Annotated in this window: 39 protein-coding genes and 1 pseudogene; 34 read left to right on the top strand and 6 right to left on the bottom strand. The window is 29.3% G+C overall.

Annotated features, from left to right (window positions below; all coding sequences use genetic code 11):
* Positions 1-130 precede the first annotated feature (130 nt).
* A complete protein-coding gene (locus tag GOQ29_RS11915; protein ID WP_484477086.1) occupies positions 131-358 on the top strand; it encodes a hypothetical protein in 228 nt (75 codons plus the stop codon).
* A gap of 51 nt (positions 359-409) precedes the next feature.
* Here GOQ29_RS11915 and GOQ29_RS11910 read toward each other — a convergent pair whose 3' ends face one another.
* Positions 410-1,210 carry a nitroreductase family protein gene (locus tag GOQ29_RS11910; protein ID WP_203372885.1) on the bottom strand — a complete coding sequence of 267 codons (801 nt, stop codon included), beginning with the start codon at positions 1,208-1,210 and terminating at the stop codon, positions 410-412.
* A gap of 103 nt (positions 1,211-1,313) precedes the next feature.
* Positions 1,314-1,640 carry an ArsR/SmtB family transcription factor gene (locus GOQ29_RS11905; RefSeq protein ID WP_203372884.1) on the bottom strand — a complete coding sequence of 109 codons (327 nt, stop codon included), beginning with the start codon at positions 1,638-1,640 and terminating at the stop codon, positions 1,314-1,316.
* Positions 1,641-1,879: 239 nt separating this feature from the next.
* On the opposite strand from GOQ29_RS11905, the gene GOQ29_RS11900 reads away from it, so the two are divergent.
* The 19 genes and pseudogenes from GOQ29_RS11900 to GOQ29_RS11810 all read left to right on the top strand — a co-directional run bounded on the left by GOQ29_RS11900 (position 1,880) and on the right by GOQ29_RS11810 (position 21,224).
* On the top strand, positions 1,880-2,665 hold the full coding sequence (locus GOQ29_RS11900; protein WP_203372883.1) for a MerR family transcriptional regulator: 786 nt from the start codon (positions 1,880-1,882) through the stop codon (positions 2,663-2,665).
* Positions 2,658-3,584, top strand: a complete 927-nt coding sequence (locus GOQ29_RS11895) for an ABC transporter ATP-binding protein (RefSeq protein WP_203372882.1) — start codon at positions 2,658-2,660, stop codon at positions 3,582-3,584. The genes GOQ29_RS11900 and GOQ29_RS11895 overlap by 8 nt, the downstream gene beginning before the upstream one ends.
* A gap of 6 nt (positions 3,585-3,590) precedes the next feature.
* The gene (locus GOQ29_RS11890; protein WP_203372881.1) at positions 3,591-4,388 is read left to right on the top strand and encodes a hypothetical protein; all 798 of its coding nucleotides are present in this window, start codon (positions 3,591-3,593) and stop codon (positions 4,386-4,388) included.
* A gap of 611 nt (positions 4,389-4,999) precedes the next feature.
* Positions 5,000-5,563 (top strand): uracil-DNA glycosylase, encoded by a 564-nt coding sequence (locus GOQ29_RS11885; protein WP_203372880.1) that lies wholly within the window; start codon positions 5,000-5,002, stop codon positions 5,561-5,563.
* A gap of 131 nt (positions 5,564-5,694) precedes the next feature.
* On the top strand, positions 5,695-6,360 hold the full coding sequence (locus GOQ29_RS11880) for a response regulator transcription factor (RefSeq protein WP_252187616.1): 666 nt from the start codon (positions 5,695-5,697) through the stop codon (positions 6,358-6,360).
* Complete coding sequence (locus tag GOQ29_RS11875) at positions 6,348-6,575, top strand: hypothetical protein (protein ID WP_203372878.1); 228 nt, start codon at positions 6,348-6,350, stop codon at positions 6,573-6,575. The genes GOQ29_RS11880 and GOQ29_RS11875 overlap by 13 nt, the downstream gene beginning before the upstream one ends.
* Before the next feature lie 60 nt (positions 6,576-6,635).
* The gene (locus GOQ29_RS11870; RefSeq protein ID WP_252187617.1) at positions 6,636-7,145 is read left to right on the top strand and encodes a histidine kinase dimerization/phospho-acceptor domain-containing protein; all 510 of its coding nucleotides are present in this window, start codon (positions 6,636-6,638) and stop codon (positions 7,143-7,145) included.
* Positions 7,141-7,914, top strand: a pseudogene (locus GOQ29_RS15170) (sensor histidine kinase); the annotation flags it as partial. The gene GOQ29_RS11870 and the pseudogene GOQ29_RS15170, both read left to right, overlap by 5 nt.
* A gap of 135 nt (positions 7,915-8,049) precedes the next feature.
* A complete protein-coding gene (locus GOQ29_RS11860; protein ID WP_484477085.1) occupies positions 8,050-8,775 on the top strand; it encodes an ABC transporter ATP-binding protein in 726 nt (241 codons plus the stop codon).
* Positions 8,776-8,940: 165 nt separating this feature from the next.
* Positions 8,941-10,185 (top strand): ABC transporter permease, encoded by a 1,245-nt coding sequence (locus GOQ29_RS11855; RefSeq protein WP_203372876.1) that lies wholly within the window; start codon positions 8,941-8,943, stop codon positions 10,183-10,185.
* Between the two features lie 184 nt (positions 10,186-10,369).
* Positions 10,370-11,479 carry an alanine racemase gene (locus GOQ29_RS11850; protein WP_203372875.1) on the top strand — a complete coding sequence of 370 codons (1,110 nt, stop codon included), beginning with the start codon at positions 10,370-10,372 and terminating at the stop codon, positions 11,477-11,479.
* A gap of 554 nt (positions 11,480-12,033) precedes the next feature.
* On the top strand, positions 12,034-13,971 hold the full coding sequence (locus GOQ29_RS11845) for a BglG family transcription antiterminator (protein ID WP_203372874.1): 1,938 nt from the start codon (positions 12,034-12,036) through the stop codon (positions 13,969-13,971).
* A 195-nt stretch (positions 13,972-14,166) separates the two neighbouring features.
* Complete coding sequence (locus tag GOQ29_RS11840) at positions 14,167-14,472, top strand: PTS sugar transporter subunit IIB (RefSeq protein ID WP_203372873.1); 306 nt, start codon at positions 14,167-14,169, stop codon at positions 14,470-14,472.
* A 24-nt stretch (positions 14,473-14,496) separates the two neighbouring features.
* Positions 14,497-15,780 (top strand): PTS cellobiose transporter subunit IIC, encoded by a 1,284-nt coding sequence (gene celB / locus GOQ29_RS11835; protein WP_203372872.1) that lies wholly within the window; start codon positions 14,497-14,499, stop codon positions 15,778-15,780.
* 72 nt (positions 15,781-15,852) lie between these two features.
* Positions 15,853-16,170 (top strand): PTS sugar transporter subunit IIA, encoded by a 318-nt coding sequence (locus GOQ29_RS11830; protein ID WP_252187615.1) that lies wholly within the window; start codon positions 15,853-15,855, stop codon positions 16,168-16,170.
* A gap of 11 nt (positions 16,171-16,181) precedes the next feature.
* The gene (locus GOQ29_RS11825) at positions 16,182-17,570 is read left to right on the top strand and encodes a glycoside hydrolase family 1 protein (RefSeq protein WP_203372871.1); all 1,389 of its coding nucleotides are present in this window, start codon (positions 16,182-16,184) and stop codon (positions 17,568-17,570) included.
* A 381-nt stretch (positions 17,571-17,951) separates the two neighbouring features.
* Positions 17,952-18,443: a DUF6323 family protein gene (locus GOQ29_RS11820; protein ID WP_203372870.1), complete on the top strand. Its 492-nt coding sequence runs from the start codon at positions 17,952-17,954 to the stop codon at positions 18,441-18,443.
* On the top strand, positions 18,430-19,794 hold the full coding sequence (locus GOQ29_RS11815; RefSeq protein ID WP_203372869.1) for a DUF6179 domain-containing protein: 1,365 nt from the start codon (positions 18,430-18,432) through the stop codon (positions 19,792-19,794). The genes GOQ29_RS11820 and GOQ29_RS11815 overlap by 14 nt, the downstream gene beginning before the upstream one ends.
* Before the next feature lie 239 nt (positions 19,795-20,033).
* A complete protein-coding gene (locus GOQ29_RS11810; protein WP_203372868.1) occupies positions 20,034-21,224 on the top strand; it encodes a coenzyme F420-0:L-glutamate ligase in 1,191 nt (396 codons plus the stop codon).
* A gap of 175 nt (positions 21,225-21,399) precedes the next feature.
* On the opposite strand, the gene GOQ29_RS11805 is transcribed toward GOQ29_RS11810, so the two are convergent.
* Positions 21,400-21,957 carry a cupin domain-containing protein gene (locus GOQ29_RS11805; protein ID WP_203372867.1) on the bottom strand — a complete coding sequence of 186 codons (558 nt, stop codon included), beginning with the start codon at positions 21,955-21,957 and terminating at the stop codon, positions 21,400-21,402.
* Between the two features lie 141 nt (positions 21,958-22,098).
* Here GOQ29_RS11805 and GOQ29_RS11800 point away from each other — a divergent pair, with 141 nt between their 5' ends.
* The 12 genes from GOQ29_RS11800 to putP all read left to right on the top strand — a co-directional run bounded on the left by GOQ29_RS11800 (position 22,099) and on the right by putP (position 35,635).
* A complete protein-coding gene (locus tag GOQ29_RS11800) occupies positions 22,099-22,602 on the top strand; it encodes a GNAT family N-acetyltransferase (protein WP_203372866.1) in 504 nt (167 codons plus the stop codon).
* 416 nt (positions 22,603-23,018) lie between these two features.
* Complete coding sequence (locus GOQ29_RS11795) at positions 23,019-23,684, top strand: SatD family protein (protein ID WP_203372865.1); 666 nt, start codon at positions 23,019-23,021, stop codon at positions 23,682-23,684.
* Positions 23,685-23,835: 151 nt separating this feature from the next.
* The gene (locus tag GOQ29_RS11790; protein ID WP_203372864.1) at positions 23,836-24,396 is read left to right on the top strand and encodes a hypothetical protein; all 561 of its coding nucleotides are present in this window, start codon (positions 23,836-23,838) and stop codon (positions 24,394-24,396) included.
* Positions 24,397-24,525: 129 nt separating this feature from the next.
* Positions 24,526-25,485 (top strand): D-alanyl-D-alanine carboxypeptidase family protein, encoded by a 960-nt coding sequence (locus tag GOQ29_RS11785; RefSeq protein WP_203372863.1) that lies wholly within the window; start codon positions 24,526-24,528, stop codon positions 25,483-25,485.
* Between the two features lie 159 nt (positions 25,486-25,644).
* Positions 25,645-26,346, top strand: coding sequence for a response regulator transcription factor (locus GOQ29_RS11780; protein ID WP_203372862.1), 702 nt, complete (start codon positions 25,645-25,647; stop codon positions 26,344-26,346).
* Positions 26,343-27,251 (top strand): sensor histidine kinase, encoded by a 909-nt coding sequence (locus tag GOQ29_RS11775; RefSeq protein ID WP_203372861.1) that lies wholly within the window; start codon positions 26,343-26,345, stop codon positions 27,249-27,251. The genes GOQ29_RS11780 and GOQ29_RS11775 overlap by 4 nt, the downstream gene beginning before the upstream one ends.
* A 76-nt stretch (positions 27,252-27,327) precedes the next feature.
* A complete protein-coding gene (locus tag GOQ29_RS11770) occupies positions 27,328-28,251 on the top strand; it encodes an ABC transporter ATP-binding protein (RefSeq protein WP_203372860.1) in 924 nt (307 codons plus the stop codon).
* Positions 28,244-28,981: an ABC transporter permease gene (locus tag GOQ29_RS11765; RefSeq protein WP_203372859.1), complete on the top strand. Its 738-nt coding sequence runs from the start codon at positions 28,244-28,246 to the stop codon at positions 28,979-28,981. Before GOQ29_RS11770 ends, GOQ29_RS11765 begins: the two co-directional genes overlap by 8 nt.
* A gap of 288 nt (positions 28,982-29,269) precedes the next feature.
* Complete coding sequence (locus GOQ29_RS11760) at positions 29,270-30,244, top strand: helix-turn-helix domain-containing protein (protein ID WP_203372858.1); 975 nt, start codon at positions 29,270-29,272, stop codon at positions 30,242-30,244.
* A 92-nt stretch (positions 30,245-30,336) separates the two neighbouring features.
* Entirely contained in the window at positions 30,337-32,079 is a 1,743-nt protein-coding gene (locus GOQ29_RS11755; protein WP_203372857.1) for an ABC transporter ATP-binding protein, read from the top strand.
* Position 32,080: 1 nt separating this feature from the next.
* Entirely contained in the window at positions 32,081-33,808 is a 1,728-nt protein-coding gene (locus GOQ29_RS11750) for an ABC transporter ATP-binding protein (RefSeq protein ID WP_203372856.1), read from the top strand.
* Positions 33,809-34,153: 345 nt separating this feature from the next.
* Complete coding sequence (gene putP / locus GOQ29_RS11745) at positions 34,154-35,635, top strand: sodium/proline symporter PutP (RefSeq protein WP_203372855.1); 1,482 nt, start codon at positions 34,154-34,156, stop codon at positions 35,633-35,635.
* Positions 35,636-35,698: 63 nt separating this feature from the next.
* Here the strand turns inward: putP and GOQ29_RS11740 are convergent, their stop codons facing one another.
* Positions 35,699-36,790, bottom strand: a complete 1,092-nt coding sequence (locus GOQ29_RS11740) for a YibE/F family protein (protein WP_203372854.1) — start codon at positions 36,788-36,790, stop codon at positions 35,699-35,701.
* A gap of 232 nt (positions 36,791-37,022) precedes the next feature.
* Between GOQ29_RS11740 and GOQ29_RS11735 the strand changes: the two genes are divergently transcribed.
* Positions 37,023-38,513: a L,D-transpeptidase family protein gene (locus GOQ29_RS11735; protein ID WP_203372853.1), complete on the top strand. Its 1,491-nt coding sequence runs from the start codon at positions 37,023-37,025 to the stop codon at positions 38,511-38,513.
* A 106-nt stretch (positions 38,514-38,619) separates the two neighbouring features.
* Here GOQ29_RS11735 and GOQ29_RS11730 read toward each other — a convergent pair whose 3' ends face one another.
* A complete protein-coding gene (locus GOQ29_RS11730; RefSeq protein ID WP_203372852.1) occupies positions 38,620-39,099 on the bottom strand; it encodes a spore coat protein in 480 nt (159 codons plus the stop codon).
* 880 nt (positions 39,100-39,979) lie between these two features.
* On the opposite strand from GOQ29_RS11730, the gene erm reads away from it, so the two are divergent.
* Positions 39,980-40,852, top strand: a complete 873-nt coding sequence (gene erm, locus GOQ29_RS11725) for a 23S ribosomal RNA methyltransferase Erm (RefSeq protein ID WP_203372851.1) — start codon at positions 39,980-39,982, stop codon at positions 40,850-40,852.
* A 39-nt stretch (positions 40,853-40,891) separates the two neighbouring features.
* Here the strand turns inward: erm and GOQ29_RS11720 are convergent.
* On the bottom strand, positions 40,892-41,012 hold a 121-nt coding region (locus tag GOQ29_RS11720), incomplete at its 5' end, for a transposase (RefSeq protein ID WP_203372850.1).

Raw genomic sequence — 41,012 nt, 5'->3', positions numbered from 1 at the left:
TTCATTCATATATACATTGTATTAGTTATACTGATGAACCGCAATAACTATTTAAAAAATATCGCTTTCATCCCACATCTGAAGAAGTGTGCTTTCTCGCTCATAAGTTCTGTAATTTGAGGAGGATAAAATGATAGGTGGTTTTAGTTATAAAGATATTTATATTGAAGATGGAAGAAGGGTACTGGAAGTTGATATACTTCCAGAAAAACATTGTAACTTTGACTGCATAATTTGTCCTATTGGAAGGTCGCAAAACAAGACAGATACCCAAAAGTCATTTAATAAAATAGATAGTTCGTTGATTGAACTAGAAAGCATGATAGGAAATACAAAAGTAGAAGCCTTAGTAAAGTGAAATATATTCACATTACAAATGAATATATTTCACTTTTCATGTACTTCGATATTAAACTATAAATGTAGCATCTAATGAATTTTTATCCACAAGTCTCTTAAAAGTGTACTTAGGATATCCAATCATAACAGCACCTACTACCTTTTTTTCTTCTGGAATATTAAATAATTTAAGCATTGGTGAGTCATCAATAGATGCACAATGTTCAAAAATTCCAGCCCAGCATGATCCAAGTCCTAGGGAAGGTGCATACAATTCTAAATAAGTTAAACAAGAAACAGCGTTATCTCGACCGTATTTAAAATCTTTATTAGAAATAGCGATGATTAAGTTTGGGGCACCACGGAATATTGAATCCATACCCTCTTTTCTGTAACTTACGATAGCTTTCTCTACCAGATGTCTTAATGGTGAGACTTCTATCATTTGAATAGAAATTTCTACAGTTTTTTCAAGTAATTGTTTATTTTGGACTACTACAAATGATATTCCCTGACTATTACTTGCAGTAGGGGCTAATCTTGCGATGTCAATCAATTTTGTTAATTTTTCTCTTGATACTGATTCATCTTTGTAATTTCTTATAGAACGACGTGATCTTAAAAAATACTCTGCCTGCTGTTGGTTTAATTTAGGAAAATCTTTTAATTCAATTTGTTGTGACAAAGGTGTTTTCTTATTATCTATTGCAGCATTAGGACATATAGCAACGCAATGTCCACAGGCGATACAATTAGTGTTTGCTATTTCCTCCGGTCCGTTTTCTCCCATTCTTAGAACATTTACTGGACATGCTTTAATACAGAGTTTGCATTTAATACACTTTTCTTCATTCAGAGTTATAAGATTCATTTCAATCAATCCCTTCTAATTATTAGTTATGTATATGTGCGCATTCATGCATATATACATTGAAAAAGAAAGGCATTTCTGCCTATTTGTAATATATTCAATATTATTTTTGTATGAGTTCTTTTAAGTTGTTTGTGGTTGTTTCAAATTTTTCGAGAACAAGTTCTTTGTTAATCTCATAAAAAGTGCTTCTGTTTTGTTTTTCTTTATTTAATATTCCATATCGATTCATTAATTCCAAGTGTCTTGAAATAACAGATCTATCTTGAGTAAAGTTTTTTGCAATTTCTGTGGTGTTTTTCTTTCCATGTATTGCAAGAAACTTTAAGATTTCACTTCTCATAGGATCAAACAGAGTTTTATAAAAATCAAAATCGATACTTTTTTCAAGGTTTCGTCCACATTCTAAAACATTATTTTGAATTTTCATTTCCATCACCAATTAAATTATATATGCACATGTCAAGAAGTTTTATTCAAGGTAGTGTGTATTAGCAACGATGGACTATTATGATAAACTTTTTGGCATGAAATATACTATTAGTTGGCAAACTAGTACTTATAGCATTCTAAGAAAGGTATAAAGAAGATAAAATTTTTAAAAATTAATAAAGGCTATTGCATATGACGTTACGTAATGTGATTTAATTAAACTGAGGAGTGATGGAAATGAATGAAAAGAAGCGGTTTTCCATAGGTGAAATAGCAAATTTAACAGGCGTGTCCATCAGAACCCTGCAATATTACGACAATATTGGGCTTGTACCATTAAATAAAGAATTAACGAATGGACGCAGGTTTTATGATGAGTCAGATTTAGCTAAATTGCAGCAGGTTTTATTTTATAAATCCTTAGGGCTTCCTATCAAGGAAATTAAAGACCTTGTTATTGAAGCAGTTACAGCCGACCAAATTGCATCTGTTCTTCAGAAACAGCGGCAGGTTTTCTATCAAAAATTAATGGATATCAAGATGAATATATCGTTAATTGAGACCAGTATTAAAAATTTAGAAAATAAAAAGGGTGTATTTTCCGGTGAATTGGTTCAATTGATGATTTCCTTAAATAGGGATACAATCTTTAAATATAAAGAAATTCACTATGATGATAAAACAGAAGATATTTTTATGAAATACTATGAAGATACTGAGGAAATAATAGAAATCTATTGGAGCTGGAAAACCCTTATATTAGAAGCGACCATGCATATTTTTAACGGTGTTGACCCTAAAAGAGAAGAAGGGAAGGCCTTTGCAAAAAAGTGGATTAAGATGGTCACAAATATTACAAAGGGTAAACTAGATCTACTGAATGCGCATAAAGTAGCCTATAATAATCGTGACCAATGGCCAGAGGAAGATCGCCGATTAATGGAGTTTACGAATGAATTTATTGATAAGGCCATGGAGGCCTATCTAGCAATTGATAAAAAGGGAGAGAAGTATCATGATTGAAATAAAAAATCTTAGCAAAAATTATCAAGATAAGATTGCAGTAGATAATCTATCCTTTGATATTATGCCTGGGGTAGTGACGGGTTTTTTAGGACCTAATGGGGCTGGTAAATCAACAACAATGAAGATGATTTTAAATTTGGCCAGACCTTCTAATGGAGAGGTAAGGATTGATGGAAAGCACTATATAGATCTGGAACAGCCCGTTTCAAAAATTGGAGCTTTAATTGATGCTGATGCAGTCAATCCTAAGCTAACAGCAGAGCAGCATCTGCAATTAATAGCAGCGGCAAGTGAAATTTCATCTACAAGAGTTGATGAAATGCTCCAAAAAGCAGGATTAGAAAAGGTAAGGAATAAACAAATAAGAGAATATTCCTTGGGAATGAAGCAACGTTTAGGGATCGCAGCAGCACTCCTTGGAAAGCCAGAGACGGTTATATTAGACGAACCCTTTAATGGCTTAGATGTTGATGGTATCAAGTGGCTCCGTAATTTGACTAAAGATTTAGCCAGGGCAGGAAAAGCTGTTTTAATATCAAGCCATTTAATGAGCGAGATTCAGACAATAGCTGAAAGAGTTATCGTTCTGGCTCAAGGCAAGCTCATTGCAGATATGACCATAGAGGAAATGTCTAAAAAGAGCTTTAGCAGTTATTTAAGAGTTAGAAGTGAAAATAATATTAAATTGCAAGGATTGCTCAGAAATAAGGGAGCATTTATCCAACAAATGGAGCAGAATTGTTTAATTGTTAGAAATCTGGAGATGGAAGAGGTAGGTACTGCGGCAAAGGAAAGCAGTCTTGCAATATTTGAGCTTACAAAGGTTCAACCTTCCTTGGAACAGCTTTTTACGGAGCTTACAGATGGTAAAGTTGATTATGTCTCTCAACAAAATATGAATACAAAGAAGGGGTGATGATAGATGATCATTAAATTAAAGAAGGTTTCCTTTAAAAATTTAATTAAAGCAGAGTATCAGAAAATTATGTTTCTAAAATTCTCAAAGACCTTTTTAGGAATATTAATGCTTACTAGCTTAGCCATGGGTTTGATTTTTTCCATTACAACCAATGTGACCCAGGGGAAATCAATAGCAGAGATGGCTCCAAATGATATAATATCTGCCAGTATGTTGGGGATAGATGTTGCCGCTATTATGTTAATAATTTTTACTGCCATTTCCATTTCAAATGAATTCTCAACAAAATTAATTCATGTTTCTTTGGCAGTAACGCCAAATCGAAAAAGATTTTATTTCAGTAAGTTTCTTACCTATTGTTTATTGGCTGGAGTAATAAGCCTACTTGTTACCTTCGCAACATTTTTTGCAGGGCAATTGGTATTAGTAGCCAATGGAATCCCTATGGCTTCTCTTAAAGACAATTCTTTAGTACAGCTTATAATTGGAAGTGCAGTCATGCCGGTTTTCTATTGCTTATTGACTGTAGCAGCAACCTTTATCTTTAGGAGTAGTGAAGGGGGAATTATCTTTTCCTTAGTTATTATGTTTATACCCGCCCTAATTAAAATGTTCTCAAAGGACATTCAAAGACTAATTTTACCAATTTTACCCCAGTCATCTTTACACAGCTTATCAGGAATTGTTTCTGAAAACTCATATGAATTGTTGGGTAATGGTGCGAGCATTTTTCTATTACTTCTGTGGATTGGGATTACTTCTGCTATAGGAATTTTTCAGTTAGTAAGAAAGGATGTTTAAAAGTTGCGGGGAGAGCAGCACAACAATAATTATAATCAACAATCCCCGATATTGAGAATACTGACAGTGTATTTTAAAAAGGGTTGAAGGTGAATTTTTGCATCAAAAAGACACTGAGGACAAACTTTTGCCTATCAATATTTTAAATTTAATTAATATTTTTAACTTTAGTCTGGTTTAAGACTATATTATGTATAATATAGTCTTGAATCGGACTAATTATTTTGAGAGGTGTTTTATAGCAAATTTAATTAGAGAACAGATTGAGACAATTAATTCAACGATGAACAGAATAAATGAGCTATATGGCAGATGGACAAGAAATAAGGGCTTAATTACTGAATTAGGCCAGAGGTATGCGAACAAAGTCTTTATTTATAAAATCTTTATAGGCATATTTGAATTGATACCACAAGGTATGTGGATATGGTTTGTCTACTAGAGAAAAAATAAGAATAGTAATAATATAAAACAATTTTCAAGTGTATTTAAGAAGGGAAAGATAGTTAGTTGTTTTGAAGGAAAAAAAAGGATATAATAAGAATAGACAAACTGAAATTCTTTATAAATTAGGAATAAAGTCAGAATTAGAAATAAATGGGTGAGTGAATGTGTATAGTTTAAATGAACTTGAAGTAATTGTAAAAAGATGTAATAGATGTCCCTTATCAAAGACCAGAACTAACGTGGTATTTGGAGAGGGAAACGAAGAAAGTAGTATTATGTTTGTAGGGGAAGGTCCAGGATACCATGAGGATAAAATGGGAAGACCTTTTGTCGGAAGATCAGGAGAATTATTTGACAAGATATTAAAAGCCATTGATTTAACAAGAGAGGATGTGTATATAGCTAATATTGTGAAATGTAGACCTCCAAACAATAGAAATCCTTTAAAAGAAGAATGTAAAAGTTGTATAGAGTTTTTAAGATGGCAGGTAAAGATAATAAATCCAGATATTATAGTATGTTTAGGCGCTGTGGCAGCTAGAAATATAATTCAAAAAGATTTTAGGATTACTAAAAACAGAGGGATTTGGTACGATAGAGATAAATTTAATATAATGGCAACATATCATCCAGCTGCAATTTTACGGGATGTTAATAAGAAAAAAGATGCTTGGGAAGATTTTAAATCTATAAAGAACATGTACAATAAAATAAATAGCGAAATATAAAGAAGTTAATTTTTTGTATGGATTCAATTGTTTACCGGAAATAGATTTATAAAAAATGAATCTATGTTAGTAAAGTAGACACAAAAAATCGAATTTTTATGCAGATCTTTTTATCATTAGGAGGTGGGAAATTGAAAGGAAAAATTCTTGTAATTGATGATGATAAGGAGATGCTCTTATTGTTAGAACGATTTCTTTCTTTGAAGGGATATGAAGTGGAAATAATGGAACACAGTATAAATCTTAAGGTTGTATTGAAAAAATCGCCGGATTTAGTTCTATTGGATATTAATATGCCAGATAGAAATGGATTTGAAGTCTGCAAAATTATACGTTCTCAATATAATGTGCCTATTCTTTTTATTAGTGCCCGTAGTTCCCAAGAGGATAAAATAAAAGGTCTTATGATTGGAGGAGATGATTACATTGTTAAGCCCTTTGCACTTGAGGAACTGCATGCTAGAATTTATGCTAATTTACAAAGAGAAAATAGACGAAAGCAGTCAGGCAAAGAAGAATGTATAGTTATTAATTATGGAAGACGAGAAGTAAGAGTACATGATACAGAGATTCCCTTAACCAAAACAGAATTTGATATTGTGGAACTTCTTTCAATTCATCCACAGAGAGTTTTTGAAAAAGAACATATTTATACTAAACTTTGGGGTTATGATGCGTTGGGATATAATCAAGTTGTGGCAGAACATATACGTAGAATACGTCATAAGATAGCACCTTATACAGAAAAGGAAATTATACAAACGGTTTGGGGAGTAGGATATAGATGGAATGGTTAAATCAATCTACAGATGGATGGAAGCTTAAGAAATCTTTTGCTTTATATCTTTTTTTATCATTTATAATAGGCATTACTTTTTCCAAGGTGTTTTCCCTGATTTTGACAGAGTTACAAAACCAGATTTTTAATTCCAGTATAAAAGAGATTCAATTAAATGGTGAATTTGTTTATTATTATATTAAAGATAAATCTATGCTGGTCGAAGTACTTTAATCGGATTTTATTTACTATTTGAATTGGCTTTCTCTTCCTATATTTTCATTTGTATTTTCTATGCTAGGGTTTTTATTATTTTATAAACATAAGATTAAAAGTAGTATTGATTATTTACGAGAAAAAAACTCGATAGGAGATGTACCGCAAAATGAATTAGGTGAGGCATGTACTTTAATACAGAAACGATTTAGAGAATTAGAGCATACTCAAATTCGATTGAAAATTCAACAAGATAATTTTGAACATTTACTTTCTACTTTTGCTCATGATATTAATAATCCATTAACAGTTGTTAAGGGTAATGTTGAATTATTAGGAATGATTTCCGAGACTGATAAAAAGATGGAACAAGAGGTTTTAGAAAGCTTAGAATATAATTTGGAGCGAATTGAGAATTATACAAAAAGACTTGAAAAATTAATTGTTTTTGATAATTTAGACTTAAATCTGAGAAGTGTTTCAGTGAAAAAAATTGAAAAATTTTTTAGTAAAAGTTCTATATCATTCCCTGTAGATAAATCTCTAGAGTGGGAATTTACACATTCTAGTGCTGAAATGCACCATTGAATTATCTGAACCGCTTAAAGACATGGAAAAGCAGATGAACCAAATTAAAATGGCTGTTCTGCTCAGCCAGCAAGCTGTAAAAGAGGCTGAAAACAAAAAGAATGAATTGGTAATGTATCTGGCGCACGATATTCGCACACCGCTCACATCTGTAATCGGCTATTTGAGTCTGCTTGATGAAGCACCGGACATGCCGGTAGAACAGAAAGCAAAATATGTTGGGATTGCTTTGAAAAAAGCTATGCGACTGGAAAAGCTCATCAACGAATTTTTTGAAATCACAAGGTACAATACACAGTAAATCAAACTGACGAAAACAAATGTTGATTTATACTATATGCTTGTACAACTTATTGATGAATTTTATCCTGTCTTATCCGCTAAGGGAAATACCGCTGTACTTAATGTCGATGAAGCTCTGACGGTTTATGTTGATTCCGAAAAGCTGGCTCGGGTGTTTAACAACATTCTTAAAAATGCCACTGCGTACAGTTACCATAATACGGAAATTCTGATTTCTGCAAAGGAGGAACAGGGTAGAATTATTATTACATTTGAAAACCATGGACAAACTATCCCCCCTGAACAACTATCATCTATTTTTGATAAATTCAATCGTTTGGACGATGCTCGTAAATCAGACACTGGCGGTGCAGGGCTTGGCTTATCTATCGCAGACGAAATTATTCGTTTGCACGGCGGAGAAATTTCTGTTTGCAGTGAAAATGATACGGTTACATTTACCATATCTATTCCTGCTCGATCTTAGGAAAACATTAGTTGGATATTAGGATTTTCTTAGGTATCTATCCTGTTTATCTTAAAGTTTGAAACGTCATTGTTCAGTATAATAAAACTGAACAATGACGTTTGTCGTTGTAATTTAGAAAAAAGGAGAAAGGACATGGAACTGACAATTACAAATCTTAGTAAACAATTTCAGGATAAAACCGCAGTTGATGATGTTTGTTTAAGCCTTACACCGGGCGTGTGGGGACTACTTGGAGCCAACGGGGCCGGTAAGACTACGCTTATGCGAATGATTGCAGATATTCTGAATCCAACTAGCGGGAAAATTCTTTATGATGGTAAGGACATTCATGCAATGGGAGAAGAATATAGAAATTTATTCGGCTTCTTACCGCAGGATTTTGGATTTTTTCAAGATTTTACAGTAAAGGATTATTTGGAGTATGTAGCTGCGCTAAAAGACGTTCCAGCAAAAGAAACAGGAAAAAAGATTGACAGCTTGCTGCATACACTCACTCTGACCGATGTAAGGAGCAAAAAAATCATCAAGTTATCTGAGGGAATGAAACGTCGGGTAGGAATTGCACAGGCAATGCTGAATGACCCTAAAATTCTGATTATGGATGAACCAACAGCCGGTCTTGACCCCGGAGAGCGGGTTCGTTTCCGCAACTTTATTTCGGAATTTTCTCATGACCGCATTGTTCTCATTTCAACTCATATTGTATCCGACATTGAGTATATTGCTACTCAAAATGCTATTATGAAAGCTGGGAGAATTCTTGATGTAGGAACAACAGACGAATTGGTAAAGCAAGTTACAGGTAAAGTTTGGACTTGTGTCGTACCTGCCGAAAAGATGCCTATGTATGAAATGTAGCTTCGTATTATTAATCAGCGTAGTGAGGGCAACAATCAGGTATCTATCCGCTATTTGGCAGATGAAGCGAAAACCAATGATTCCGTAATGGCACCGCCTCGTTTGGAGGATTTATATTTATGGTTGTTTCCTCAAGAGGAAATCAGTGAGGAGGGAAAATAATCTATGCGTATTTATTATCTTGAACTTAAACGCGTGCTTAAATCACGCCGTTCTATGATTTTATTGCTCATTGCGCTGTTCATGTCTGTGGTAATGGCTTGGCTTCCTGTTATGTACGAGGACATCAATCAATATGACGATAAAGGGAATAAAGTGGCGAAACTCAATGGACTGGATGCGATTACCTACAAAAAGTCGCTTCGTTCCGTCAATAACGGAGAAGTTACCCCAAAAAAACTTAAAGAAGCTTTGAACATCTATCAAAGTGCTGTTTCAAAATATGGAGAGGACAGTCTTTCTAGCGGAGACTTTCCGATAAACCTTTATATGGAAAAGGTATTTCCGGTCGAATCGCTTTTGGGGAGGCTACCGGAAGCATTTTCTGACTCCAAAACCGGTCAGGCATCAAGTTTAATAGATATAACTCCAGACAAATTAGACAGCTTTTATGAACAAACTGTACAGCACCTGGAAGATATCATGCAGATGGAGCAAAAAGAACACCCAAATGCACAAAAACAAGCTCTGCAAAAATATACAGAAGTAGAAACACCCTTTCAGCTTTATGCCGGATATTCGAGGGATGCTTTTGATTACATCGTGCTTTTTATTTTTCTACTTGTGATTCTTTGCACAGCGGCTGCCACACCTACGTTTTCCAATGAATATCAGACTGGTTCAGACAGTATTTTACGTTGCACCAAGCATGGGCGTTCTCGATTGGCAATGGTAAAGATACTTGCTGCACTAACTATTTTTTCAATGGCCTTTATTATTTGTATCTCATTGCACTTGTTGATTTCAAACCTCGCATTTGGATCGGAATGCATGAAAACATCTATGCAGATGCTGTTTTCCGTTATCAGTCTTCCTGCGCTTAATTTAGGACAGCTTCAAGTTGTCTTGGCTATCGGAGGGCTTATTTCCTTGCTGGCAACCATTAGTTTCACATTATTTCTATCAGCAAAATGCAAGGATTCGATTTCTGTTATTCTTATTGCTATTGTAATGTGCTTGCTCCCAATATTTACTTATTCAGCCGGGGCTAATTGGCTTAGTTTTATTTTACCGTCAGCAGGAATTGGTATGCAGAACAGCTTGCTTTATCAGTTGACAGGTTTTAATTTCCTGCATATTGGGCAGGTAAGCATTTGGTCGCCTTATGTCATAATGACGACAGCAGCAATTGAAATCCCTGTATTTCTTGTCCTTGCTATACGCACTTATTGTAAACATCAGGTTGCTTGACTGTTGAATGTACACTTCATGAAAATTGCCTAACGGTAAAGTAAAAACCGTCGTTTGGCAATAGAAATGTTATGTTGAAAACATAAGTTTTAAGGGTAAACTTGAATAAAATATTGATAATATCTTATTCAAGTTATAAAATATAAGCTAGGATAGTGTATTCATATATGGGGAGGGAACTTTTATGAAAAAATTTGACAGATATCCAATTTTAGAAATTAATTTATCACATATGAAATCTAATGTAAAAAATATTGTAGAAAAATGCTCAGAAAATGAAATATCTGTTACAGGAGTAGTTAAGGCTACTGATACTTATGAACATTCATATAATGAAATTGCTAATATTATGATTTCAGCAGGGTGTACATCAATAGGAGATTCAAGAATGAATACCATTAAAAGAATGAGAGAAATGGGATTTAATAAAGAAATTTTATTACTACGTGTTCCCATGATGTCAGAGTTGGATGATGTTGTAAAATATTCAGATTGTAGTCTTCAATCTGAGTTAAATGTTTTAAAGCTTACTAATGAAGCAGCTAAAAGAGAAAATAAAATTCATTCTGTTATATTAATGATGGATTTAGGAGATTTGAGAGAAGGTTTTTTTGATGAAGAAGAATTGATAGATGCAGCTTTAATGGTTGAGAATGAATTTTCTAATTTGTATTTAAAAGGAATAGGGACCAATCTAGGATGTTATGGGGCTATATGTCCAGATGAAAAAAACTTAGGTAGATTAGTGAATATTGCTGAAAGAATTGAAGGAAAAATAAGTCGTACACTTGATATTGTTTCTGGTGGGGGAACATCAAGTCTTCCAATGGTTCTAAATAATACTATTCCAAAGGGTATTAATCATCTTAGAATAGGTGAAGGTATAGTTTTATCTAGAGATTTAATAGATATATGGAAATGTGATATGCCATTTATGTATCAAGATATATATACTATATATGCACAAGTTATAGAGGTAAAGGAAAAGCCATCTTATCCTATTGGGAAAATATTTATTGATGCTTTTGGAAATACTCCAGAATATGAAGATTTGGGAATAAGGAAAAGAGCATTATTAGCATTAGGAAAGAGAGATATAGGTAGTTTTGATTCTGTTAGTGTAAAGTTACCAAAAGCCATAATTTTAGGTGGAAGTAGTGATCATTTAATTTTGGATATTGATGAGGTTGAAGAAGAAATACGTGTTGGAGATGTAATAGGATTTGATGTTTATTATGGAGCTATGGTATTTGCAAATAATTCTTCATCAGTATATAAAAGATATATTAAATGAGAATAGTGATAAGACAGTTAGTACAATATTAGATGAGATGGGATACAATCCATTAGTTTTATTATGGGTTTTATGCAGTCTACGTATTAGTCTTAATGTTTACTATAATAGATAAGATTAGAAGATTTTAGAAAAATTCAAGAGAAAATTATGTTCCCCTAGACGATAAGTCTAGGGGTTTTATTTACTTTAAAGAATGTATCTAAGGATGAACTTAATATCAGTGCCGATGAATTAATGGAGATTTATTTGAGACAAAATTATTAATACCGAAATCAAATGCATGGTGAAATGACTAGTTTTGCTATAATGTTGTAAATAAGGATGATTTTTCTTTACAGATAAAGAAATTAAGTAAGATTATGGTATAATAAAGCTAATAATTTTTAAAAGATGATTTATTAAGAAAATTTATTCTTAAAGTTTTAAAGATTTAGATATAGATAGTTATTTTTGCATAAGTATAAAAATAAGAATTAGTATTGGAAAGATTGTAGGATAAGAAAAATAAATTTATCTAGGTAGTAATTTTGTTTTGAAAGGAGAAAAATAGAATGTTAAGCTCCAGATCAAAAAAAATATTACAAGAATTGATGTCTACAAAAAATCCATTGACAGGTTTGTATTTGGCAAATACAAATCAAGTTAGTGTTCGAACAATAAGAAATGATATAAAAAATCTTGATTCTATTCTTAAACAGAATGGAGCTAGTATTTTTTCGATAATGGGAAAAGGATATAGATTAGAAATTTCTAATAATCAGAAATTTAATCAGTTTATTGGAAACTTTGTAAATAAGTCCTATTTTCATCCATTTTATATTCCTAAAACGTCAAAAGAAAGAGTGAGTTTTCTTATTCGAAAGCTTTTATTAAGTGATAATTATTTAAAAATGGAACAATTAGCAGATGAAATATTTGTTAGTAAATCAACTATACAAAATGATTTAAAGGCTGTAAAGAAAATATTTAATAATTATGAAATTGATTTAAAATCAAAACCTAGCCATGGATTTAAAGTAGATGGTAGTGAATTAAAATTAAGATATTGCATGGCAGAACATGTTTTTAATCGAAAAGAACAAGAAGAAAAAAAAGGAATTAATGTTAATTTGCCTTTTTTATCTCAAGATGAGTTAGATTGTATATTAGAGATTATTTTAAGACAATTAAGAATACATCAAATTACATCACCAGATATATCAATTAATAATCTTCTTATTCATATTGCAATTACTTATAAGCGTATAAAATGTGGTCATAATGTAATATTGTATAAGGCTGATTTACAAGATATCGTTAATAAGAAAGAATATTTGGTTGCACAAGATATTGTAATGGAAATTAAGCGTATATTTAATGTGGATTTTCCCGAGGATGAAATTGCATATATTGCTATACATATTTTAGGAATAAAAACGTTAAAATATACAAACAAAAAAATAGAACAGATAATGGATGGTCAGATTTTAAAAGCAATTGAATATGCATTAGATAAGGTGGAAGAAAAATTTTATCTTGGAATTAAAGAGGATAAAGAATTAATTCTTAATTTAAGCTTACATTTAAAACCTGCTATTAATCGATATAAATATAGAATGAATATAAGAAATCCTATGTTACAGGATATCAAGAATAATTATCCATTAGCCTTTGATGTTGCTGTTGTAGCAAGTTTAGCCATTGGTGAGTATACTAAAACATTTTTTAATGAAAATGAAGTAGGCTATATTGCACTTCACTTTGGAGCGGCAATTGAAAGAAAAAAAATGAAATCTCTTCCTAAAAAATGCTTAGTTGTTTGTGCATCAGGAATGGGTACTGCACGATTGATCTATTATAAGTTAAAATCATATTTTGGTAATAGTTTAGATGTTATAGGTACTACAGAGTATTATAAATTAGGACAAACTAATCTTGATGATATTGATTTTTTAGTAACTTCTATTCCTATTTCAAAAGAAATAGAGGTTCCTGTAATCGAAGTAAATGCAATTATGAATGAGAACGATTTGAAAAAAATTGAGAAGTTCATGTTAAGATCGAAACAAAAAATAAAAACATATTTTGATAAAGATTTGATATTTTTTCAAAAAGAATTTGAATCAAAGGATAAAGTATTAAATTATTTAAATACAAAATTACTTCAAAAGGGATTAGTGGATGATACTTTTTTGGATGCAGTTTATGAAAGAGAAAGAATTGCACTAACTTCTTTTGGGAATCTTGTTGCAGTTCCACATCCTATTACTTCTAAAGCAAAAAGAACTTTTTTAGCAGTGTGTACATTGGAACACTCAATTGATTGGGGGAAAAAACCGGTACAATTAATTTTTTTGTTGTGCGTTAAACAAAATAGTCAAGAAGATTTACAACAAATGTATAATTTGCTTATTAGGATTATTCAAAATAACTCTATTGTTCAAGATTTAATTAAGATAAGAACATATAAGGAGTTTATGAGTGAAATTCAAAAACATTCTGATGAGTAGAAAAAATTATTTATAAATATTAGATTAGGTTGTGAATGATTTAAGAAGGCAGAAAAGTTTGATATCTGCCTTTTTATTATTTTAAATATATATTTTCACTTAATAAGAGAAAAAGAATGTGTTTAAGTGAAAATATATAAGCTCTATAATATATATGAAGAAAGATATTAATTAATGAAATGGAGGGTGATAGAAATGAAACGTATACTTTTAGCATGTTCATCAGGTATGTCAACTAGTTTATTAGTTTCAAAAATGAAGGAAATAGCGAAATTAAGAAATTTAAAAGTTGAAATTTGGGCAGTAGGAAATGAAAAAGTAGACACAGATATGGAAAAAGCAGATGTTTTGTTTATTGGGCCACAAATGAGATTTTTAAAAAAGAAATTAGATAAGAAGGCTGATAAACTTGGCATTCATATTGAAGTTATTGATTCAATTGCCTATGGAAGAGTAGATGGAGAAGCTGTATTAAATCGGGCGTTAGAATTGATTCATTAAAAAGATTGAAAGTGAGGGAAAATAATGAATAAGTTTATGGAATTCTTAGAAAATATTTTACTTCCAATAGCTGACAAGCTAAATAATAATCGGTATTTAACTGCTTTACGTGATGGATTTATGGTTTCTTTACCATTAATTATTTTTGGATCTATTTTTGTAGTTATTGCTAATCTTCCTTTTTTAGACAAAGTTTTGAGTGAAGAGACATATGCAGTATATCAAAATGCATTAGCACCTGCTTCTGAGTCGACGCTTAGTATCATGGGGCTTTTTGTAATTGTGGGAATCGCATATAAACTAACTAAATATTATGATGGGGAAGCAGTCTATGGTGGAGTTGTGGCTCTGGCGTCATTTCTTATATTGATTCCACAAACATTGGAAGGAGTTGCTGGTGTTATTCCTGCTTCAAGTCTTGGAGCACAAGGATTATTTGTAGGAATATTTACAGCATTTATTTCCGCTGAGTTGTATCATTATTTTGCAAATAAAAATTTTACTATTAAGATGCCTCCAGGAGTTCCGGAAGCTGTATCAAGATCTTTTAGTGCTTTAATTCCTATCTCTTTAACGTTATCAATATTTTTAATTATTCGTATTATTTTTAGTTTCACACATTTTGAGACAGTTCAAAATTTTATTTTTACTGTTATACAAGGACCTTTGACTAAATTAGGAAGTGGATTAGGAGCTACTATTTTTGCTATTCTGCTTATACAAATATTTTGGTTTTTTGGATTACATGGGCAAGTTATTATAAATTCAGTATTTGATCCCATATGGTTTGCACTAAATGATCAAAATTTGCAAGCATTTCAATCAGGACAAGAGTTGCCAAATGTTATAACTAAACAATTTGTTGATACATTTTTAGTTGGTATGGGTGGTTCTGGAATGACTTTAGCAGTTATTATTCTAATTTTTTTAATTGGTCGTAGTAGACAAACTAGAGAATTAGGAAGATTAGGTGGGCCTTCAGGAATATTTAATGTAAATGAACCAATTATTTTTGGACTTCCAATCATCATGAATCCATTAATTTTTATTCCATGGTTATTGGCACCTGTAATCGTTACTATTATTACGTATTTTGTTATGTCAATAGGATTAGTGCCAAAGCCTGCTGGAATTATTGTACCATGGACAACACCAATTGGATTGAGTGGATTTTTAGCAACAGGAAATTCATGGAGAGGGGCAGTATTACAAATTTTTAATCTTTTGGTTGTAATGGGAGTCTGGTGGCCTTTCTTAAAAATTTTAGATAAGAGTTATTATGAAAAAGAAAAAAAACAGGTGGTATAATATAGAAGAAATTATATTATGCATAATTCTAATGTAGTCATTCAAGGACTTATGCTTTTAGGAGTGAAAAATATGCTAGATAATATTGACAAAATGACAGAAATTGCTTTTCAAATTATTCTATATGCTGGAAATGGTAGATCTAATGCAATGGAGGCTATTCAAGAGGCTAAAAAAGGAAATTTTGAGATGGCTGATAAGCTAATAAATCGTGCTAGTGATGAATTAGCAAAGGCTCATGATTATCAAACTAAACTTATTCAAGATGAAGCAAAGGGTAATCAGCAGCTTGTTAATATAATGTTGGTTCATTCTCAAGATCATTTGATGACAGCTATAACTGTAAAAGATCTTTCTATTGAAATTATTGAGTTATATAGAAATAAATAGGAGGTTTTTTGATGGATTTGCAATATAAATTTCCAGAAGGATTCTGGTGGGGAAGTGCAACATCAGCTACACAAATTGAAGGTGCAGCAAATGAAGAAGGAAAAGGTAAAAATATTTGGGATTATTGGTATTCAATAGAATCAAATCGTTTTTTTGAAAATATTGGACCTGAAATTACATCTGATTTTTACCATAAATATGAAGAAGATATAAAATTAATGAAAGAAATTGGGCATAATTCTTTTAGACTTTCCATTTCATGGTCACGTTTAATTCCTGGTGGACGTGGAAATATTAATCTCGAAGCTGTAAAGTTTTATAATAATGTTATTGATCAACTGTTAGCTAATGATATTGAACCTATTTTAAATCTTTTTCATTTTGACATGCCTTTGGAACTGCAAAATGAAGGAGGATGGGAAAATAGAGAAGTAGTTGAAGCGTATAAGGTTTATGCTAGTGAATGTTTTCGCTTATTTGGAGATCGTGTAAAAACATGGTTTACTTTTAATGAACCAATTGTACCAGTGGAGGGAGGATACTTATATAATTTTCATTATCCTAATGTAGTCGATTTTAAAAGAGCTGCTCAGGTGGCTTATAATACAATCCTTGCTCATGTTAAGGCGGTTGAAAGTTTTCGGACTTTTAATATTGAAAAAGGTAAAATTGGGATAATTTTAAATTTAACTCCTTCCTATCCAAGGAGTCAAAATTCAGCTGATTTAGAGGCTGCTAACATTGCTGATTTATTTTTTAATCGTAGCTTTCTTGATCCAGCTGTTCTGGGACAATATCCTCAAGAATTAATTTGTATTTTAGAAAAGTATGGACAATTACCAATTACACAAAAAGAAGACTTAGAATTAATTAAAAATAATACTGTTGATCTCTTGGGAGTTAATTATTATCAACCACGTAGAGTTAAGGCAAAAGAAAATTTACCTAATCCATACAGTCCCTTTATGCCAGAATGGTTTTTTGATAATTATGAAATGCCAGGTAGAAAAATGAATCCTTATAGAGGATGGGAAATATATGAAAAAGGGATTTATGATATTATGATAAATCTTAAGAAAAATTACGGTAATATTGAAAGCTTCGTTTCTGAAAATGGATTGGGTGTTGAAAATGAAGAGAGGTTCATTAAAGACAGCTATATTCAAGATGATTATCGGATAGAATTTATTAAAGAACATTTAAAGTGGTTGCATAAAGCGATTGAAAAGGAATGTAATGTGAAAGGATATCATTTATGGACGTTTATGGATAATTGGTCATGGACTAATGCATATAAAAATCGTTATGGCTTTGTTTCAGTAGATATTAATACCAAAAAAAGGACGTTTAAGAAAAGTGCTTATTGGTTTAAAGAAATTGCTAATAATAATGGATTTTAAAATAATTCATTTTTATTAAAGGAAGAATTTCAAAGGTTCTAAGTATTATGCTGAGAACCTTTGAAATTCTAATCGAAGCATTTAAGAATTTGAAATATTTTATTTATATTAATATTAAAAATAAAGGAGTAGATTATATAAAGATTGTAATTTATAAGTAAATATTGAAGTGTTTTTATATTCCCTCAGATTGAAAAACTGAGGGAATTTTTAAAGGAAATAGATAGAAATTTCCAATTGATTTTTACACATAATAATGTTATAATGAAGTTTACCGCATGAAATCAAACATAAAAGTATCTAATTAATTATAACACATTTAATATGATATGTCAATAGTTTTTTTAAGGTTAAGAAACTATTTATCTGGAGGTGATTGTAATGTCATTTGAAATTATGAATATGTTTTCATCAAGAATACAAAAACAAACAGTAGAAGAAATTATGAAATGTAATGATCATACTATTAGATTTGGATTAACTTTATCTCATTTGGATGCTGTTAAATTAGTGGAAACTTGTAATATGGCATTAAAAAGTAATGGACGAATAGAATTTAAAGGAAGTGTTATCCATAAGATAATTAAAGAATTTTGTGATTCTCCTTATATTTCAGAGCATAACTATGTTGAGACTATTCACGATCTTATTGAAATATTTTATTTTTATAAAAATGAAACTCTTGATTTAGTAAGTGATGATGAGTTGATAAAGTTTATGAAGAATAGTTTTGATAGCAAATGTCAAGGATCTTTAGAATTACTTTCGGGAAAAGAGGCCGCTAATATGGCTCGTAGATTAAGATATGGATGTGATCTGAATTGTTTAGAGAATGAGATTCATGATGAGAGGGATGAAGATGGGGAATATTGAAAAGTCACATATTGTTGATAGCAATAATTTGAGTGGAGAATTTTATTTCACATCACTTTTAAGAGAGGCATATAAATGTGGTATTTTATATGATTCAGATGTAGAAAATGTTCAAATGCAAAGTATTAAGTTATTATCATATAAAAGTGAAAGATACAATAATGGTGAAAGTAGTTCTATAAGAGTAGAAGTTGCTGAAAGTATTATGAAATCCAATCTTTATACAATAGGATTATATTTAAAATCTTTACCAGATGTAGATTGTGCAGCGGAAGAGCTTAAGAAAGTAAATATTTTTGATATGTATAAAAAGGGTAGAAAAATAATTAATGCTAAATTTCATACTGCAAAACATATGTATAAGCTAAATAAAAAAAATAAATTGACGACTTTTAATTATACTTACAATGCAACATTGAGTGAGAATGGTATAGGAATATTCTTTAAATCATATGATCCAGATTATGAAGCTCATGAATGTCCTGCGTCTATTGATTATCAATTATTTGGTCCTGTTAATGATTTGGCAGGAGTAGAATTTATTCAAAAATATCTTGAAAATCTTTATTATGAAAATGAATTTTGTAAAAATTTTGCTACAGGTAATATTCATAATTTGCTTTATGGATATGATGAAGGATATAAGGATTTATTGATTAATATTTTTGAACAAGTATTGATATCAGCATTAGGATGTTCCCTTGCGAATTGTAATATTTTCAATTTAAATATTTCAAAAATGGATATTCAGTATTTATATAATGAGTTTTCAAAATATGATGATTATACTTTTACATTGAAGATTACAGAGGCTACAGAGAAAATTTTTGAAGAGTTAAACATTACAAGTATTCGCCTTCAAAGATATATTAAACAGAGTTTATCAAAATTAATACCTGATATGTTTTCTGCATTTAAAACAAAAACTCTTGAAAAAGTTTTTATATCTCCGATTAATCCAAAATTAGAACCTAAAGTACATTTTAGAGCTAGCGTAAAGATGAATGATAATGACTACCGAAAATTAATTGATGAATTATCGATATGTCGATATTCATCTGATAAACTTGCCCTTGTAAAGAAAAAAGTAAAATCTTTTGATGATCTTGAAGATATTTTGTTAGATGTACAATGGACTGAAGAAGAAATTATTTCTATTTTCGATAATTTCAGAGATATTGAGGTTGCTATAATGATTAAAAGACATCCTTTTAATTCAAATGTTGAAGCTACAGATTTATCAGAATCTGAACAGATGTTAAGATTATGTTTAAAAAAATATATTGATCAACTTACATTAAGTAGACAAAAACAGATTTCTCAGATGGTAAATCATATCATTGAAGAATGATATTTGAATAACGGATAAATCTAATGAATTATAAGTGATTAGATTTTATTAAAATAAAAAGATACTTTAAATAGCTTCTACTGACAATGAACGAAATTAATGATATAATATTTATTATTCGGTTTTACTAAGATATTATTTTAGTTGGAACTATTTATTGTAAAGTAGGATAATTTTTCATGATAACCTTATAACCTTTCAATTTTAGTTTATAAATCTATTATAGAAGGAGAATGAATATGGAAAGAATGATTGGAACTGTGTCAAGGGGGATTCGTGCTCCTATTATACGTCGGGGAGATGACATAGTAGAAATAGTTGTAAATAGTGTATTGGATGCAGCAAAAGATGGAAATTTTAATATTAATGATAGAGATGTTATAGCTGTTACGGAAGCAGTAGTTGCTCGAGCGCAGGGTAACTATGCAACAGTAGATGAAATTGCTACTGATGTTAAAAGTAAATTTGGAGAGGAAAAAGTTGGGGTTATTTTTCCAATTTTAAGTCGTAATCGCTTTTCTATTGTTCTTAAGGGTATTGCAAAAGGTGCAAAGAAGATGGTACTCATGTTAAGTTATCCATCTGATGAAGTTGGAAATCATCTTGTTGATTTTGATATGTTAGATGAAAAAGGTATTAATCCTTGGGTAGATGTACTAACTGAAGAAAAATATAGAGAATTATTTGGAGATAATAAACATACATTTACTGGTGTTGATTATATTGAATATTATAAAGAATTAATTGAGAATGAAGGTTGTGAAGTTGAAATAATACTTGCTAATGATTCGCGTGGGATTTTACAATATACAAATAATGTTCTTAATTGTGATATACATAGTCGTATTCGTACAAAACGTTTACTAAAATCCGATGGTGTAGAAACAGTTTACAGTCTTGATGATATTTTAACTTTTTCAATAAATGGCAGTGGTTATAATGAAAAATATGGATTATTAGGGAGCAATAAAGCAACAGAAGAAACTGTTAAATTATTTCCAAGAGATTGTCAACCTGTAGTAGATAGGATTCAAAGTAAAATTCTTGAATTAACAGGGAAGCATGTAGAAGTTATGATTTATGGTGATGGAGCATTTAAAGATCCAGTTGGTAAGATATGGGAGTTGGCAGACCCAGTTGTATCTCCAGCCTATACAGAAGGATTAGAAGGCCAACCTAATGAAGTTAAATTGAAATACTTAGCTGATAATGATTTTGCAGATTTAAAAGGAGAAGAACTTAAAAAAGCAATTTCTAATTATATTCGAAATAAAGATAATGATTTGGTAGGACAAATGGTTTCTCAGGGCACTACTCCTCGTCGTTTAACTGATTTAATTGGTTCATTATGTGATTTGACGTCGGGAAGTGGAGATAAAGGAACGCCTATAGTACTTGTTCAAGGATATTTTGATAATTATACAAAATAAAATTAGTTAAAGAAGAAGCACAAGTATATGAACATGCTTACCTCTGTCAAGTAGACAGTGAAAATAATAAAAATCTGTAACGCCAATCTTTTAAAAGATTGGCGCTATATTTATGCAATTAATTTTAAAATTTCATTATAGAAGATTAATGTATATATTTTTTATAATTTTTCAATTAATAGCAATGATTTTCTTTATCAGCTTCTGCATCTGCTTTAGTTTTATGAACTGTACCATGGGGATGTTCAGGCGGTGCATAAATAGAATATAATTTAAGAGGCTTATAGCCTGTATTGATTAGATTATGCCATTTACCAGCAGGAATAAATATTGCATAATCATCATATACTTTTTTTTGGAAATTCAGTTTATCCTTCTTATCACCCATTTGAACTAGACCTTGACCTTGCTCAATACGTATAAATTGATCAAGATCACGATGAATTTCTAATCCTATGTCGCTACCTATGTCAATACTCATTAGGGTGAGTTGTAGATGTTTTCCTGTCCATAAAGCAGTGCGGAAATTATTATTCTTTTTAGTAACTTCTTCAATATTAACTACAAAGGGCTCAGGGCCATAATCATTTAATTTAATATGCTCATTCCAATAATCTGAGTTATTTTTTGGTATATTATAGTAATAAGGATATGAATATATTCCATAATAATTATTTATATTATATGGATCATAGTAGTAGGGGCATCTATATGATTTGTAATCACTATACATATTTATCTTCCTTTCATAGACTTTATGATATTATATGATTTATATTTATAAAAGTTATATATTTTATTAAATCTAAAAATTTAAACAAGTTATATTATTTGATATGATATAATTTATTAAAAGACTAGAGAGGAGTTTTATATGGAATTTAGAAAAACAGTTGAATCTGATATTAATGATATAATGGTCATTATTAAAAAAGCTCAAAATTTTTTAAGGGAAAAAGGGATTCCTCAATGGCAAAATGGTTATCCCGGTATTCAAATTATAAAGAATGATTTGAAAAAGGGATATGCATATGTACTAATAGATGTTAATAAAGTTATAGCTACTTTGGCGATTTCTTTTGATGGAGAAAAAACTTATAAAGATATTTATGATGGCAAATGGATTAGTAATGACCAATATGCAGTTATTCATAGATTAGCTATTGATGATGATTATAAAGGAAAAGAAATAGCGTCTATTATTATAAACAATATTGAAAAAATATGTTTAGATAAAGGAATAGACAGTATAAAAATAGATACCCATAGAAAAAATTTACCTATGCAAAGGATGCTTAAAAAGAATGGTTTTAAGTATTGTGGAGTAATTTATTTAGAGGATAAAAGTGAGAGATTAGCTTTTGAGAAGATACTGTAAGATAGTATAAATAAATATATGCTTAATTGAGAAATAAAACTCCTTCTTATTAATAGTTAAACCGAGAAGGAGTTTTATTTATACTACCCGATGCCGATATTCATCTGATAAACTTGCCATTATAAAGGAAAAGCAAAATTTTTTGATAGTAAAAGACGTTATAAATAAATTAATATGTTAATAAAAAAATTGATAAAAGATACTGAAGTACTATTAGTAATTGAAAATAATAAGTTTATTATTAGTTCAAATGAGCTGTCTCAAAAGTGAGGCAGCTTTTTTAAAAATTTAGAATAGATTTAAATTATTATACTTGCATATAAATATGCAATTATCAAAACTTGCATATTTATATGCAAATTTATATTAAAACTGATATAATAAAATTAAATATAATATAAGAAAGGATTAATTTGATGAAACATGAAAATTTAATAGCTATTATAGCTGATTTAATAGATTCAAGGAATATAGAAAATAGGTTTGAAGTTCAAGAAAGATTAAGAAAGGTATTAAAAGAGGTAAATATACTTTATAAAGAATATATTATATCTAAATGGATTATCACATTGGGAGATGAATTTCAAGTATTAATAAAACCAAATTCAAAAATTTTTGAAATGTTAGATTTTATCTCTTATAGAATGAATCCTAATAAAATTAGATATGGAATTGGATTTGGTATTATAAAAACAAGTATAGACTTTGAGAAAAGTATAGGAGCAGATGGACCAGCCTATTGGAATGCAAGAAAAGCTATTGAAATTATTCATGATAATAATTATTATGGAAATAGTAAAATAGCTATTATAAGTGGAAGCAATAGTGATGAAATTATGAATAATTTGTTAGCATATACGGATTGGATGAAAGAAAATTGGACAGATAGTCAAAAAGAAATTTTACATAGTCTTTTAGATGGTAACATTTATAGTGAGAAATTTGAGCAGAAAAGATTGGCAAAAAAATTGAAAATATCAGAATCGGCTATGTCAAGAAGAGTAAAATCTAGTGGAATAAAGTTATATTTATCAAGTAGGAATAGTTTAGCCGAACAAATAAAAAGAATGGGAGGCGTTTAAAATAAACAAGTTTACTATTGTTTTATATATTTTTTATTTTATTTTAGAATATTATATGTATATATATGTTAAGTCAAGAGATATAAAATATAAAACAAGTCTTAAGAAACATATTATATATTTATTTATTGGGAGTAGTATTTTAATTATAATGAATTTTAAATATTTAAAATTTATTATAATATATTCTATATTACATATTACTATAGATACATTAAAAAATTTAATAGAAAGTAAAAAATTCAAAGAAGAAATTATTGGAAGTATAGATACTAAATTTTATATGATTTATCAAATATCTCATATTATAATTATATATATTCTTGGAGAGTTATTTATTGGTAAAAAATTAAATTATTGGATAAATATATCAGATGAATTATTAAAGTGGTTATTGTTATTGATTATTATAATAAAACCAGTAAACTTAAATTTTAAAATCTTATTTCAAAAATATGCTCCTGAAGAGTTTGAGGAAGAAAGAAATACTATTGATGGTGCTGGAGCAATAATTGGTAATTTAGAACGATTGTTAATAAGTGTTTTTTTGTATTATAATCAGTTTGGAGCAATAGGACTAGTTTTTACAGCTAAATCAGTGGCAAGATTTAATAAAATTTTAAAGTCCCCATCTTTTGCAGAATATTACTTAATAGGTTCACTTTTCAGTATCATCTCAGTCTTAGTATGTTATGCAATTGTTTTTGGTTAAATATATGGTTATTGATTTATAAGTGATAATATATATTTTCAGGCAATCTTAAGATTTTAATAATATGAAATTTAAAAACAAGTCTTAATTTTATGGTTTAATCAGAAGTAAAGAGAGGAGTTATTTTTTATGCGCAAAAGAAAATTAAGATATGGGAGAATTATAATTATTTTACTTTTATTATATGTCTTCAAAACTTATATAAGTGGATATAATATTTCGGAATTCATGGAAAGTAAATTACATGAAAGTGATTCTATTACTGATTCACAGCAAAATATAGATATTGAGACAAATAATGATTTTGAAATCAATGATTTATATAGTACTCAAGCTATTTTAATTAATCTTAATGATGATAAAGTTTTATTAGAGAGTGGGAGTGAAGAAAAAATTTATCCTGCATCTCTTACCAAAATTATGACTGCAGTTGTTGTATTAGAAAACATTTCTGACTTTAAAAGAACTATTTCTCTTCCTGAAAGTATGTTTTCGGATCTATATGAAGCCAATGCATCTATGGCAGGATTTTTGCCTGGTGAAAAAGTAACTGCGATGGATTTATTATATGGAGTTATTCTTCCATCTGGAGCTGATGCAGCTATAGGTTTAGCTATTGATATTTCCGATTCAGAAGAAAATTTTGTTAACTTAATGAATAAAAAAGCTAAACAACTTGGAATGAAAGATACACATTTTGCCAATGTTACTGGCCTTCATGATATTAATCATTATACTACAGTAAAAGATATATCTATATTGTTGGAATACGCTTTAGAAAATGATATTTTCCGTGAGGTATTTACTTCTGATCATTATTCTACACTTCCTACTAATTTACATTCTGGAGGAATTACTCTATCAAGTACCATGTTTAAAAAAATGGACAAAAGTGATTTTGAAGGTGGAAAAATTCTTGGAGGTAAAACTGGATATACAAAAGAAGCTGGATTATGTTTGGCGAGCTTAGCTGAAAAAAATGGAAATGAGTATATTCTTGTTACTGTTGGAGCTGAAGGTAATCCTCAGACAGAGCAGTATAATATTATAGATGCTTTTACAGTATATAATAAATATTTAATAGAATAGCGTAAGTTTTGTAGTAGTCTAAAAGAAAATATATATCTAGGATTGTAAAGATTGAAAAAAAGTATGAATTGTGATTTCTAAAGATGATAACTATGGAAATGTATGATATTTGTTCTGGATTTTACGGATATATATAAGTTAAAAAAGAGGAGAAATAAAATGGAATATAAAATATTAGTAGTTGATGATGATATGGATTTATGTCGGTTGGTAAAAAAATATTTGGGGTTAGAGGGCTATGATGTTGTTGTTAAGCATGATGGAAAATCTGGGTTAGTAGAGAGTCAAATTAATAAATATCACTTAATTATATTGGATGTTATGTTACCTAAAATGAATGGGTTTGAAGTTTTAGCTGAAATAAGAAAAAGTAGTTCTGTTCCAGTTCTCATGTTGACAGCAAAGGATAGTGAAGTAGATAAAGTTTCTGGATTAAGAATAGGTGCAGATGATTATATAACTAAGCCTTTTAGTAATAGTGAATTTATTGCAAGAGTACAATCAATAATACGACGATATATGGTTTTAAATTTTCAATCTCAATCTGAAGAATCTATATTAACTGTGGGGAATTTGTGTATTGATGTTTCAAGAAGAGAAGTTTATAAAAATAACATGTTGATTGAATTAACAGCTAAGGAGTTTGACTTACTTTATTTTCTAGCAAGTAATAAAGGAAAAGTTTTTACAAAAAAGCAAATTTACCGTGCTGTATGGAATGATGAATATGCTTTCGATGATAATAATATTATGGTGCATATCAGACGGTTGCGTAAAAAAATAGAATCTACTCCAGAAAATCCAGCTTATATTTTAACAGTATGGGGTGTGGGCTACAAATTTGGAGGTAATGAAAAATGATAGAACATATTATTGTTTCTCTATTATTTTTTTGTGCTTTAGGACAGTTTCTTTATATATTACGAATGAAAAAACAAGAAAAACAATGGGTTTCTATATTGAGGAGCAATAGATATGGCAATAAACAAAAAATATTTGTTAATGACATTGATTTAATGGAAGATATTGGTTATGAATTGAATGCTATTATTGAATCCTATAGTTTGAGAATTGAACAATTAGAAAAAGCAGATGAAGCCAATAAACAAATATTAACTAGTTTATCCCATGATGTTCGTACTCCTCTTGCTTCACTTCTTGGATATTTAGAAGCATTTCATAATGGAATTGTTTTAGAGGAAGAAGAACGTCAATATATAGAGATAGCATATAGAAAAGCAAATGATTTGAAATCTTATATTGATATGCTTTTTCAATGGTTTAAGTTGAATTCAAATGAACAGAAATTTAATTTTAAGAAAGAAGATATCAATGAACGTACTAGAGAGATTATTATTGATTGGATACCAATTTTTGAGAAGCAAAGTATTTCTTTTAAAGTAGATATTAGTGAAGAACAGATGATTGTAAAGCTTGATCCTATGGCATATCGTCGTATATTGAATAATCTTTTTCAAAATGCTATTAATCATGGTAAAGGAAACTTTGTATCGGTTTCAATTAAGAGAAAAGAAGATAGTTGTATTATTGAAATCATGAATAATGGACAAAGCATACCATCAGAACAATTATCTTATATTTTTGATCGATCGTATAAGTGTGATGGAGCACGTTCTGATAAGGGGAGTGGATTAGGACTTGCTATTACAAAGGAATTGGTTAATGTTCATAAGGGAAAAATTTCTGTAAAAAGCAGTCTTGATAGTGGTACTGTTTTTTCAATTGTTTTTCCTTGTGTAAATTAAGAGAAAAGTAAGATTTTATTAAGAGTTGTGCAAGATTGTTTTGATATGATTAGTGTTATATAGGAGGTAATGATGAATGACAGAATATGCTATAGAGACGAAACAACTTACAAAACTTTATGGAGAAGAAGTTGGAGTAAATAATCTTAATTTACATGTTGAACATGGAAAGATATATGGATTATTAGGGCGAAACGGTGCTGGAAAAACAACAACAATGAGGATGTTATTGAATCTTGTTAATCCAACTGATGGTAAAATTTATTTGTTTGGAGAGGATTATAAAAATTGTCCTGCAAAGATATTTCGGAAAATTGGTTCAATTATTGAGACACCAGGATTTTATGAAAATTTAACTGCTCGAGAAAATCTTCAAATTCTTGCCATGTTACGAGGTAAACATCGAAAGGACAGTATTGATAATGCCCTTCGAATAGTAGGATTACTAGATGAAACGAAGAAAGTATTTTCCGATTATTCTCTAGGGATGAAACAGCGCTTAGGAATTGCTGCTGCTATTATGCATGAACCAGAGCTACTTATTCTTGATGAGCCAATTAATGGACTTGATCCAATTGGTATTCATGAAATTCGTAATTTTCTTCTTTCATTTTGCAAGGAAAAAGGCACAACAATATTAATATCAAGTCATGTTTTAAGTGAAATTGAACAATTGGCAGATGTAATAGGTGTGATGCATGAAGGACGTTTGATTGAAGAAGTAGATATGAAAGAACTTCATAAACGTAATCGACAGTATGTTGAATTTAGGATATCAAATGAGAACATGGCTTGTGTATTGTTAGAAAAACATTTTAATATAAATGATTATACTGTTCATGAAAATAATACAATACGTATATATTATGGAATTGAGAAAAGAGGAGAAATTAATAGGTGCTTTGTTGATAATGGATTATTGGTTACTAAAATGAATATTAATGAGGAAAAATTAGAGGAATATTTTTCAAATTTGATTGGAGGTGGAAAAATTGGTTAATCTTATTCGAAGTGAGCTTTTAAAATTAAAACGGTCTAAAATGATTATTATTAGTATATTAGGTGCAATGGTTACGCCAATTATGGTTTTTGTAGGAGTATTGAAAGCAAAGTTTACCACAGCTGATAAAATCGTTACTTATGCAGATATTTTTTCGGAAAGTAATCTTTATATAATGCTTTTATTTGGAGTGATAGTTTATACTGTAATAGGTTCTTATTTATTTAGTCGTGAGTATGTGGAAAAAACTTTAAAGATTATATTAACAGTACCAGTATCAAGAGTGACTTTTATTGTAGTTAAGTTTCTTATGCTTTTAGTTTGGATAATAGCACTTACAGTTATTACATGGGTTTGCTCATTATTCTTTGCCGTTTTAAGTAGAGCTTCTGAATTTAGTATGCTTATTCTTAAACAATCAATTATTGAGTATTTTTGGGGAGGAATATTACTATTTTTAATGATTTCACCATTTGTATTTATTGCAATTTATAGTAAGGGTGTTGTTGTACCAATTATTACTGCTGCTTCAGTAGTAATGATAAACATTGCAGTGTCAAATGAAAACTTAGCAGCATTATTTCCATGGACATCTTCCTATTTATTAGTAACAGGACAGATAGAAAATACGGGTTATCCTATGTGGTTAGCTATTTTTCTAATTTCATTAGTTTCGTTGTCAGGATTTATTTCGAGTGTGATTTATTTTAAAAAAGAAGATATTGTATAGAGTATAAAGAAATTTGAATTTTTAGGTCCCTTTCAGAAAAGTGAAATGGATTATTCTATGTAAAGATTTATACTAATATTTAAATTATTTCAAAATTTTTATCAAAAAACTTAAGAGAAGAGGGTGGAAATAGGTTAAATTGTTGACAAAATAACAAAAAATATATAATATAAATTGATAATGATTATTATTATTAATCGAAAGGAGAGGTTCTTTTGCTATGTAATTATGTGATTGTATTGGAACAGGGTGAAGTTATTCAGCAATATTCATTGGAGAGAAGAAGTGATGAGTAAAAGTATTAGTGAACAATATATGGATTCTATTATGAATGAGCTTTCATGTGAAATCACTGAATCTACATTTGGGAAGTGTTATCATATTAATTCGAATTATGGTAAAGGAAAATTGGAATTATTTTTTATTGAGAAAGGATTAGAAGTTTCTCGAAATCTTCAAATGGAAGTTCCTAGTTTAGAAACACAGATATTTAATGAAATGCCAGATGCACTAGAAGTTGGATATATGTTTGAGGGGGAAGTAACAATGATACCTTATCCAAGGGGAAATATTTTTAAGGTGAAAGAAGGAGATGTTTTTATTTACCGTATGAAGAATAGTGCAGAAAAGTATTATGTTAATTTTAAACAGTCAACTAATATTTCTATAACTATGGATCCTAAGGTCATTGAAAATGTATTGAAACCTCAGTGGATTAAAAAGGGAACTTATGATTGGGAAAATCAATTAGATCATTTATTTAAAGGAAAATATATTTTAGTTCAAAAGGCTAATGTAGAGTTTAAACGATTAGCGAAAAGGATTGTTGAGAATTCCATGGAAGATTTGATGGATTTTATTACTATGAAAGGATATGTTTTTGAGTTTTTGGCAGAAGCTTTTCGACTTAGGGATAGTAATTTGAAAGTTCAAAAGACTAATATTGAAGAGAAAGTAAAAATGGTGAAAGATGTATTATGGAGAGAGTATGCTAATCCTCCGATTTTGGATGAACTTGCTGAATATTTAGGGATATCTAAATATAAATTACAAAAAGCATTTAAAGAAGTTACGGGAGATACTGTTTATCATTATATTTTGAATATTCGAATGAAAAAAGCAGAAGAAATGTTGAAAAATTCAGAAATGTCAGTATTAGAAATTGCTCATGATGTAGGATATGATAATCCAAGTAAATTTTCTAAAATTTTTAAAAGAAAATACAGATGTACACCGCTAAAATATAGAAATAGCCGAATTTAATTATTGGGCTATTTCTATATTGTTTAAGAGTAGAATATGAGAATGATTATCAATATAATGAAATTAGAAAAAATATATGGAAGGAGAAAAAAATGAATTTTAAAGAAAATTTTCAATTTTTAATGAAGGAATCTGGAAAACATAAAATTAAATTATTTATTTCATGTTTGTTTAGTGTAGTAAGTTCAATTCTTTCGATTTTACCTTATTTTTTAATTTATTATATTGTGATTGCATTGATTCAAGAAGATGTTAATCATAAACAAGTTCAGTTTATAGCTTATGGTTTAGGGGGAGTTTTAGTATTACGACTTATTTTATTTTTATCTTCTGGAGTGTTTTCACATATTGCGGCATTTAATATACTTTATGAGTTAAGAATGAAAGTTGTTAAACATATCTCTACTTTAAATATGGGATTTTTTACTGGTCAAACTATAGGGAATGTTAAAAAGACAATTAATGAAGATATTGAAAAGTTAGAGAATTTTATTGCTCATCAATTACCTGATTTATCTGCGGCAATTATGACACCTCTTGTTGTGATTATATATCTATTTTTTTTAGATTTTAGATTAGCTTTATTGATGTTTGTACCAGTTATACTAGGGGTAATGTGTCAAATAATTGTATTTAAAGATTATTCAGCCAATATGAAAAGGTATCATGAATTATTGGAAAGAGTTAATAAAACAATTATTCAATTTATTCATGGAATTACTGTTATGAAAGCTTTTAATGTGACTGCAAAAGGATATAAACAAATGAAAATAGCTACAGAAGAGTATGCTGATTTTTGGGAATGGTATGCAAAAAAAGCTTCTCCATATTATGCGGCTTTTCTTGTGATTATTGATTCAGGATTACTATTTATTGTTCCTTTTGGTGGTTGGATGCTTATTAAAGGAATGATTACTATTCCAACATTTATACTATTTATGATTTTAAGTAATGTATTTTTAAGTTCTTTTAAAGTACTTATTGAATTTGCAGGTAACTTTTCTATGTTATTGGTTGGAGCAGGACGAGTGCGTGATATATTAAATATGGAATCTCAAACTAATGGAACGAAAAAGCTTGAAAGTGTTCAAGGAGCAATCTCTTATAAAAATGTTACTTTTAAGTATGATCAAGAAGAAGTGATTAAAGATTTTTCGTTAGAAATTCAACCCGGTGAGGTAATTGCTCTTGTAGGTCCATCTGGATCTGGGAAAACGACTGTTGGTAAACTAATTGGTCGATTCTGGGATATCCAAGAAGGAGAGATTAGAATTGATGAAAATTTAATTCAAAATATTGAAATATCTTCTTTGATGGATCAGGTTTCATTTGTATTTCAGGATGTATTTATGACTCATGATACGATATTGAACAATGTGAAAATGGGTAAAGAATATTCCTTTGAGGAAATTCAACAGGCTTGTAAAAAAGCTTATATACATGATCTTATTATGAGTTTACCAAATCAATATGAAACGAAGCTTGGAGAAGATGGAATTAAATTGAGTGGAGGGGAAAAGCAACGTATATCTATAGCAAGAGCTATATTAAAGGGAAGTCCTATTGTTATTTTGGATGAAGTTACTAGTTATTCAGATATTGAGAATGAAAAACATATACAAAATGCATTACAAGAATTGTTAAAGGATAAAACAGCTATTATTATTGCACATAGGTTGTATACTATTAAAGATGTAGATCAAATTATTGTGATGGATGAAGGTTCGATTGTTGAAAAAGGAAGTCATGATGAACTAATGAGTCAATGTGGACTTTACCGGAAATTATGGGATTTATATGATGAAAAAACATATGTTGAAGAAAGGGGTGCCTAAATTGTTAAGAAAGTTAAGATTTCTTTTAGGGGATGATATGAAGCATCTTAAAAAACCTATTATATTTTTAATTTTCGATGCTGTCTTTAATATGGTTGGTTATGGCGTATTATTTACTGTGTTGCTAGATTTATTAAATCAATCCTTTACAATTGATAGAATCTTTTTGTATACAGGAATTATGCTTATTGCGGTAATTGGAAGATTAATTTTAAATTCATATGGTTATGCTGAAATACAGAGTCAAGGAGCAAGAACAGTTGAAAATTTGAGAATTTCAATGGGAGATCATATTCGCAATTTTAATATGGGTTATTTTAGTAAAAACAGTATAGGCTCATTATCTAATGTTATGCTTAATGATCTTAGAGATTTGGAAACTATTATTACTCATAATACATCAGATTTAATCAAAACATCTATTTTGGTGATTTATATATTAACAATAAGTTTTATTATTGATGTTAATTTGGCATTGATTCAATTAGCTATTGTACTTATTGGACTTCCCCTTGTTTTTATTGGTGGAGGACGTGTGAAAAAAGTAGGTAAGGAAAAGAAGAAAGTGATGAATAGTGTAATTTCAAGAATTGTTGAGTATTTAAATGGGATGACATTATTTAAAGCTCATAATATGACTGGTGAAAAATTTAAAAGAATGGAACAATCTTTTCAAGACTTTAAAAAAGAAAGTATAAGAACAGAAGTGTCCATTGTTCCTTTTGTAATGATATTTCAAATTTTTGTAGAATTATCATTTCCTTTGATTTTAGTTATTGGAACTTGGCGTTTTACACAGGGATTATTAGGTGCTCAAGAATTTCTTACTTTTATTATTATTAGTTTGGCTTTGACTAATGTGTTTCGTACTTTTGCACCACTTTATGGGATTTTTAGATATTTAAGTTTAGCAACAGATAAATTAGTAGAAACTTATCAACAAAAGCAGATGACTTATTCTCAAGATGATTTTGTAATGAAAAGAGGAGAAATTAAATTTGAAGATGTTTCTTTCGCTTATGAAGAAGAAAATGTATTAAAGGATATTTCATTTATTGCAAAAGAAGGATCGATGACTGCTCTCATTGGGCATTCAGGATCCGGGAAAAGCACAATTCTTAATTTGATTGCACGCTTTTATGATGTAGATAATGGGGAAATTACTGTAGATGGTATAGATGTTCGTCAGGTAAAGCCAGATGCTTTAATGAATTCTATTGCCATGGTTTTTCAAGAGGTTTATTTACTTAATGATACTATCTATAATAATATTCTAGTGGGTAATCCAAAAGCAAAAAAATCAGATGTTATTGAGGTGGCAAAAATTGCTCATTGTCATGAGTTTATTATGAAATTAGAAAATGGCTATGACACTATAGTAGGTGAAGGGGGTTCTACAGTATCTGGGGGAGAGAAACAGAGAATATCTCTTGCAAGAGCATTACTTAAGGATGCTTCTATTGTATTATTAGATGAGGCAACGGCTTCTTTGGATGCAGATAATGAATACAAGATACGACAATCAATTCAGAAATTAACAGTAAATAAAACAGTGATTGTTATTGCTCATAGATTAAATACAATTAAGGAAGCAGATCAAATTATTGTGTTGAATCAAGGAGAAATTAAAGAAATTGGAAATCATAAAACTTTAATGGATCAAGAAGGATATTATTATCGTATGATACAAGAATTAGAACAAGCTAAAGAATTTAGTTTAAGTGTATAGGAGGAAAAATTGTAGACACATCATGTTAAATATTATAAAACCATGAATAAAAAAATGATGTGTCTACAGATATTTAGGAAAATGAATTTATATTTGGTGAAAAGAAAAAATAAGTATTATAATTTTTGTTTTTTATTTCCATTTGACAAGTAGATAAATAATCGTTATAATTTATGGCAATTAATTTTTATAACGATTGTGATTACACTTTAATAAAACGTGCAACGTTTTATTTTTTTTATTATAAGAAATAATATTTTAAATCTAAACTACATCTATTTAGTAGAATAAATACTAGAATATTATGATTAATGTGATAAAAATAAATGTAAAAGGAGAAAACTTATGGTGGAAGGTAGTTTAGCAATATTAATAGCTTTTATATTGTATTTAGGATTGATGTTGGGAATAGGTGTTTATTATTATAAGAAAACAGCAAATTTATCTGATTATGTGCTAGGAGGTAGAAGGCTTGGAAGCTGGGTTACTGCTATGAGTGCACAGGCTTCGGATATGAGTGCATGGCTTTTGATGGGACTTCCAGGTGCTGCCTATATTTCAGGATTTGGATCTATATGGTTGGCATTAGGTTTAGGAGTAGGTACATTTTTAAATTGGCAGTTTATTGCGAAAAGACTTAGAAAATATACTGAAATAGCGGGAGACTCATTGACACTTTCATCTTATTTTGGAAATAGATTTAGAGATGATAAAAATACTTTGAAAGTGATATCTTCTATTATTATTGTATTTTATTTTGCGGTTTATACAGCATCAGGATTTGTAGCAGGAGGAAAACTTTTTGGGACAGTATTTGGCTTAGATTATACTTTAGCTCTTACTATAGGAGCTATAGTTATTGTAGGATATACGTTTTTGGGTGGATTTATGGCAGTTAGTACTACGGATTTTATTCAAGGAATTGTCATGTTTGTTGCTGTTGTAGTTTTACCTATTGTTGGTATTTTTACAAACGGGGGACCATTTAATATTTTAGATAGTATTAGAAGTATGAATGGAGAATTCTTAGTTCCTTTTACCGATGCAGAGGGTAATTCATTAGGATTATTGGTAATTTTATCATCTCTTGCTTGGGGATTAGGATATTTTGGACAACCTCATATATTAGTTCGTTTTATGGCTATAAAATCTTCTTCTCAGATAAAAACATCAAAAAAAATTGCTATGTCTTGGGTTGTTATAAGTTTAGGCGCAGCTATTGCTATTGGTATGGTAGGAAGAGTTATTATTCCAGAAACTTTATTAGATTCTGAACAAGTATTTATGATTATGATTGATGGATTACTTCCTTCTATTATAGCAGGTGTGTTTTTAGCTGCTGTTTTAGCTGCTATTATGAGTACAGCAGATTCACAGTTATTAGTTACTGCATCAGCTTTTTCAGAAGATCTCTATAAATCAATTCTTAATAAAAATGCAACACAGAAGCAACTTTTAATGGTGAGTAGGATTACTGTTTTAGCAGTAGCTGTTATTGCATATATTATTGCATTAAATCCAGATAGTTCTGTATTAGATATTGTTTCTAATGCATGGGCAGGATTTGGATCGGCTTTTGGACCGGTAGTTTTATTTTCATTATTTTGGAAGAAAATGACAAAATTAAGCACTGTATTCGGAATGATTGTTGGAGGTGCTACAGTATTTATTTGGGGAAATTTAAAAGGTGGAATATTTGAATTATATGAAATGGTTCCTGCTTTTCTTTTATCTTGTATAGTGATTATAGTAGTAAGTATTTTAGATAAAGAACCTTCTCAAGAGATTCAAGATGAATTTGATTCAATTGTAAAATATAAATGTTAAATGTAATGGGGAGCCTTTTAGGCTCCCTTTAAATGTAGATTTTTGTTATAAAATATTATTATATTATCTATATTTTTTAATATTCTTATTGTTATGTACTGAGTAAGCAGCGATAAAACATGTTAAAGGTATAGTAAAGATAAGACCTATACTTCCACATAAAGATCGTATTATTTCTACTGCTAAGAGTTCTGTATTTATAGAATATAAAAAATTTGAATCAGAGGAAAGATATATTATTAATAGAGGCATAAAACTACCTACATATGCTAAAACAAGAGTATTTACCATTGTGGACATAACATCTTTACCAATTTTTAATCCTGATTCAAATAAGTAAATAAATTTTATATTTGGAGACTGACTTTTTATTTCAAATATTGAAGATGTTATTGACATACTTACATCCATGACTACACCGATAGTTCCTATTATAATAGCCCCCATATATAAACCTTTATAATCTAGTTTAATACCTAGATTTGATACCATAAACATAACGTCTTCATCTGCTAAACCTGTTATTCTAGTTAAATTTATATATATATGAGATAGTACACCGGCGGTGATTGTACCACCGATTGTGCCTAAAATAGCAATTAATGTTTTTCTTGTAAACCCTGCTATTAATATAAAACTTACAACGCTAATTAAAATGGCGGAAATTATTGAAATAAATACAGCATCATATCCCTTTAACACTGAAGGAATTAGAAATTTGACAATAATCAATCCAGAAAAAATGAGTGCTGTTAAAGATAATATTCCCTTTAATCTACCAAAGATAACTAAAGAAACTAGAAAGATTATTCCAAGAGTTTTTAAATGATTTACTCTCCAGATATCAACTATATTCCCGCTTAAAGAATTATTGTCTAAATGCAATTCTACCAGGACTGTGTCGCCTTCTTTTAACATGAATCCATATAGTGAATATTTATCTACGGATCGTTTTATAGTTATAACTTCATTCTTATGATTTCCTTCTAATATTTTGGCCTCTATTAATTGATTGTTTATTTCAGATTCCTCTTTAGAATAATTATTTATAACAGAAATAACTTTTGCTTTAATTTGATCATCATTAGATGAAGCCCAAATAACATTAGATATTAAAATGAAGATTATCATAATGGAAATTGTTTTTTTAACCAAAATATCACCTCCATTTTAATAGTATGAAAAGGATTGGACAAACAGAACCGTTTTTAAAACTAAGAAAAGATATATTTTAAAAATAAAAGGACTTATTTTGTTAAACAATGTAGTAAAAATAGTGAAAAATAATTGTTTTAATTTTAAATATTTTTGCATAAAATGGAATGTAAACTTATTAAAAAAATAGAGGATTTATTTTAATTTTGTTGTAGGTAAAAGAGGTGATGTCATGGATAAGGAATTAGATAACCCGATTGAAAATACAACAGAAGAAAAAATAGGAGATGATATAGATAAAGAAGAAGAAAAAATAGAAGAGGATTTGGAAAAGAATCTAGAAGAAAGTTCAATAAAAAAGTATAAAAAAATTATTATACCTATAATGATTTTTCTTTGTACTTTAATTATTATTTATTTTGGAATGGTAAAATATTTCATGAATCATTTTTATTTTGGGACTAAAATCAATGGTATTGATGTTTCAGGCCAAACAGTAGAAGAAGTGAAAGTGGTAATGTCGTCTCAGCTTAAGTCTTATACATTGAAATTAAAAGAACGGGGAGGTAATATTGAAGAAATAAAAGCAAAGGATATAGGATTAGAATATAGTTCGGATAAAGAATTTGAAAAATTTAAAGATAATCAAAATCCTTTTAAATGGGTTTTAGAATGTTTTAATGGGAAGGATTCTAAAGAAATAGTAGAAGTTTCATATGATGAAAAATTACTGAAAGAACAAATAGATGAACTCTCATTTTTTAATAGTAATAATGTAATTGAACCTCAAAATGCTACTTTAAAGTATGTAGATAATAAATATGAAATAGTAGATGAGGTATTGGGAACAAAAGTAGATAAAGATATTTTATATTCTCATGTAGCAGATTCAATAGTTAGTGGAGAAACTGAAATAGATTTAGAATCAATAGATTGTTATGTAAAGCCTAAATACACTTCAAATTCTAAAAAAGTTGTAGAAACTAAGAAGACACTTGATAGATATGTATCTTCAAAAATAATATATACATTTGAAGAAGGAAAAGAAGTTTTAGATGGTTCTATAATAAATAAATGGCTTAAAGTTGATAAGAACTTTAAGGTTAAAATTGATGAAGAAAAAGTGAAAGAATATGTAAATGTACTTTCTGAAAATTATGATACAATAGGTAAAACGAGAAATTTTGTTACATCATCTGGAAAAACAATAAGAATAGGTGGTGGGGATTATGGCTGGTATATTAATAAAACTAAAGAAACAGAAAATTTAATTTCAGCCATAGAAGATGGAAATACGATAACAAGGGATCCAGAATATAGTCAAACTGCTTTTGTTCATGGTAAAAATGATATTGGAAATACTTATGTCGAGATAGATTTAACTAATCAGCATATATGGTATTATAAAAATGGTTCATTAATAGCTCAAGGAGATATTGTTACAGGTAATATAAGTCAGAACCATACGACACCTCCAGGAATTTATAGGTTAAAGTATAAGGTGAAGGATGTTATATTAAGAGGAGATGATTATGCTTCTCCTGTTACCTTTTGGATGCCTTTTAATGGAGGTATAGGAATTCATGACGCTACTTGGAGAAGTCAATTTGGAGGCCAAATATATAAGACAAATGGCTCACATGGTTGTATAAATTGTCCATATGATGTAGCTAAGGCAATATATAATAATATTGTACCAGAGACTCCTGTTATTTGTTATTAGTAGTTTAAAATTGTAAAGTGCACTCAAAAGGTTAGATATTGAATTTAATCTAATCTTTAAAGGTGCACTTTATATATTTCATTATAAGTATTTCTAAAAGGTTTTATTATTGGATGTTGTACATACCATGGCTTTGCATATAGTTGAAAACACCCTCACCATGTTGTTGTTCTTCTTTTTGTATGTGATTAAGTGTTTGACGTATATTTGCATCTCTAAATTCAAAAATTGCTGTATCATATGTACCTGATACATACTTTTCTGTCATTAGTATATCAGTACAGAGATCAGCATCCTTTTGACTATTCATGCCTGTACTTTCATTTTGTTGAGAACTTTGAGGATTTGCTTGTTGATTTTGTTGTTGGCTTTGTTGTCCTCCCATATTTGGCATTTGTCCAGACAAAATCTGATTGATTGTATTAAGATGTTGTTCCTCCTGTCCTGCATATGTTTTAAATAATTGTTTAAGTTGTGGATCCTGAGCTTGATTTGCATAATCATTATATTTTTTTATGCATATCTCTTCATGACTCTTTTGATCTTCTAAAAGTGTTCTTTCTTTTTGATTAAGATTAATAGTCATTTTAAATACACCTCCTAAAAATATCTTTACAAATTTATAGGTATATTATTCATATTTTTTAGTAAAGTCGTTAGATTTTTAGTGTCAATACATTATGATTTATCATGTTTGTATATAATATTTAAATGTGTTTGTAAATAATAGAGATATATGGTATCATATTAGTACTTAAAATGGATGGAGGGTTGCTTAAAAATGTGTGGAATATTTAGATCTCGATTTTATACTTTATATAACTAATTTAATAGTGTTTAAAGGCTCTACTTGTGTGTAGAGTAGTCGGGATTAGTCTGCCTATTTTTAAGAAAACCTTATTAATGATAGAGATAAATATGTTAAAGAGGGATAGACAAATCTACCCTTTTTTTGTATGTGTTTAAATATAATGAAAAAGCCAATGTTTTTAATGAATACATGAAATTGTAAGTAACATTTAAAAGTTTTTAAAAAGCTCTTAATGAAAATATATTATGGGTTGTTTTGTTGAAGAGATTTCTTTAGAATTTTTTAAGCATATTTATAAAAATATAAATAGGGATTTCTTCTATATTTTTAATGATTTTTCCGATTATTCAATACACAGGTAGCCAGCCTGTGTATTTTTTTATAGAGTAAAAAATGAGATAAATTTTATTAAAAAAATACAGGAAATATAGTAAGTAGTAATTAAAAATTTAGTTTTCAAAGAATATGACTAATGAAAATGGGAGGTATTTGTATGATATTAAATGGTTGTATTTTCTATATTAGATTGAGAGGATAAGGCACGGTTCGTGACCTAGCCTTTTCAAATAAAAATAAAAATTTTTAATATGAAATTTGAATAGTCATGATCCGTGCTATTTAGAAATTTAAAATAGCAAATTAAGGAGAATGATTAATGAAAAGAAAATTAAAATATACACAAAATTTTTTAAAGAGTGATCGATTAGTAGAAAAATTGATTAAAACAAGTAATATAGATTCTGATGATATAGTTTTTGAAATAGGACCAGGAAAAGGCATAATTACAAGACAGTTGTCTAAATTATGTTCAAAAGTAATAGCTATAGAATATGACAAGAAATTGTATGAAAATTTAAAGATATGTTTAAGTAGTTATGATAATGTGGAATTGGTTTTTGGAGATTTTTTAAATTATAAATTGCCATATAAAGAGAAGTATAAAATATTTTCTAGTATTCCTTATAATATAACAGCACAAATATTATCAAAGATTACTTCAAGAGATAATCCACCTGAAGAGACATATCTAATTATTCAAAAGGAAGCCGCACAAAAGTATGCAGGTTTTCCATATAATAATGAATGTCTTAGATCGCTTATGATAAAACCATATTTTGAATTATCAATTGTTTATGGGCTTAAGAAAACAGACTTTATACCTGTACCAAATGTAGATAGTGTGCTATTAAAGATAAAAAAAAGACAAGAATATTTGATTAATAGAGAGTATCTTATAGAGTATTCTGATTTTATTTCTTATATATTTTCTCAACAAGGAAAAGATCTTAAAAAAAGACTAAAAAAAATATTTACTCATAAACAATTTAAGAAATTATCTCAACAATTTAAATTTGGTATATCTGCGAGACCCACAGAAATAAAATTAGAACAGTGGATTGGATTATTTGAGTATTATATTAAAGGAGTTTCTATAGAAAAGAAACAATTAGTAAAAGGTGCTACAAATAAATTAATATCTCAACAAAAAAAGATTGATAAAAGGCATCGAAGTGTTATCAGTAATTGACCATGCATTAAGGCGCAAACACCCTCTGAAATCTTCGATTCAGAGGGTGTTTGCCGTATCAGGAGTTTCTTGGTTTTTAATATATTCTTTTATGGTCTCAATAGGGGCTCCGCCTGATGAAAGAAGAAGATAGCTTCTGTTCCAAAAATAAGGTTTCCAA

The sequence above is a fragment of the Anaeromonas gelatinilytica genome, assembly GCF_016820635.1.
Classification (GTDB): Bacteria; Bacillota; Clostridia; order Tissierellales; family SIT17; genus Anaeromonas; species Anaeromonas gelatinilytica.
This window is presented reverse-complemented; position numbering and strand designations above follow the sequence as displayed.

Bases quoted from the DNA above. Each gene is read 5' to 3' on its own strand.
- GOQ29_RS11790 (WP_203372864.1), top strand. From the start codon at position 23,836: ATGAATTTTAAATATTTAAAATTTATTATAATATATTCTATATTACAT.
- GOQ29_RS11860 (WP_484477085.1), top strand. From the start codon at position 8,050: ATGGAACTGACAATTACAAATCTTAGTAAACAATTTCAGGATAAAACC.
- GOQ29_RS11730 (WP_203372852.1), bottom strand. From the start codon at position 39,099: ATGACTATTAATCTTAATCAAAAAGAAAGAACACTTTTAGAAGATCAA.
- celB (WP_203372872.1), top strand. From the start codon at position 14,497: ATGAATAAGTTTATGGAATTCTTAGAAAATATTTTACTTCCAATAGCT.
- GOQ29_RS11735 (WP_203372853.1), top strand. From the start codon at position 37,023: ATGGATAAGGAATTAGATAACCCGATTGAAAATACAACAGAAGAAAAA.
- GOQ29_RS11870 (WP_252187617.1), top strand. From the start codon at position 6,636: ATGCTAGGGTTTTTATTATTTTATAAACATAAGATTAAAAGTAGTATT.
- GOQ29_RS11775 (WP_203372861.1), top strand. From the start codon at position 26,343: ATGATAGAACATATTATTGTTTCTCTATTATTTTTTTGTGCTTTAGGA.
- GOQ29_RS11805 (WP_203372867.1), bottom strand. From the start codon at position 21,957: ATGTATAGTGATTACAAATCATATAGATGCCCCTACTACTATGATCCA.
- GOQ29_RS11760 (WP_203372858.1), top strand. From the start codon at position 29,270: ATGAGTAAAAGTATTAGTGAACAATATATGGATTCTATTATGAATGAG.
- GOQ29_RS11785 (WP_203372863.1), top strand. From the start codon at position 24,526: ATGCGCAAAAGAAAATTAAGATATGGGAGAATTATAATTATTTTACTT.
- putP (WP_203372855.1), top strand. From the start codon at position 34,154: ATGGTGGAAGGTAGTTTAGCAATATTAATAGCTTTTATATTGTATTTA.
- GOQ29_RS11830 (WP_252187615.1), top strand. From the start codon at position 15,853: ATGCTAGATAATATTGACAAAATGACAGAAATTGCTTTTCAAATTATT.
- GOQ29_RS11780 (WP_203372862.1), top strand. From the start codon at position 25,645: ATGGAATATAAAATATTAGTAGTTGATGATGATATGGATTTATGTCGG.
- GOQ29_RS11875 (WP_203372878.1), top strand. From the start codon at position 6,348: ATGGAATGGTTAAATCAATCTACAGATGGATGGAAGCTTAAGAAATCT.
- GOQ29_RS11800 (WP_203372866.1), top strand. From the start codon at position 22,099: ATGGAATTTAGAAAAACAGTTGAATCTGATATTAATGATATAATGGTC.
- GOQ29_RS11840 (WP_203372873.1), top strand. From the start codon at position 14,167: ATGAAACGTATACTTTTAGCATGTTCATCAGGTATGTCAACTAGTTTA.
- GOQ29_RS11810 (WP_203372868.1), top strand. From the start codon at position 20,034: ATGGAAAGAATGATTGGAACTGTGTCAAGGGGGATTCGTGCTCCTATT.
- GOQ29_RS11900 (WP_203372883.1), top strand. From the start codon at position 1,880: ATGAATGAAAAGAAGCGGTTTTCCATAGGTGAAATAGCAAATTTAACA.
- GOQ29_RS11820 (WP_203372870.1), top strand. From the start codon at position 17,952: ATGTCATTTGAAATTATGAATATGTTTTCATCAAGAATACAAAAACAA.
- GOQ29_RS11845 (WP_203372874.1), top strand. From the start codon at position 12,034: ATGTTAAGCTCCAGATCAAAAAAAATATTACAAGAATTGATGTCTACA.
- GOQ29_RS11755 (WP_203372857.1), top strand. From the start codon at position 30,337: ATGAATTTTAAAGAAAATTTTCAATTTTTAATGAAGGAATCTGGAAAA.
- GOQ29_RS11855 (WP_203372876.1), top strand. From the start codon at position 8,941: ATGCGTATTTATTATCTTGAACTTAAACGCGTGCTTAAATCACGCCGT.
- GOQ29_RS11890 (WP_203372881.1), top strand. From the start codon at position 3,591: ATGATCATTAAATTAAAGAAGGTTTCCTTTAAAAATTTAATTAAAGCA.
- GOQ29_RS11795 (WP_203372865.1), top strand. From the start codon at position 23,019: ATGAAACATGAAAATTTAATAGCTATTATAGCTGATTTAATAGATTCA.
- GOQ29_RS11905 (WP_203372884.1), bottom strand. From the start codon at position 1,640: ATGAAAATTCAAAATAATGTTTTAGAATGTGGACGAAACCTTGAAAAA.
- GOQ29_RS11815 (WP_203372869.1), top strand. From the start codon at position 18,430: ATGGGGAATATTGAAAAGTCACATATTGTTGATAGCAATAATTTGAGT.
- GOQ29_RS11910 (WP_203372885.1), bottom strand. From the start codon at position 1,210: ATGAATCTTATAACTCTGAATGAAGAAAAGTGTATTAAATGCAAACTC.
- erm (WP_203372851.1), top strand. From the start codon at position 39,980: ATGAAAAGAAAATTAAAATATACACAAAATTTTTTAAAGAGTGATCGA.
- GOQ29_RS11850 (WP_203372875.1), top strand. From the start codon at position 10,370: ATGAAAAAATTTGACAGATATCCAATTTTAGAAATTAATTTATCACAT.
- GOQ29_RS11915 (WP_484477086.1), top strand. From the start codon at position 131: ATGATAGGTGGTTTTAGTTATAAAGATATTTATATTGAAGATGGAAGA.
- GOQ29_RS11770 (WP_203372860.1), top strand. From the start codon at position 27,328: ATGACAGAATATGCTATAGAGACGAAACAACTTACAAAACTTTATGGA.
- GOQ29_RS11825 (WP_203372871.1), top strand. From the start codon at position 16,182: ATGGATTTGCAATATAAATTTCCAGAAGGATTCTGGTGGGGAAGTGCA.
- GOQ29_RS11895 (WP_203372882.1), top strand. From the start codon at position 2,658: ATGATTGAAATAAAAAATCTTAGCAAAAATTATCAAGATAAGATTGCA.